This is a genomic window from Streptomyces sp. NPDC058683 (genome assembly GCF_042716195.1).
Classification (GTDB): domain Bacteria; phylum Actinomycetota; class Actinomycetes; order Streptomycetales; family Streptomycetaceae; genus Streptomyces.
Genome location: NZ_JBHXSK010000049.1, coordinates 21040 through 77220 on the forward strand (window position 1 = coordinate 21040; position 56181 = coordinate 77220).

Sequence of the window (56181 nt, forward strand, 5' to 3'; positions counted from 1 at the left end):
CTCGCCTCGGAACGCCTCGCCTCGGAACGCCCCGCCTCGGAACGCCCCGTTCCGGCGCGCCCCGTCTCGGAACGTCCCGAACCGGAGCGCCCCGTAAGGGGCGCGGGGAACTGCGCGACCAGCCCCCACGACGAGCAACTGTCACAACATTCCGAAACCACCCCAAAAACCCCTAACCCCACCCGCCGCCTGATCGTCTCCCGAATCGTCGGCGGCGCAGCCGCAACGGCCGCCGTGGCAACCGTCGGCTACGGCACCTACGGAGTCCTCCGCGGCCCCAGCGTGAAACGCGTCACCGTCCCGCTCGCCAAACTCCCCCGGGCCGCCCACGGTTACCGCATCGCCGTGGTGAGCGACATCCACCTCGGCCCCATCCTCGGCCGCGGCTTCGCGCAGCGCGTCGTGGACACGATCAACGCCACCCAGCCCGACCTGATCGCGGTCGTCGGCGACCTCGTCGACGGCAGCGTCAAGGACCTCGGCCCCGCCGCCGCCCCCCTCGCCCAGTTGTCGGCACGGCACGGCGCCTTCTTCGTCACCGGCAACCACGAGTACTTCTCCGGCGCCGCCCAGTGGGTCGAGGAGGTGCGCCGGCTGGGCCTGCGCCCGCTGGAGAACGCCCGTACCGAGCTGGACCGTTTCGACCTCGCCGGCGTGAACGACATCGCGGGCGAAAGCACGGGCCAGGGCCCGGACTTCGACCGGGCGCTCGGCGACCGGGACCCGGCCCGCGCCTGTGTGCTCCTCGCCCACCAGCCGGTCCAGATCCACGAGGCCGTCCGCCACCACGTCGACCTCCAGCTCTCCGGCCACACCCACGGCGGCCAGCTCTGGCCCGGCAACCTCATCGCGGCCGCGGCCAACCCGACCGTCGCGGGCCTCGACCGGTACGGCGACACCCAGCTGTACGTCTCCCGGGGAGCCGGTGCCTGGGGACCGCCCACGCGCGTCTGGGCGCCCTCCGACATCACGGTCGTCGAACTGGCGTCGAAGCAGGCCTGAGCTCCGGACGCCTGTGGAGGAGCTGTGAAATCCGGGGGAAACAAGCCTTCGGTAAGTTCTTCCTCATCTAGTCGGATCACTCTTCCCCCACACGAAACACCTGTGGTTAGGTGAGCCGCGTCACTTAGGGGAGTGGCACTTGGGGAGGGCCTGGGTAGGGCCTGGACGGGCCCGTGCGGGCCCTGGGGAGGGCACCAACCATGCGATCTGTTCGCATGCGGATTCTCGTGACGCTTCTCGTACTGGCGATCGTGGGGATCGGCGGCTGGCAGCTGCTGCCGTCGCAGGAGAACAAGAACAAGACGATCACCGTCGGTACGACCGACGCCGTCACCTCGCTCGACCCGGCAGGCGCCTACGACGCCGGTTCCTGGGCGTTGTTCAACAACGTCTTCCAGTCGCTGCTCACGTTCGAGCCCGGCGGTGTCCAGCCGGTCCCGGACGCGGCCGAGAGCTGTCGCTTCACGGACACCGGTCTGCAGACGTACCGGTGTGTGATCCGCGACGGGATCACCTTCCCGAGCGGCCGGGCGATGACCGCCGAGGACGTGAAGTTCTCCTTCGACCGGGTCAAGAAGATCAACTCCGATGTCGGTCCGGCTTCCCTGCTCTCGACGCTCTCGTCGGTCAGCGCCTCCGGCAAGACGGTGACCTTCCATCTGTCGTCCCCGGACGCGACGTTCCCGTACAAGGTGGCCACCGGCGCCGGTTCGATCGTCGACAAGGACAAGTACCCGGCGAACGGCCTGCGCACCGACAACTCGGTGGACGGCACCGGCCCGTACCGTCTGACGTCGTACGCGAAGGGCAAGCAGGCGTCCCTGCAGCCCAACGCCGACTACAAGGGCGACATCAGCGGCTCCGGCCGCCCCGTCAAGCTGGACTACTACACCGACTCGGCCAAGCTCAGCAGTGCGTACAAGGCGAAGGAGATCGACGTCGCCACCCGCACGCTGCCGCCGGCGATGGTGTCCAAGCTCTCGCCGAGCGACCCCGACCAGCGGGTCACGGAGTCCGACAGCGCCGAGACCCGCAACCTGTACTTCAACACCCGTAAGAACTCCGCCCTGCACGACGTCCTCGTCCGCCGTGCGCTGGCCTGGCTGGTCGATCGCGAGAAGCTGGCCGCCACCGTGTACGACGGGACGGTGGAGCCGCTGTACTCGCTGATCCCGACCGGCCTCACCGGCCACACCACGTCCTTCTTCGACCAGTACCCGTCGCAGAGCGTCGACAAGGCGAAGGCGCTGCTGGAGCAGGCCGGCGTCAGCACCCCGGTCGAGTTCACCTTCGGCTACGGCATCGGCCACGGCGCGGGAGCCGAGGAGGCCGCCGCGCTGAAGAAGCAGCTGGAGGCGGGCGGCCTGTTCAAGGTCGACGTCAAGGGATACGAGTGGACCGACTTCCAGAAGTCGTGGGCCACGGGCAAGATGGACGCCTGGGCGGTCGGCTGGGTCGCCGACTATCCCGACCCGGACACCTTCGGCGCCTCCCTGGTCGGCAGCGACTCCGTGATGAGCACGGGCTACAGCAACAAGGCCGTCGACGGTCTCATCCAGGACAGCCAGAAGTTCGCCGACCGTGCCCGCGTCGACTCGGACTTCCGCAACATCCAGACGGACGTGGCGAACGACGTGCCGCTGATCCCGCTCTGGCAGCGCACGGACTACGTCGTCAGCAGCGAGGACGTCGGCGGCACCCAGTACCTCACGGACAGCACGGGCCTGTTCCGCCTGTGGAGTCTGGACTGGATCTGACGGGGGCGGACACCCGACGCGCCACCATGTGACTGAGGTGTGCGTGGGGTGAGGAGCAGACGTGCTGAGACGCAACTCCTTCCGGCTGCCCCGGCATCCGGCGTCCGTGGGCCTGGCCCGGCACCGGGTCCGGGACCATCTGGCCGACTGGGGCCACGGCCCGGGCGACCCGGCGGTCGGTGACGCCATGCTTCTGGTGTCCGAGCTGGCCACCAACGTCGTACGCCACGGCCCGCTGCTGGAGCGGGAGTTCGAGGTGGCGGTGACGGCGCTGGCGGACGGCTCGTGCCTGATCGAGGTCTCCGACGAGGGCCGGGTGGAGCCCCGGCTCCGGATCGTCCGGGAGGACGACGAGACGGGCCGGGGCCTGCACCTGGTGGAGACGCTCGCGGCGGCGTGGGGGGTCTGGAGCAGAGGAGCCCACGGCAAGACTGTGTGGGCGCTGATCACAGCGCCCCTTTAGGGGCGCTGGGGGTACCCCCAGCCGAAGGCTGGGGGAGGAACTGCGCGACCAGCCACGATCCACCCGCACCCGAAACTCAGCCACAACGCAACGTAACAGTCACCGCCAGCCCCTCCCCAGGCGCCGTCCGCACACAAACCTCACCACCGTGCGCGTCCACCACCCCCTGCACGATCGCCATCCCCAGCCCGCTCCCCTCCGCGCTCCCCACCCGGAAGAACCGGTCGAAGATCCGCGCGGCGTCCTCCTCCGTCAGTCCCGGCCCCTCGTCGGCGACACACACCCGCACCGCCCCGTCCGACCGCTCCACCCCCAGCCGCACCGCCGCCCCGACCGGCGTGTGGGTACGGACGTTGGCCACCAGGTTCCCCAGCACCTGCCGCAGCCCCGACTCGTCGGCCCGCACCAGCACCGCCCCCTCGGCGCTCACCGCCACCCGCCGCCCCGGCTGCTGGGCCCGCAGATCCTCCGCCGCGTCCCGCACCAGCCGGCTCACGTCGACGTTCCGGAACCGGATCTCGGGCCGCTGGTCGAGCCGTGCCAGCAGCAGCAGTTCGTCGACGAGCCGGCCCATCCGGTCCACCTCGCCGTGCATCCGGTCCCAGGCCCGCCGCCGTTCCCCGGGCTCGCTCAGCATCCCCTTCTCGTACAGCTGGAGATAGCCGCGGATGGCGGAGAGCGGCGTCCGCAGCTCGTGCGACGCGTCCGCGACGAACCGGCGCAGCTGGGCGGCGCTGCGCTCGCGCGTCCGGTACGCCGTCTCCACCTGGTGCAGCATGGAGTTGAGGGCCAGCCGCAGTTGCTCGACCTCCTCGGTCGGATGCTGGCTCGACGGCACCCGCCGGGTCAGGTCGCCCTCGGCGATCGCCGACGACGTCTCCACCATGTCCTCCAGCGGCAGCATCCGGCGGCGCACGCTGAACATGGTCCAGCAGGCCAGCAGCGCCAGCAGCAGCGCGCCGACGGCGAAGTCCAGCCGGAGCGCCTTGGCTATGCCCTCGTGCAGCAGCTCGGTCGAGGAGGCCAGCAGGATGTAGGGGCCGTCGGCGAGCCGGGTCGCCGTCACCCGGTATTTCGCGCCGTGCACGGTGACGTCGCCCGGGTCGGGGGCGGCGGCGAGGGCGCGCGGGTCGTGCACGGCGGCCGCCAGTCCGCGCTGGGCCTCGGTCGGCGCCATGTCGAAGACCTCGACGGCGCTGCCCCCGGCGTCGACCACGGCGAAGATCGAGCCCGGTGCCGGGTCGGACTCCGTCGGCACCATCCGGTCGCGGATGACGCCGAGCGTGCCCAGGGAGTCGACCTGCCGCAGGGTGAGCCCCGAACTCCCCAGCGAGGTACGCATCTTGAGCAGCGAGGAGTCGACCTGGTCGAGGAGGTACAGCCGCATGCCCATGATGCTGATGGTGGTCGCCGCCACGATGCCGACCGCGAGGAGGCCGACGTTGGCCAGGGTCAGCTTGCCGCGCAGCGAGTGCATGCCGTGCCGGTGCCGGCGTCGCTTCCCGACGTTCATGCCAGGCCGTATCCGACACCCCGCCGGGTGGTGATCACCGGCGCGCCCAGGGTGTCCAGCTTGCGCCGCAGATAGCTGATGTAGGTCTCCACGACGGTCGACTCGGACGGCGCGTGCTCGTACTGCCAGACGTGCCTGAGCAGTTGCTCCTTGGGGACGATCCGGCCACCGTTGCGCACCAGGAAGCGCAGCAGCGCGTACTCGGTCGGGGTCAGCTCGACCGTGCGGCCGGCCCGGTGCACCGAGTACGTCGTCTCGTCCAGCTCCAGGTCGCCGTAGCGCAGCGGCGGGTGCTGCTGGATGACGTCGGCCGGGCGGGTGCGGCGCAGTACGGCGCCGATGCGGGCGACGACCTCGTCGATGTTGAACGGCTTGGTGATGTAGTCGTCGCCGTAGCCGAGCGCGCCGACTATCTCCGCCGGCGCGTCCCGTGCGGTCAGGAAGACCAGGGTCAGGTCCGGCTGCCGGGCGCGCAGTTCGCGGGCCAGGGCCCGGCCGTCGCCGTCCGGCAGCATCACGTCCAGCAGGGCGGCGTCGGGGCGGGTGCGCTCGGCCAGCGTGAGGGCGTCCCGGACCGTGCCGGCCGTCATCACCTCGAACCGGTGGTAGCGCAGGGCGATGGCGAGGACGTCCGCGATGCTCGGCTCGTCCTCCACGATCAGCACGGTGCTGCCTGGAGCCGTCATGCCCCCAGTATCGGCGCGACCACCGACAGCCGGGGGGCTCACAGCTTTGGAGTTCCTTGAGAGTCATGCGCGCCGCGTGTCCCGGCGCCCGTCCCGCCGCCAATCCTGTTGCCCAGGACCTGGGGGACCGACCGACCGAACCTACTTGATTCAAGGAGCTGTTGAGCGTGACGGCATTGGCACGGTGGTGCTATCGGCACCGGCTGGTGGTCCTGTTGCTGTGGGTGGGGGCGCTGTTCGGCGTGGGCTTCTCGGCCTCGCAGGCAGGAACGGACTACGCGAACGTCTTCTCCCTCCCCGACACGGACTCCAAGAGCGCGTACGACCTGATGCAGAAGGCCTTCCCGAACACCTCGGGCGACACGGACACCGTGGTCTGGAAGGTCACCGACGGCTCGGTGAAGGACCCGGCGGTCCAGAGCCGCATCCAGCCGGCCCTGGACACGATCGCGAAGACGACGGGCGTCGGCGCGGTCACCAGCCCCTACGACGGCGCCCAGGGCGCCGCGCAGATCAGCAAGGACGGCAAGATCGCCTACGCCCAGGTGACCTTCGTCCAGCGGGCGAACGAGATCCCCAAGGACGTCGTCCAGAAGGTCGTCGACACCGCCCAGGACGCCGAACGCGGCGGACTCCAGGTCGAGTTGGGCGGCCAGGCCATCCAGCGCGTCCAGGAGCCCCCGCAGGGCCTCTCCGAGATGGTCGGCATCGTCGCGGCGGCGGTCGTCCTCTTCCTCGCCTTCGGCTCCTTCTTCGCCATGACCCTTCCCATCGCGATCGCGGTCTTCGGCGTCGGCATGGGCCTGTTCTCCACCCAGCTCCTCAGCCACACCACGAACATCCCGGACATCGCCCCGCTGCTCGCCTCCCTGATCGGCCTCGGCGTCGGCATCGACTACGCCCTGTTCATCGTCACCCGGCACCGCCGGGGCATCCTGCGCGGCATGGACCCCGAGGAGTCGGCGGTGACCGCACTCAACACCTCGGGCCGTGCGGTGCTGTTCGCGGGCGGCACGGTCTGCATCGCGCTGGCCGGCATGCTGGTCACCCGGCTCCGCTTCCTGGACGGCGTGGTCATCGGCACCTCCTTGACGGTGGTGCTCAGCGTCCTGGCCGCCATCACCCTCCTGCCCGCCCTGCTCGGCTTCCTCGGCCCGCGCGTCCTCAGCCGACGCCAGCGCCGCCGGCTGGCCGCCGAGGGCCCCGAACCGGAGAGCACGAGCGGCCTGGCGGCCCGCTGGTCGGTGAACGTCCAGAAGCGCCCGAGGCGCATCGCCGTGCTCGCGGTGGTCGTCATGGCGGTCCTCGCCATCCCGGTCCTCTCCCTGCGCCTCGGCGCCACCGACCAGGGCAACGACGACGCGTCGACGACCACCAGGAAGGCCTACGACCTCCTCGCCGAGGGCTTCGGCCCCGGCTTCAACGGACCGCTCCAGGTGGTCAGCGCGGGCGGTGACACGGCGAAGCTGGTCCAGGGCATCGAGACGACCCCCGGAGTCGCCCGGGCCGCCGCGCTGCCGCCCGCGCAGGGTGTCACCGTCATCCAGGTGATCCCGACCACCTCACCCCAGTCCAAGGAGACCGACGACCTGATCGACACGCTCAGGGACCAGGTGATCCCGAAGGCGGGCGCGGAGGCGCACGTGGGCGGGGTGACGGCGGTCTCCAAGGACTTCGCCTCGGTCACCGGCGACCGGCTGCCGCTCTTCATCGCCACGATCATCGGCCTGGGCTTCCTGCTCCTGCTGGTCGCCTTCCGCTCCCTGGTGGTCCCGCTGACGGCGGCGGTGATGAACCTGATCGCGGCGGCCGCCTCCTTCGGCGTCCTGGTCGCGGTCTTCCAGTGGGGCTGGGGCCTGGACCTGCTGGGCCTCGGCAAGGAGGGCCCGATCAACGCGTTCCTCCCGGTCATCATGCTGTCCCTCCTCTTCGGCCTCTCGATGGACTACCAGGTGTTCCTTGTGAGCCGGATGCACGAGGAGTGGGTGCACACGAGGGACAACGCGCGGGCGGTCCGGGTCGGCCTCGCGGAGACCAGCCGGGTCATCAATTCGGCGGCCCTGATCATGGTCTGCGTCTTCCTGGCCTTCGTCCTGAGCGGCGACTCGGGCGCGGCGATGGCGGGCGTCGGCCTGGCGGCGGCGGTGGCGCTCGACGCGTTCATTCTCCGTACGGCGCTGGTCCCGGCGGCGATGCACCTGTTCGGCAACTCCAACTGGTGGCTGCCGGACTGGCTGGAGAAGCGGCTGCCGCACCTCGCGGTGGAGCCGGCGGAGGAGGCCGCCCCGGAGCCCGCCGAGCCGACCGGCCCGGCCACGGCGATCCACGGCTTCGTCCGCACGGCGGACGGCGACCCGGTGGAGGACGCGTCGGTGACCCTGATGTCCAAGGGCGGGCGCCAGCTGGACCGGGTGACGTCGCTGGCGGACGGCTCCTACATCGTGTCGGTACCGGCGCCGGGTTCCTACCTGCTGGCGGTGACGTCTTCGGCGTACGGCTCACGCGCCCGGCACGTGGTGGTGACGGAGGGGGCGCTGGTGTACGACGTGGAACTGACCGGGGACGAGGTGGACGCGGTCAATTAGCTTTCTTCTGCGCGGCCTTGAGGATCTGATCCACGTCGAGGGTGACCTTGGCGCCGATCGATTCGGGCAACGCGACGGTCTCGCCGGGAGAGTACGGGCGGTGGTGCTCGTACTTCTCCCCGGTGGGATCGGTGAGCACGTGGAGACGCTGGTGCTTGCGGTCGACGATGACGTAGACCGGGACCTTGGCCTGGGCGTAGGCGAGGGCCTTGGTCTTCAGGTCGTCTTTCCAGTTGCTGGAGGTGACCTCCAGCACGAGACGGAAGCAGACCGGGTCGTAGGCATTGTTCTCGACGAGGTAGTCGTCGATGTCGGCGTCCACGATCGACAGGTCGGGGATGGCGTAGTCCTCGGCTCCCGCGGGCAGCCAGAGGCCGACGCCTTGCAAGACGTCGGTTTCGCCGTCGGCCAGCCCCGCGGCGATAAAAGGGACCATGAGCTTGGTCAGGGCACGGGCGTGTGGGGCGTCCGGTGCTGGGGTCACGAGGAGGTGGCCTCCGATGATCTCGACGCGGTAGCCCGGATGCCGCTCCATGATCTCGTCGGCGATGGCCGTGAGTGAGAACGGCTCGTCGTCGAAGGGGTGCTCGATGGCTGCGGCGGACATCGCGTGCCTCCCGTGGGCTGGTGTCGAGGAAATCATCGTAGGCAGCCAAGCCCCCCGCTGTCCCCTTCGACCCCCTTCACCCGAAAGTGATCACTTACCCTTCGCCGCCTTGCCCGCCGGATCCGGCAGCACCCGCGTCATCCCCGGCAGGAAGTCCGTGAACAGTTCGTGGACCTCCAGCACGAGCGGCCGGAGCACCCGGAACCGCGCGAGCGAGACGCCGCGCGCGGTCAGCCGGGCCCCCCGCTCGGCCAGCCGATAGCTCCGCTCGCGCCCCTCGGTGCGGTCGAAGATCCAGTACAGGACCAGGCCCATCTGTGAGAGCCACATCAACTCGGGCAGGACGTCCCGCAGTTCCGGCGCGACCTTGGTCTTCGCCCCGGCCAGCACCTCCCGGTGCACGCTGATCGCCTCCACGCGCGCGTGCTCGCTCTCCGGGGAGAACGGGCTGAGCGGGCTGTCGGGGTCGGCGGCGTTCTTGAAGAAGTGGACCGCGAACTCGTGGTACGGCAGGGCGATGTCCAGCCACACCTTGAGGACTCCGGCGAGCCGCGCCTCCAGGTCGGTCTCCTTGTCCAGGACCTCGCGGACCGCCACCCGGTGCTCGGCGGCGAGCTGGTCGTAGAAGCCCTGGATCAGGTGTTCCTTGCCGGCGAAGTAGTAGTACGCGTTGCCCACGGAGACCCCGGCCTCCGTGGCGATGGCCCGCATGGTGGTCTTCTCGTAGCCGCGCTCCCGGAACAGCCGCATCGCCGTCTCCAGGATCAGCGCGCGGGTCTGCTCGGACTTGCTCGGCGTATCGGCCTCGACAGGACCGTCGTTCTTCGCGGACACGGACAGAGCCTAACGAGTGGCGCAGACGCCGCCGGCACAGCCCGGAGGGTCGTAGACCCATCCGAGCCCGGGGTCGTAGACCCACCCGTCCTCGCGCCGGTAGACCTTCCCGCCCCACTGGGCGCCCCGCCACCGGGCGGCGGCGAGTACCGCGCCCCGGGCCAGCCGGGCTCCGGCCGGGGTGCTCAGCCTGTGTGCCAGCGGCCGGTGCTCTCGGAGCGCCCACAGGACGACGATCCAGGCGGCCGTGTCCCGGTAGACCTGCCCGGAGTCGCCGACGACGGTGACCTCGTCGAGGGTGGCGGAGTGGTCGAGCCCGGGGAAGCGGGCGCGGGCCTCGGCCGACGCCGCCGGGACCAGGGTGAGCGGTACCAGCTGCGGCTGCCGCGCGAGCCAGTCGCGCAGGTGGGTGCAGAGGGTGCACTCGGCGTCGTAGAGAACGGTGAGCCCGCGGACCGGGACGCGCGTGGCGCCCCGGTCGTCGGTGGCCGGCACGGTGCTCACGCCCCGGCCGCCGGCGCGGTCCAGCCCTGCGGCGGGACGGGCGGGAGCTGTTCCTTCTCCATGACCCCGCGCCGCCGTATCCGGTTGAGGACGTACACGTTGCCGAGGTGCATCACGCCGAGCACCAGCAGCACGACGCCGAGCTTGGCCGACAGGGTCTCGAAGATGTCCCGGGTGTCGTCGACGGTGTCGCTGGTGTGCAGGTATAGCGCGACGAAGCCGAGGTTGACGAGGTAGAAGCCGACGACCAGAAGGTGGTTGACGGCGTCGGCGAGCTGCTCGTTCCCGTGCAGTACGTCGGAGAGGAAGATCCGCCCGTTGCGGCTGAGCGTGCGGGCCACCCAGATGGTCAGTCCGATGCTGACGAGCAGGTAGATGACGTAGGCGATGACCGTGCGGTCCATGCCCCACCCCTTCTTGAACGCGTTCAAAACGCTGACAGGGATGACTGTAGCCCTGCTTTTGAACGTGTTCAACTCAAAGGTGGAGTGACCCCGTTCACGCCCGCCGTGCCAGCTCCGGCCGCTTGCTGTAGTCGGTGAACCCGAGGACGTTCCCCCAGGGGTCGGCGATCTCGACGGTCCATCCGGTGGCGACGGAGAACGGCGCGTCGAGCACGGCGATCCCGGCCTCGGCCAGCCGCCCCGCCGCGGCCCGCGCGTCCGGCACCTCCAGCCACAGCCGCGGGGCGGCCCACACCGGCGTCCGCCGCCCCAGCCCCGCCTCGGCCCGCAGCAGGATCCCGGGCGTCTCGCCCCCGACCTTCAGCAGGGCGATGCCGCCCTCGTCGAACCGGAACCCGACCGTGAACCCGGCGCGCTCGTAGAAGCCGACGGCATCCGCGAGGTCCCCGACGGGGAACAGCACGTTGTCGAACCCGAGCAGTTCGTACGACTCGTCATCTGACATACCGTCAGGTTAGAACCGCGCACCCGCACCGGCCGCAGACACGCGGAAGGGCCCCGCTCCTTCCGAGGAGCGGGGCCCTTGTGGTCCTGGCGGAGCCGGGATCAGAAGCGGCGCGTGATCAGGGCGCGCTTGACTTCCTGGATCGCCTTGGTGACCTCGATGCCGCGCGGGCAGGCGTCCGTGCAGTTGAAGGTCGTGCGGCAGCGCCAGACGCCGTCGCGGTCGTTCAGGATCTCCAGGCGCTGCTCGCCCGCCTCGTCACGCGAGTCGAAGATGAAGCGGTGCGCGTTGACGATCGCCGCCGGGCCGAAGTACTGGCCGTCGTTCCAGAAGACCGGGCAGGACGACGTGCACGCGGCGCACAGGATGCACTTCGTGGTGTCGTCGAAGCGCTCGCGGTCCGCGGCGGACTGCAGACGCTCGCGCGTCGGCTCGTTGGTGTCGTTCGTGATGAGGAACGGCATCACGTCCCGGTACGCCTGGAAGAACGGCTCCATGTCGACGACCAGGTCCTTCAGGACCGTCAGGCCCTTGATGGGCTCGACCGTGATCGGCTTCTCGGGGTTGATGTCCTTGATCAGCGTCTTGCAGGCGAGGCGGTTCTTGCCGTTGATCCGCATCGCGTCCGAGCCGCAGATGCCGTGCGCGCAGGAGCGGCGGAAGGTCAGCGTGCCGTCGACGTCCCACTTGATCTTGTGGAGGCCGTCGAGGACGCGCTCCTTCGGGTCGATCTCCAGCTGGAAGTCTTCCCAGACGGCGTCCGCCGAGACCTCCGGGTTGAAGCGGCGGATCCGGAAGGTGACCGTGATGTACGGGGAGTCGGCGAAGCCGGGCTCGGGCTGGCCGGCCGCGTCCGCCTTGTCCAGAACAGGGGTTGCCATCAGTACTTACGCTCCATCGGCTGGTAGCGGGTCTGGACGACCGGCTTGTAATCGAGACGGATGGACTCGGCGCCGTCGTCGCCCACCTCGCGGTACGCCATGGTGTGGCGCATGAAGTTGACGTCGTCGCGGTTGGGGTAGTCCTCGCGGTAGTGACCGCCGCGCGACTCCTTGCGGGCCAGGGCGGAGACCGCCATGACCTCGGCCAGGTCCAGCAGGTTGCCGAGCTCGATGGCCTCCAGCAGGTCGGTGTTGAACCGCTTGCCCTTGTCCTGGATCGAGACGTTCCGGTAGCGCTCGCGGAGCTCCGCGATCTTCTCCACGGCCGTCTTGATCGTCTGCTCGGTACGGAACACCATGACGTTGGCGTCCATCGTGTCCTGCAGCTCCCGGCGGAGCGTGGCGACCCGCTCGTTGCCCGTCGAGGTGCGCAGCTGCTCGATCTGCGAGACGACGAACTCGGCCGGGTTCTCCGGCAGGTCCACGTAGTCCGCGGTGTGGCTGTACTCCGCGGCGGCGATGCCCGCCCGGCGGCCGAACACGTTGATGTCCAGCAGGGAGTTCGTGCCCAGCCGGTTGGCGCCGTGCACCGACACACAGGCGACCTCGCCGGCCGCGTACAGGCCCGGCACGACCGTCGTGTTGTCGCTCAGGACCTCACCCTGGACGTTCGTCGGGATGCCGCCCATCGCGTAGTGCGCGGTGGGCTGGATCGGGATCGGGTCCGTGTACGGCTCGATACCGAGGTAGGTGCGCGCGAACTCGGTGATGTCCGGGAGCTTGGCGTCCAGCTGCTCCGGCGGGAGGTGGGTGAGGTCGAGGTAGACGTGGTCGCCCTCGGGACCGCAGCCGCGGCCCTCCCGGATCTCCGTGTAGATGGACCGGGAGACGACGTCACGGGACGCGAGGTCCTTCATGACCGGCGCGTACTTCTCCATGAAGCGCTCGCCGTCCTTGTTGCGGAGGATGCCGCCCTCACCACGGGCGCCCTCCGTCAGCAGGATGCCCATGCGCCAGATGCCGGTCGGGTGGAACTGGAAGAACTCCATGTCCTCCAGCGGCAGCCCGCGACGGTAGACGGCCGCCTGGCCGTCACCGGTGAGCGTGTGCGCGTTGGACGTGACCCGGAAGAACTTGCCGGTGCCGCCGGACGCGTAGATGACGGCCTTCGCCTGGAAGACGTGGATCTCGCCGGTCGCCAGCTCGTAGGCCACGACACCGGCCGAGCGCTTCTCGCCGTCGACCTCGGTCATCAGCTGGTCGAGGACGTAGAACTCGTTGAAGAACTCCACGCCCTCCTTGACGCAGTTCTGGTACAGCGTCTGGAGGATCATGTGGCCGGTGCGGTCGGCCGCGTAGCAGGACCGGCGGACCGGCGCCTCGCCGTGGTTGCGGGAGTGCCCGCCGAACCGGCGCTGGTCGATCGTCCCGTTGGGCGTCCGGTTGAACGGCAGGCCCATCTTCTCCAGGTCGAGGACGGCGTCGATGGCCTCCTTCGCCAGGATCTCGGCGGCGTCCTGGTCGACCAGGTAGTCACCGCCCTTGATCGTGTCGAAGGTGTGCCACTCCCAGTTGTCCTCCTCCACGTTGGCCAGCGCGGCGGCCATGCCGCCCTGCGCGGCGCCCGTGTGGGAGCGGGTGGGGTAGAGCTTGGTCAGGACCGCGGTGCGGCTGCGCTTCGTCGACTCGATGGCCGCGCGCATGCCCGCGCCGCCGGCGCCGACGATGACGGTGTCGTACTTGTGGATCTTCATGATTCTCGCAGCCCCGTGCCTAGCGGATGTTCGGGTCGAAGGTGAAGATCACCAGCGAGCCCAGCAGGATGGTGAACACCGTGGCCGTGTAGAGCAGGCCCTTCAGCCACAGCCGGGTGTTCGCGCGCTCCGCGTAGTCGTTGATGATCGTGCGCAGGCCGTTCGCGCCGTGCAGCATCGCGAGCCAGAGCATCAGCAGGTCCCAGACCTGCCAGAACGGCGATGCCCAGCGGCCGGCCACGAACGCGAAGCCGATCTTCGACACGCCGCCGTCGAGCACCAGCTGGATCAGCAGGTGGCCGAGGACCAGGACGACCAGCACGACGCCGGACAGGCGCATGAAGAGCCAGGCGGCCATCTCGAAGTTGCCCCGGGTGGACTTCGGGGACTTCTTGGTGCGTTTGCGCGGGGCCTCGATCAGGGGGGCCGGGTTGTCGACGTTGAAGAGGGGGGTGCCCTCGACGGGGCCGACGCCGGCTGCGGTGGTTTCAGTGGTCGACATCTGCGTCAGCTCCCGAACAGGACACGAGCGGCGTGGCCGAGAACGGGGTAAATGGCCCCGGCCATCAGGACGACCCAGACACCGACGACCGTCCAGAGCATCTGCTTCTGGTAGCGCGGGCCCTTCGACCAGAAGTCGACGGCGATGACGCGGAGGCCGTTGAGCGCGTGGAAGAGGATGGCGGCCACGAGGCCGTACTCCAGCAGTGCGACGATCGGCGTCTTGTACGTGGCTACGACCTTGTCGTAGTCCTCGGGGGAGACGCGGACGAGAGCGGTGTCCAGCACGTGAACGAACAGGAAGAAGAAAATGAGGACGCCGGTGACTCGGTGAGCCACCCAGGACCACATTCCTTCCCGGCCGCGGTACAGCGTTCCAGCCGGCACGGAAGTCCCTCCGGGAGCGGGGATTGGGGCCGCGCCGGCTTGGTGTCGGTCGGGCCCGGCCGGGTACGGTCCACCGGCCCCCAGCATCGTAGCGATGCGCTACCGCTGGGCTTACGCCGGGCCTACCGGTGTGATCAAAGTGGCACGCGTATGGGTTAGCCGGGCGCCATCCGGGGTGGGGGTGCGGTCACATGCCGGGTGCCGGTTGTCTTCGGCCGGTCGCGCCCCGCGGCGGAGCCGCTGATGTATGCAGCCCCGCGCCCCTCAGGTAGGCCGCCAGCCGTTCCCTTGCCAGGCGCCGGAGCTCCTCGGCCGCTACGACTCGTTCCTCCTCCGGATCGTTTGTCAAACGTGATCGGATGCCTTCGAGGACTCGGTCCAGGGATTCCTCGGGGTCGGTGTCGCCCAGATAGATGACGAACACGTGCCCGAACCGGGCTTCGTACGCCGCGTTCGCCGCGCTCAAGGCCGTGTAGGCCGCCGAGTACGTGTCCTCGGGCAGCTCGGGGAGCGACTCGCCCGCCAGGGCCTCGGCGAGGTCCGTCCGGGACAGGTCGTAGGCCGCCTCGTCCGCCGCCGCCAGCAGGGACTCCACGTCCGGGTAGGGGCGGTGGTCGGCGAGCCGGCGGGACCAGCGCAGGCTGCGCAGGCAGTGCAGGAGGAGGGCACCGACCTCGTCGTCGGGCGCGGTGTTGAAGGCGTCCAGCGGGGTGGGGAGGTGGGGCAGACGGTGGGCGGGCAGCGTGGGTCCTCGCGTCACATGCGGTGTGGCAGGGGATGCTGTGAGAAGAGATGTGTCGTTGACGTTATCGAGGACGTTCACGGTGTGTCGGTTGGTTGCCTCAATTTCACCCGAAGGGGAGAGTTTCGGAGCGGTCGGATGACGCCTGTGCGGTGGATGCGTCGTAGGTTGGACCGGTGAGCCAGCACAAGCGCAGGCCTTCGGTACGGCAGGTCGCGCGGAGGCGGGCGGTGATCGCCGCGGCCTTCGTCGGAACCGTCGCGCTCGGCACCGGCATCGGCGTATGGGCCGCCACCTCGGGCGACAGCGGCGGCACCCCGGCCGGATCGGCCGCCCGGCAGTCGTCCGGCGGCAGTACGGCGGCCTCGTCCGCCGATCGGGCCGCGAGCCCCACCCCCACGCCGACCCGCAGCTACCCCCTCTCCCAGGCACCGCGCACCATCCCCGCCGTGCGCTCCCACACCGCCGCCCATGGGCCCGGCTGGCGCCCCCAGAAGGGCGGGCGGGTCGTGGTGAGCGACGCGGCGCTGGCCGACGAGGGGCGGCTGACGGCGGGTGAGCTGGGGCTGTCGTACGCCGGCCAGAAGGCGGCGAACGAGGACGTCAAGGCGGGCGACCTGCGGCTCGACCTCGGCGGGACGGGCGACCCGGAGTCGTACACGATGACCGTGCGCGGCGGGTCGGTGCGGATCAGCGGGCCCGGTGACGCGGGTGTCTTCTACGGCACCCGGACGCTCAAGCAGGAGGTGCGGGGCAGCGGCAGCGCCCCGGAGGGGGTCGTCAAGGACCAGCCGGCCAAGCCGCAGCGCGGGTTCATGCTGGACATCGCGCGCAAGCCGTTCACGGCGGGCTGGATCGAAAGCCGGATAAAGGAACTGGGCGACCTGAAGTTCAACGAGTTCGGGCTGCACTTCTCTGACGACCAGGGGTTCCGGATCGAGTCCGACACCCACCCCGAGATCGTCTCCCAGGACCACCTGACCAAGGCTCAGGTCAAGCAGATCGTCGACCTCGCCGCCAGCCGGCACATCCAGGTGGTGCCCGAGATCGACTCGCCCGGTCACCTCGGCGCCGTCCTCGCCGCCCACCCGGACCTGCGGCTGCGCAACGCGCAGGGCGTCGCCACCAAGGGCGCCGTCGACATCTCCCAGGACGACTCGGCGAAGATCGTCGACGACCTGCTCGACGAGTACGCCGACCTGTTCCCGGGCTCCTACTGGAACCTCGGCGGCGACGAGTACCAGGCGCTCACCGTCGCCGACCCGCAGGCCTCCTACCCCCAGCTGGCGGACGCCGCACAGGAGGCCTACGGCGCCTCGGGCACCGTCGCCGACCTCACCACCGGCTGGCTCGACGACCGCGCCGACACCGTCCGCGCCCACGACCGGACCATGCGGGTCTGGAACGACGGCTTCCTCCGGGGCACCTCCGTGCAGCCCGCCGAGGACCTCCAGGTCGCCTACTGGACCGGCAAGGAGATCGGCGCCCGGCAGCCGGTGGAGTACCTGAGCGCGGGGCGGAAGGTCCTCAACTACAACGACGAGTTCCTCTACTACGTCCTCGGGGAGCCCAACACCTTCGTCTACCCGACCGGACAGCGGATCTACCAGCAGTGGACCCCGCGCGTGCTGCGCGGCACCGGCGCCGTGGCCACGCGGTACGACCCGCAGATCCTCGGCGGCTCCTTCGCCGTCTGGTGCGACCTCGCCAACTCCCAGACGCAGGACCAGGTCGCCGCCGGCATCCGGATGCCGCTGCGGGCCACGATCCAGAAACTCTGGGACCCGGGCACCCCGGCGATGTCCTGGACCGACTTCAAGACGCTGGCGGGCAAGCTGGGCTGACATGCGACGAGAGGTGGACGTACGGCGGTGACGGGCCGTATGTTCCGCTTCCGCGCGCGGACCAGGGGAGGGTCCCGTGCCCTACCCCGGGGGAACCGTCTTGATCTGCGCCCGCTGTCACCACTTCGCCGCCGCGCCCGGCGCCGCCCTGTGCCAACGCTGCCTGGGTGCCTCGTCCGAGCCCGTCCCGGTCTTCGGCAGCGCGCCGGGGCTGTGGCTGCGCTCACCCGTGGGCCTCGGCTGGGCCGCCGCCGTGCTGCTCGGCGCGGTCGTCGCCGCCGACCTGTTCGCCGTCTGCGCGGACCTGCTCCAGTACGACGCCACGAGCGCCCTGGCCGACGGGGAGACCGGCGCCGCCGCATTCCGCCGGGCCGACCGTGCCGACGCGCTCTCCGGCCTCGCCGCCGGCGCCCAGGCCGTGTCCCTGGTCAGCTGTGCGGTGGTGTACCTGTGCTGGTTCCAGCGGGTACGGGCCAACGCCCAGGTCTTCAACCCGTTCGGGCACCGCAAGTCGCCGGGCTGGGCGATCGGCGGCTGGTTCGTGCCGGTCGTGAACCTCTGGTACCCGCGCCGGATCACCGTCGACATCTGGGACGCCAGCAGCCCGTGGGGGACGACCCGTTCGCACGCGCTGGTCAACGCCTGGTGGACGCTCTGGCTGGCCTCGCTGTTCGCCGGCCGCACCGTGACCAGCGGCAACGGCGCCACCGGGGGCGCGGCCCAGGCCCGGGACGACGCCCTCGGGACGCTGGTCTCGGACACCCTCGACATCGCCGCCGCCGTCCTCGCGATCCTCGTCGTGGTGCGGCTGACCCGGATGCAGCACGAGAAGGCGCTGGCGGGCGCCGCCCCGGCAGCACTCTGATTCACGGCCGCACGCGTCTGGCGAACTCCCGGGCCCCTGTGGTGTATTCGGCCCGGGACGAGTGGGGGGACAGAGATGGGCCACTGGGGGTATTTCGTCGTCGGCCGGGGCGAATCGCCGCCCGACGGGGGCACCGTGCGGACCCTGGCGCCGGACGGCTGGCGGGTCTGGGAGTACGACCGTCCCGATGCCGACGTCGGCAGCATGAACGCCCTCGCCGCACGCACCGGTGCGCCCGCGCTGTTCGGCTACGTGATGGACGGCGCCTGTGTGGTCGTCGAGGCGGCGGCGCCGGAGAGCGGCGGCTGGACCACCTGCCTGGGCCGGCAGGCCGCGGCCCGCCTGCTGGGGCTCGACGAGCGGGGGCTGTCCCTGGAGGACTACTTCCTCGACCCCTTCGACGCCGCCGGCCGCGCCGTCGCCTGGGCCGCCGAGGCCGGGCACCCCGCGGACCCCGACGCGCTCCTCGCCGTACTGACCGCCGACCCCGACCCGTCGGCGCCGTTGGCCGAAAACCCTTTCTTCCGGCTGCTCGGTCTGCTGGGCGTCGTACCGCTGTGACACTCCCGGGCCCTTGCACGCAGTAAGGGGAAGTGCGGGCTCCGTACAGGTCGGCGCCTTGGTACATACCGTTGTGGGAGGCGTGGGATGAGCCTGGTGGAGCTGATCGCTCAGGCCGATGAACGCGGACTGGCCGCCAGCGGACTGGCTTGTTTGGACCGATGCGTGCCGCTGCTCGGAGGTGACGACCTGGTGCTGCGGCCGCTGTGGACGAGCCTCGCCGACGACACCGGATGGGGTGCGGGCCTGGAGCAGGCCCGGGACGCCCTGGACACCGGCGAGGCCGAGGCCGGGCTGCTCGCCCGCCGCATGCTCGACGCCGCCCCCGCGGACCGCGCCCCCGACGAGGTACGGCGGTGGGCCGATGCCTGTTCCGTCGCCTCGCTGCGGATCCACCGGCTCCTCGACCCCGCCGAGGACCCGGCACCCTCCGTCGACCCCCGCCGTGAGGGCGGCACCGAGGACATGTCCCCGCTGGTCGCCGCCGAACTGCGCCGCCAGGTCACCGTCCTCGAACTGCTCGCCGGCCACGGCGCGGCCGGGCTGCGCCGCGCGCTGGACGTCTCCACCGAGGGCCGCCGGGTGCTGCGCGCGGTGGTGTCACGCCGGGCCCGCGGGCGCGTCTGAACCCGGCCGGGAAGGCCCGCCTGAGGGTTTCCTGTGAGTGCCGTGCGGCGGAGCTGCGGCGGACTTGCGGGGGTCCTGCACCGGTTGCCGGAACGCCCCGAACGGGAGTGACGAAACCGTCGCTGACCTCGCTTTTGCCTATGTGACAGTTCACTACGTGACAGCACAGCAGCAGACCAGGCCGCACGCCGCCACGAAACCGGCACGCTGGGCGGCGGACGCGGTGGCCATGATGCGCGAGGGCGCGCGGGTCCGGCTCGACTACTCGGCACAGAGTCTGTGGCGGGTCGACCGGGTGATCGAGGAGATACGCCGGGAGGGCGCGCCGTACGACGCCGTACGGGAGATGCTGCGCGGCCTCGGGTGCTACGCCGGCGAGGTGATCGCCCGTCAGACCGGCGCCGAGTGGTGGTCGTCCGGCGGCGACCACTGGGTCCGCACCCCCGACGGCCGGCTCTGGGACCCCGTCGAGGAGGCTCGGCGGTGTTACGGCGGCCACGGTTCGCTGCGGCTGCTGTGCCGGGACGCCATGGGGTAGCCGTCGGGGCAGTCCTGGACGGACGGCCTCGGGACGGCCAGGGGCGGCGGGGCTCGGCAGGAATGCCGCCGCCGTCGGTCCCGTCGGCCGGGCAACTGGCTCTGCGCGCCTCGAAGTCGGTGCGAGCTGTCGCACCGAAGCAACGGCCGAGGCCGCCACCCCCCACAGGAGAGGCCCCGGCCGTCGCGCGGCACGGACCGCGCGGCGGCCCGTACTCTCTTCAGCGCCATGAGTGCGTTTTCTGTCACACCCCAGGGCGTCACGAGTTAGTTGCAGATTGTACGGACGTGGACGGCGAGCGGTTTCAGGTCGTAACGTGCCTTTCGCGTCGAGCGCGAATACTTGATCACTGCAACGATCGGCGGCTGCGTCGTAGCCGCGACCGACCACTTACTGGGGAACGACGGGTGCTGGGGGACGACGCGGAGTTGACCGCCGCGGTACGTGCGGCACAGGACGGGGACGAAACCGCCTTCCGCATCGTCTACCGCGCGGTGCAGCCCCGCCTGCTCGGATACGTCCGTACGCTCGTCGGCGATCCGGACGCAGAGGATGTCGCCTCCGAGGCCTGGCTGCAGATAGCCCGCGACCTCGACCGGTTCGAGGGCGACGCGGACCGGTTCCGCGGCTGGGCCGCCCGGATCGCCCGCAACCGCGCCCTCGACCACATACGGATGCGCGGCCGCCGCCCCGCGATCGGCGGCGACGAGACGGAACTGACCGGCCGGGCCGCCGATTCGGACACCGCCGGCGAGGCCATCGAGGCGCTGACCACCGACTCCACCCTCTCCCTCATCGCCCGGCTGCCCCAGGACCAGGCCGAGGCGGTCGTCCTCAGAGTCGTCATGGGCCTCGACGCCAAGACCGCCGCCGAGACGCTCGGCAAACGCGCCGGCGCCGTCCGCACGGCCGCCCACCGGGGTCTGAAGAAACTCGCGGAACTCCTCGGCGCCGACCCGGAGCAGGCGGGAGCCGTCCTCGACGCCCTTCCGCCCCAGCGAGAACCGAAGGATCGTGCGGTGACGTCCGCCACTGTGACGCATACGCGTTCGCGGACGCAGAAGGACATGTGATGGCCGACGAGCAGGACAAGTGGCTGAACCGGGTGACGGCGGAACGTCTGCTGCGCGGTGAGTCGCTGGAAGCCGTCGACGACTCCGCCCGTGACCAGGCAGAACGCCTCGCCAGGACGCTGGGCGCGCTCTCCGCGGGGACCACGCCGGCCACCGTCGAACTCCCCGGTGAGGAAGCCGCGCTGGCTGCCTTCCGCAAAGCGCGCGAATCGGCCGGGGACGAGTGGACCTCCGTGGCGCGGCAACCGGGCAGGTTCGGACGGGACTCCGACGCGGGTCTCGTCCGCATCGGCGCCGGTCCGCGGCCGCCCCGGGTCCCGGCCTGGGCCCGCCCCGCGCGGTTCGCCCTGGCCGCCGCCCTGACCGCCGGCATGCTCGGCGGGGTCGCGGTGGCCGCGGGCACCGGGGTGCTGCCGACGCCGTTCGACGGCAACCGCCCCGCGCCGGGAGCCTCCGTCTCGGCCGCCGGCACCCCCGTACGTCCGCAGGGCTCGCCCTCGACCGAGTCCCTGCTCGGCGGCGAGACCGGCGCGCCCTCCGCCAGTGCCACCTCCCGTGCCCCCGTACCGCCCTCGCCCGACCCGTCCGGCAAGCCGAAGGAGCGGGGCACCGGTTCGCGCGGCACCTCCGGGAACGGATGGAGCCGTGCGCTGGCGTTCTGCCGCGACATCCAGGACGGCAAGTCCCTGGGCGCCGACCGCAGACGTGTCCTGGAGGGCCTGGCGGGCGGCGCGGCACGGGTGAACAAGTTCTGCAAGGCCCTCGTCGGCACCGGCGCGGCCGGCCAGAACGGCGTCTCCGACGACGGCAAGGGCGACGGCAGCGGCCAGGACGGACAGAACAACGGCCCGGGCGGCAGCGGCAGTGGCAGTGGCCAGGGCGGTGACGACGACGGTCAGCCCGGCCGAAGCGGAGGCGGCGGCCGGGGCCACCACCGTCAGAACGGTGTGGTCGCGCCCTCCCCGACGGCGTTCGCACCCCTGCTCCCGAACCGGGCCGGCCTCGCGCCCGCCCCCACATACAGCGCGCTTTGACCTTTACGCACCGCTGTGACCTGCGGTTTTGAAAGCCGCTGAACTTTTTCCCGGCAGGGTGTGACGTTTTCGGCGGCGGCGGCGCAGTACAGAGTGAGCCGACTGGTCATCGGCCGTCGCACAGAGCCGGGGTTCCCCCCGTACCCGTGGCTCGTGCTTGGCGCGGGCGGGACACGTTCCCCCGGTCCCGCCCGCGCCCCACACACCTTCCGGCACTCACCAGTAGACGACGACCTTGTCGCCGTTGCGCACCTGCGCGAAGAGGGCCGAGATCGCCGCCTCGTCCCGGACGTTGACGCAGCCGTGCGAGCCGCCCGCGTAACCCCGGGCCGCGAAGTCGTAGGAGTAGTGCACCGCCTGGCCGCCGCTGAAGAACATCGCGTACGGCATCGGGGAGTGGTAGAGCGTCGACACATGGTGGAGTGACTTCCAGTAGATGTGGAACACGCCCTCACGGGTCGGGGTGTACTGGGACCCGAACCGCACCGACATCGTCGAGACCGTGCGCCCGTCGACCATCCAGCGCAGCGTCCGGCTGGTCTTGCTGATGCACAGCACCCGCCCGGTCAGGCACCGCGGATCGGGCGCGGCGGCCGGCTGACCGCCCATCAGGTACAGCTCCCACTTCCCCGGCGTGTGCGTCATCCTTTGCAGCCGCTGCCAGGTCACGGCGTCGGTCTCGCCCGTCTGCGGCAGCCCGCGCTTGCCCTGGAAGCCTTTGACGGCCTCGGCGGTGAGGTCGTCGTACGTCCCCGTCGGCCCGTCGAACAGCCAGGCGACCTGGCGCAGCCGGGCCTGGAGTCCGCGCACGCCGGTACCGGTGTCGCCGCGGGTGAAGACGATGTGCGGCGGGACGGTCTCGACGGCGGACGGCGTCGGGGCGGGAGCCGCACCGGGCGACCGGCCCGAGGCCCCGCCGGGCGTCGGGCCGGTTGTTCCGCCGGGCGTCCGGCTGTGCGGGAGCTCGATATGGACGGGCGAGTTCCCCTTGCCGTCCGTGCCGTCCGGCGGCTGCACCGTGCAGCCGCAGAGCGCGGTGAGTGCCGCGAGTACGGCGGCCGAGGCGAGCGTGCCGGCGGGCCGCCCCACGATCCCTGAGTACCCCGAGACCTTCATGCCGAGGATGCTTCCCCGCGTGACCGCCGCCGAACAACGGGGCATGGTGGGAAGTGAGAGACGTACCGGCGTACCTGCGCACCACGGAGGTCGGCCACCATGGTCCGTGAGTCGGAGTCCGGACTGCCCGTCGAGCCGGTCTACGGCCCGTCGGCACTCGCGGGCTGGGATCCGGCCGAGAAACTCGGCGACCCGGGGTCGTACCCCTTCACCAGGGGCGTCTACCCGACGATGTACACCGGCCGCCCCTGGACCATGCGCCAGTACGCCGGCTTCGGCACGGCGGCCGAGTCCAACGCCCGCTACCGGCGGCTGATCGCCCACGGCACCACGGGCCTGTCCGTCGCCTTCGACCTGCCCACCCAGATGGGCCATGACTCCGACGCCCCCCTGGCGCACGGCGAGGTCGGCAAGGTGGGCGTGGCGATCGACTCGATCGACGACATGCGGGTGCTGTTCGGCGGGATCCCGCTGGACGAGGTGTCGACGTCGATGACGATCAACGCCCCGGCTGCCGTGCTGTTGCTGCTGTACCAGCTGGTGGCCGAGGAGCAGGGGGTGCGCGCCGACCGGCTGACCGGCACGATCCAGAACGACATCCTCAAGGAGTACATCGCGCGGGGCACGTACATCTATCCGCCCGGACCGTCCCTGAGACTGATCGCGGACACCTTCCGGTACTGCCGGGCCGAGATCCCGCGGTGGAACACGATCTCGATCTCCGGCTACCACATGGCCGAGGCCGGGGCCTCCCCCGCGCAGGAGATCGCCTTCACGCTCGCCGACGGCATCGAGTACGTGCGCACCGCGCTCGCGGCCGGCCTGGACGTCGACGACTTCGCACCCCGCCTGTCCTTCTTCTTCGTGGCCCGTACGACGCTCCTGGAGGAGGTGGCCAAGTTCCGTGCGGCGCGCCGGATCTGGGCGCGGGTGATGCGGGAGGAGTTCGGGGCACGGAACCCCAGGTCGCTGATGCTCCGCTTCCACACCCAGACGGCGGGCGTCCAGCTGACGGCCCAGCAGCCGGAGGTGAACCTGGTCCGGGTGACCGTCCAGGCCCTGGCCGCGGTCCTCGGCGGCACCCAGTCGCTGCACACCAACTCCTTCGACGAGGCGATCGCCCTGCCGACGGAGAAGAGCGCCCGGCTCGCCCTGCGCACCCAGCAGGTCCTGGCCCACGAGACCGACGTCACGGCGACGGTGGACCCCTTCGCCGGTTCCTACGCGGTGGAGCGGATGACCGACGACGTGGAGGGCGCGGCCGTCGGCCTGATGGGCAGGATCGAGGAACTGGGCGGCGCGGTGGCGGCGATCGAGGCCGGTTTCCAGAAGGGCGAGATCGAACGCAACGCCTACCGCATCGCGCGGGAGACGGACGCGGGGGAGCGGGTGGTGGTCGGCGTCAACCGCTTCCGGCTCGACGAGGAGGAGCCGTACGAGCCGCTCCGCGTCGACCCGGCCATCGAGGCCCGGCAGGCGGAACGGCTGGCGCGGCTGCGCGCCGAACGGGACCGGCCGGCCGTCGACGCGGCCCTGGCCGCCCTCAAGCGGGCCGCCGAGGGCGACGACAACGTCCTCCCCCCGATGAAGGCGGCCCTGCGGGCCCGGGCGACGGTCGGGGAGGTGTGCGACGCGCTGCGGGAGGTGTGGGGCACCTACGTCCCGGCGGACGCCTTCTGACCTGCGGGGAGGAGGTGTCGGACCCGCGTGCGAGACTTCTTCGCATGTTCGGTGTCATCGATCTCCCCACCTATCTGGCAGGCCTCGTCCTGATCGTCCTGCTGCCCGGCCCCAACTCGCTGTACGTGCTCTCGGTCGCCGCCCGGCAGGGCGTACGGGCGGGGTACACGGCCGCCGCGGGGGTGTGGTGCGGCGACACTGTGCTGATGACGCTGTCCGCGGCCGGGGTGGCCTCGCTGCTCCAGGCCAACGCCGTGCTCTTCGGGATCGTGAAGTACGCGGGCGCCGGCTATCTGACCTGGCTGGCGATCGGCATGCTGCGGGCGGCCCGGTCGATGTGGCTGGCGCGCCGGGAGCGGACGGTGACCGAGGACGCGGCCCCGGGGGCCGCCGGCCCGCAGGAGCGGCCGTACCGCCGCGCCCTGGTGATCAGCCTCTTCAACCCGAAGGCGATCCTGTTCTTCGTCGCCTTCTTCGTGCAGTTCGTGGACCCGGGATACGCCTACCCGGCGCTGTCCTTCGTCGTCCTCGGCGCCTTCGCCCAGCTGGCCAGCTTCCTGTACCTGACCGCGCTGATATTCAGCGGCACCAAGCTGGCCGCCGCCTTCCGCCGCCGCAAGCGGCTGGCGGCGACGGCGACCTCGGCGGCGGGGGCGCTGTTCCTGGGCTTCGCGGTGAAGCTGACGCTGGCCGGCACCTGAGGCGGCGCCCGCATCCCTTACCGCTTACCGCGCGCTCCAGGCCCGGTACGCCCGGCGTACTCCGCCAGGCCCCGAGCCGTGTCGCCGGCCCACGCCACGTAGCCGTCCGGGCGGACGAGGAACACACCGGAGCCGTACGACTCCGGGGCCCGCAGCCGGCGCACCGACTCCGGGACGGTGTGGACCGGGTCCGGGGCCAGCAGGGTCCAGTGGGGTCCCCGGAAGGCGTCGAACATCCGCACCCCGTCCGCGTTCCGTCCGTCCGGTGCGCGGTCGCCCGCCCGCACCGGCCCCGGGTCCGTCCGGGTCTCCTCCGTCAGCGAGGACTCCCGGTAGCCGATCCCGAGCTGGACCGTCGCCTCGCCGCGCCGTACCTCGCCGCGGTGCACGCCCGTCGAGAGGTTCAGCATGGCGGCGGCGTTCGCACGGCGCTCCTCCTCGTAGGTGTCGAGGAGCGCGTCCGGGGCGTCGCCGGCGAGCACGGCGCCCAGCTTCCAGCCCAGGTTGTAGGCGTCCTGGACGCTGGTGTTCAGGCCCTGGCCGCCGGCCGGGGAGTGGACATGGGCCGCGTCCCCGGCCAGGAAGACCCGGCCCACCCGGAAGCGGTCGGCCAGGGCGGCGCGGGGGCGGAAGTCGGAGGCCCAGCGCAGCTCGGTGACGTCCGCCGCGTCCAGGTGGCTGTACGCCGACACCAGGCGCCGTACGCCCGCCAGGGACAGGTCGGCCGCCGTGCCCTCGGGCAGCTTCGCGCCCAGCTGGAAGTCGTCCGTGCCGGCCAGCGGGCACAGCGCCACGCCGTTGCCGTCGGCGCCGACGAAGACGTGCCAGTGGTCGCGGTCGAGGCCCCGCACCCGCAGGTCGGCCACCAGGAAGGGGTTCGGGTCGACCGACTCGCCGGTCATCGCGACGCCCACCGCCCGCCGTACGGCCGAGCGGCCCCCGTCCGCCGCCACCACATACCGGGCCCGGGCGGTCCTGCCGTCGGCGAAGCGGGCGGTCACCCCCTCCGCGTCCTGCTCCAGGCCCGTCAGCGCCTGCCCGAACCCGACCCGGCCGCCCAGCTCCAGCAGCCGCGCGTACAGCACCTCCTGCGTCCGCCACTGGGCGACCATCAGCGGATCGGTGTACGGCGCGCCCTCGTCCGCCGTCACCTCGTCGAAGATCGGCTGGGTCTCCAGCCGCTCGCCGTTCTTCCAGAACAGCTGGGGCGGATAGGGACCGCCGGCCGCGCGGAGCGCGTCGCGCACCCCGAGGTCGTCGAAGACCTCCTGGGTGCGGGGCTGGATCCCCTTGCCGCGTGAGCCGGGGAACAGCTTCTCGCCCGCCTCCACGACCAGCGCATCCACTCCGCGCCGGGCGAGGTCGATACCGAGGGTGAGTCCGGTGGGGCCCGCGCCCACGATCAGAACATCCATCGCACATCTCCTTAACGCCGTTAAGTGCCGTCGCTGCCAAGGCTGCCCTTAACGCTGTTAAGCTGTCAAGCGTGAGTACGGAACGACGCACGCCCCTCGACCGCCGCCGGGTCGCCGACACGGCCCTGCGCCTGCTGAACGAGGCCGGCCTGGACGGACTGACCCTGCGGGCCATCGCCAGGGAGCTGGACGTCAAGGCACCGGCCCTGTACTGGCACTTCAAGGACAAGCAGGCGCTGCTCGACGAGATGGCGACGGAGATGTACCGCCGGATGGTCGCGGACGTGCGACTCGACCCCTCCAGCACGTGGCAGAACGTGCTGCGCACCATGAGCGGCGGGCTGCGCACGGCCCTGCTCGGCTACCGCGACGGCGCCAAGGTCTACAGCGGCTCACGCTTCACGGGCATCGATCACGCCCCTGAGCTGGAGGCGTACCTGCACCTCATGACGGAGGCCGGCTTCACCCTCGCCCAGGCGGCCGTGATCGGCACGACGGTCAACGCCTACACCATCGGCTTCGTCACGGAGGAACAGGGCGTCCAGCCGCTCCCGGGCGAACGCCGGGAGGGCTACGACGTGGAGGAGCGAGCCCGCCTGCTGGCCGACTTCCCTCTGTCGGCCGCCGCGGGCCGGGAGATCTTCACCGACTACGACAGCCGGTTCGAAACGGGCCTGGAGATCATCATCGCGGGTGTCGAGGCGCGGTACGGCGTGTAACGGGGAAATCTGCGGGTCCGGTAATATCCGCGGGTCCGGTAATAAAGGAGAACGACAGAGAATCGGTCGCCGTGGTAAACGGGCGCGGACGAAAAAACCCGTTCCCGGGCGGCTGTGTGACCGCCCGGAAACGGGTTCGCCTTCATCCGGTTCAGCAGTGGTCGGTGCTCGTCTGGTACCAGCCGCCCCACGTATTGGTCGCGTAGTCGTCGTAGTTGCAGTAGTAGTTGCCGGCCGCCGTCACGACCTTGACGGCCTTTCCGGCGGAGGACTCGAAGTAGGCGACGGTGGCCAGGGCCTTTCCGTTGCCCGGCATTTCCTTCCAGCTGCCCGCGCCCGACCAGGTGTGCCAGATGGATCCCGACGGGGCGACGCCGAAGCATTCGTCCGGCCCGTACTGCCAGTCCACAAAGTCCGCGCCGTAGTCGTTGAAGTTTCCCGTGTATCCGAAACAGGTGGCGGTCGCGGCTGACGCGGGCGAGGTGGAGACCCCCACCGCGCCGAACGCGGCCAGTGACACCACAGCGGCAGCGGCCGACAGGCGGAAACGAGACTTCATGAGCTCTCCTCTGTTCGGTTCGATCTTGCCGGGCTTGTTCCGGACTCACGCTAGGTGGGCTCAATTGATCTCACAAGCACGGTTATCGGCCGCTCGCGTTAATTGGACTGATGGCCTCCAGGTACGGAAACGGGCATGAGAATTCAGCTCGAATTCGTTCGTCGCGCCCGGCCTGCGGAGCGCAATGCGGACCAATGCGGGGAAAGAATGGCGAAACGAGATCAGCGCGTGCCCACGAACGGAGTCGGCCCGCTTGCTCACCGAGTCCTGAAATGCCGGGCAAAGGAGGTATTCGGCATGGCCGGTAAGGTGCAGGAAGGCGAGGAGGCCGCCAAGTCAAATCATTTTCCGTCAGGGCACCTTACCGACGAGCGGCGGCCTGTCGGCAAGGTGCCGGGAAAGTTGTCGTCGGCGGCGCAGTCCGGGTCGGCTAAACCGGTCGCCGTACGGGGGCATCGCCCTTCAGCGCCGTCTTCAGCCGGGGCCCGAAAGGCCGCTCCACATAGCGGTGGATCAGCCAGGCGAGCCCGAGCATCGCGAGCACCGTCACCGCCAGCGTGGGCCACGGCGGCAGCCCCCAGCCCCGGTGCAGCACCCTGATCACGAACCAGCCCAGGTGCTCGTGCACCAGGTAGAACGGGTACGTCAGCGCCCCCGCCGTGGTCAGCCAGGGCCAGGCCGCCCACCGCGTCCAGCCCGCCGCCACCGCCGCCACGGCGGCGTACGCCAGCGTGATCACGAGCATCACCACGTACGGGTTCCGGGGCGAGCCGGCGTGCCACAGCCCGTCGGTGGCCATGCGCAGTCCGAGGATCCAGGAGAGCGCCACGATGCCCCAGGGCAGCGCCTGGTTGCCGAAGCGGTGGACGAGGTAGAGGGCCAGGCCGCCGATGAAGTACGGGGCGTACTCGGGCATGACGACCAGCTCGGTCCACGCGCCGCCGGCCGAGGTGCTCAGCACCGCGGCCAGGGTCCACACCGAGCAGAACAGCACCACCCTGCGATAGGTGACGCCCGGCAGGACCACGAGCAGCGCGAACAGGGCGTAGAAGCGCACCTCCACCCAGAGCGTCCAGCAGACGCCGAGGACGCGGGGTGCGCCCATCGGCTGTTGCAGCATCGTCAGGTTGACCAGGAACTCGTCGAGCCGGACCGCGTGCACGACGGCCGGCAGGACCAGGGACGCGCCGGTGATCAGCACCAGGGCGACCCAGTAGGCGGGGTAGAGGCGGGCGACGCGGGACCGGAAGAAGTCGCCGAGGGAGCGGCCCCAGCTGCTCATGCAGATCACGAAGCCGCTGATGACGAAGAAGAACTCGACGCCGAGACAGCCGTAGACGGCCGCCCGGGACAGGGTCGGGAAGACGTGGGCGGGGTTCTGGTGCCAGGACGCGGAGACGACTCCGCCGCGTCCTGTGTAGTGGTAGAGGCAGACCATCAGCGCGGCCACGAGCCGCAGTCCGTCGAGGGCCAGAAGTCGGGTGCGCGATCGTCCGGGTGGGGCCGGGGCGACGGCAATCTTCGCAGGCGGGAGCGTCGTTGTGGGGGTTGCGAGAGACATGGTCCGAGACGCCTACCCGGCCCCGGGCTGTTAATCATCCGATCTGTTCACAGAGTCCCCGGGACGTGGACGTCCCATACCGTCACCTGGGGGAATCATAGAAAGTGTGCGGTGAACCTGCTAACCATTCTCTTACCCGTTGGAGTTCGTTAACCATATAGTCGTTTTGGCTTTCTAGTTTCTCCATCCATCCCCCCATTGCGGGTCACCCCACCACACACAGCGGTTGCACAAGCTTTGCTTGGCAAAATCAGGAGAGCTATGACGAGGGTCCAGAACAGGCGGGCACCTGCACGCGGAGGGGAGCTGGACGACTGCCTGCACGCCTGCGCTGTGCACAGTGGCAAAGTGGTCGGCAGCCTCGACCGCCGTCGCGCGGAGCTGGCCGAGCAGCTGCGCAAGCTGCTGGTGGTGGTCGCCACCGAAGGCACCACCACCCCCGCACCGGCCCCGGCCGGCGGCGCCACCGCCCTGCTCAAGCGGGCCGTCAAGGGCGCCGCGACCCCCGCCGGCGGGATCAACAACGACCTGCTCGACGCTCTGCTCGCGGTTGCCAACAAGGCCCTGGAGTGCGGTTACAACGACGAGCTGAACCTCGCCCTGGTGATCAGCGACACCGTCCTCGCGCAGCGCAAGAACTCGCGCGCCGGCTGGCGGCTGCGGGCCCGCATCCTGGAGGGCCTCGGCGAGGAGCGCGAGGCCGTCGAGGCCTACGAGCGCTACCTCGAACTCACCAAGGACGACGGCTTCGGCGTCGCCAACCGGATCTCCGGCATGCGCCGCGCGGGCGAGCGCGAACGCGAACTCCTGGACCTCCTCAAGCGCCAGGTCCCCGCCGCCGCGGACCACGTCCGCGAGGCCGCCACGGCCACCTGGGCCGAGGGCCTGGCCCTGCACGCCCTCGGGGACTGGAAGGCCGCCGAGCCCCGCCTGGTGGGCGCCCTGCTCGCCCTGGCCGCGGACGAGGCGCCGGTGAACGACCGGCAGGAGCTGCTCAGCCAGTACCTCGACCTGCGCCTCGCCGAGGGCGGTGACGCCGGTCTCACCGAAGCCGTCGCGCTCTACTCCGAGCAGCGCCGGATCCGGATGCGCGGCCCGGTCGGCAACCCGACCTTCGACGGCGTGCAGTGGATCACCCTCGGGGAGTTCCGCAACCAGATCGCCGGCAAGTCCATCTGCCTCATCGCCAACTCGGGCCGGGTGGGCGCCAGCGGCATGGGCAAGGAGATCGACGACTACGACCTGGTCGTGCGCTTCAACTCGTACAAGATCGACCCGAAGCACACCGGTGAGCGCACCGACATCCACGTCAGCATCCACAAGCACGCCTTCAACTGGGAGAAGCCGGTGACCACCCGGCTGATCTTCGGCGGCGTCTCCGGTGACTGGAAGCACTCGCTGCGCAACAAGGTGGTGCCCGGCGCCCAGAAGTACCTCGCCGACGAGTCGCTGCGCTGGCCGATGCGCAACATCGGGCAGATCGGGGCCGACGCCTGGTCGGGTATCCCGACCTCCGGCTTCAACATGCTGTGGCTGCTGGACTTCCTGGACGTCAGCCCGACGCTGGACCTGATCGGGTTCGACTTCTACGAGAGCGGCGCCTACCGCGTGCAGGAGGCCATGAAGCTGGCCATCACCTCCGTGCACGAATACACCAGCGAGAAGGATTGGGTCATGCAGCGGGCCCAGAGCGTGACCGACATGAGGATCTCCCTGCGATGACGACCACCTTCACCCCCGCGATACCGAACACCAACGCGAGCGCCCTCACCAAGAAGCGCCGGATAGCCTTCGCGTCCTACGTGGACGAGAACTACCTCCCCGGCTTCCTGGTCCTGCTGCGCAGCCTCGCCCTGTCCAACCCGGGCGTCTGCGAGGACTTCGTCGTGCTCTACGACGACCTGCGCCCGGCCTCCATCGCGAAGATCCGTGCCCTGCACCCGCGCATCGTGCTCCAGCGGGTCAACGACACGCACTACGACTCGTACGTCAAGGGCGACCAGGACAACTACCTGGTCCGCAAGGCGTACTTCATCCTCGACATCTTCCGGCTGCGCGACTACGACACGATCATCACCCTGGACACCGACATGGTCGTCCTCGGTGGTCTCGGCGAGCTCCTGGAGCTGCGCGAGGGCCTCGCGGCCGTGCCGCAGTTCTTCTACGGGCAGCACAAGCTGAACTCCGGTCTTCTGGTGATCCAGAAGGAGTACCTGTCCGACGAGTTCTGCGCGAAGATCGACAAGATCGGCCGCAGCGGCGAGTACGAGCTGGACAAGCACGACCAGGGCATCCTGAACGCCGTCCTGGACGGCGACTTCGTCCGCCTCGACGCCAAGTACAACTTCGTCAAGCGGCGGCTCTCCGGCGACCTCCCGGTCCCCGAGGAGACGAAGATCCTGCACTTCACCGGGCGGCACAAGCCGTGGCAGGGCGGCGAGTCGGGCTACGCCCAGGCCGAGGACCGCTGGCGCGAGTTCGAGCTGAGCGACGCCGAGTTCCACGCGGCCTACTTCGCCTCCTCCGGCGGCCTCCACCACGACCTGGTCGTCCACTTCGGCGCCCCGCACGTCAAGCGCACCGGTGACGTCGAGATCGCCCGCAAGGTGGCCGCCGCGCACATCGCGTCCGGCGACTACCAGGACGCCGTCGACGTCATGAGCAGCGTCCGCATCCCGCTGGACGAGGCCTGGCCGCACGAGGTGCTCGGCCACGCCCTGATGAGCGTCTCCCGCATCGAGGAGGCCAAGACCCAGCTGCTGCTCGCGTCCGCCGCCCCCAACCGGGCCGCGACCGCCTTCTCCCGGCTCGCCCAGATCGCCTGGGTGTACGGCGACAACACCGAGGCCCTCAAGTACGCCACCGCCGGCCTCACCGTGGACCCCACGCACCGCTCCAGCCGCCTGTGGGCGCAGCGCGCGGCCGCCGTCCCCTCCCAGGAGCAGGGCAGCGCCGAGGACCAGCTGGCGCACGTCGCCTTCTACATGGACCGGCAGGGCAACGCGGGCGACAAGCTGCTCCCGGAGACCGTCCGGCTCGGCTTCGGCCCGGACACCTCCTCCCGGCGCTGGCACTCGGTGCACGCCCACCGCTACTTCGACCAGGCCGCCCTGGAGCGGGTCAACGCCCGCCGGGGTCTGGTCATCGGCGGCGGCGGCCTGTTCATCCCGGACACCATGCCCAACGGCAACAGCTCCTGGCAGTGGAACGTCCCGGACGAGCACCTGCGCGCCATCGACGTCCCGATCATGGTCTACGCGGTCGGCTTCAACGCCTTCGACGGCCAGTCCTACCGGGCCCGGCGGTTCAACGAGAGCCTGCGGCTGCTGGTCGAGAAGTCCTCCTTCTTCGGCCTGCGCAACCACGGCTCCATCGCCAAGGTCCGCGGCATGCTCCCGCCGGAGCTCCAGGACAAGGTCGTCTTCCAGCCCTGCCCCACCACGGTCATGCGCCAGCTGGTGACCGGCTGGAGCGACCCGGCGTACCGCGAGGACACGGTCATGCTCAACGCGGCCTACGACCGCGCGGGGCTGCGCTTCGGCCACGACTACGCGCACTTCCTCGCCGAGATGGCCAAGGCCGTCCGCAAGATCGGGGAGCACACCGAGGTCAAGTGCGTCGCCCACTCGCTGGACGACGAGAAGATCGCCTTCGACCTGCGCCGCGAGCACGGCATCTCGCTGCCGGTGATCCCGATGTACGACTTCTCCAACGACGAGATCCGTGAGACGTACGCCAAGACCCGCCTGGTCATCGGCATGCGCGGGCACGCCGGCATGATCCCGTTCGGTGTCGGCACGCCCATCATCTCCCTCATCTCGCACCCGAAGATGGCGTACTTCCTGAACGACATCGAGCGGCCCGAGTGGGGTGTCTCGGTCCACGAGCGCGACCTCGGCGAGATCCTCACCGAGCGCGCGATCGACATCCTCGACAACCACAGCCGTACGGTCGCCGATGTGCACGACCGCCAGCAGCAGCTGTGGAAGGTCACCGAGGAGAACCGCGCCACGATCAAGAAGATCCTGGCCAGGTAACACCGAAGGGGCGGGCCCGTGGTGGGCCCGCCCCTTCGAGAAGCGGTTCGGCAGCGCCCCAAAGGGGCGCGGGGAACTGCGCGACCAGCCACGACGGCGCGGCGGCCGACCGACGACATGACGACGCGGCGCCTCCAGCGGAGCTACCGGCGCACGACCCGCCGCAGGTTGCGCGCCTTGCGGGCCATCCGGCGAACCGTCGCGTTGCGCGGCAGGAAGCCCAGCTGGGCCGGTACCCCGCCGGGCAGCGCGAGCGAGGTCAGCCGCTTGCGCTTGAAGTAGCGGACGGTCGTGTCGTTGAGGTGCTTGGTGAGATAGCGCTCGGTCTCGCCGCGCAGCTGCGGGTGGATCTTCGGCTGCATGGCGAAGCCCACCGCGCGGAGCAGTTCGGTGAGTTCCCCGACGGTCAGCAGCGCGCGCTGCTCCTCGACGGCCTTGCGGTCGGTGAGTGAGGGCAGCAGCGCGTCGACGACGGTGACCGGGACGCGGTTGCTGTTCTCGTACGGGGTGAGCTTGTCCAGGAGCGTGTCGGTGCCGATCCGGGCGGTCGGCAGGCCGTACAGCGCGGACGCGGTGAGCAGCGCGGTGGAGAAGCAGCCGACGACCAGCGCGGGGCGCATCTTCTGGTACAGCACCTCGGCGAGAACCGTGGTGTCCAGGACGGTGAGGTCGACCTTGAGCTTCTCGGCCTCCTCCTCCAGGGTCCGCACGAAGCGGGCCGGGGCGGAGGGGTGCGGCTTGAACACGACCTTGGTGTGGCCGAGTTCGACGGCGCCCTTCAACATCCGGACGTGCAGGTTCTCCTCCTGCTCGGCGGAGAGGATGCCGAGCGCGGAGAGGTACTGGCCGAGCAGCAGGGCCGGTTCCTCGATCGCCGGCAACTCGTCGCCGCTGGGCGCCAGTTCGGCCAGCACCTTGGTGAAGGCCGGGGTCGGCACGACCTCGCCGGGGACACCGAACTCGGTGAGCAGCATCGGCTTCAGGCCCGGCACCAGGTCGAGGTGGAGGACCCGGTCCACCCGGGTGCCGATCAGCGGGTCGATCTTGTTGCGGGTCGGGCCGTAGCTCATCAGGCCGTCGGCGTAGACCGTGACCGGGGCGCCGGTGAACATCTGGGTGAGGCTGAGCGAGGGGTTGACCTGGATGGACTCGACGGCGAGTTCCACGTCGTCGTCGCCGAGCCGCCACTCGTGGCGCAGGAAGCGTTCCCACAGGGGGAGGTCCTCGGGGCGCGGGGCCCAGCCGCCGGGGTGGAACGGGAAGATCGTCTCGTTGTACGAGATCACCTCGTCGAAGCGGTCACGCAGCCGCTCGAAGCCGGGCGCCACGTCCAGGCCCGGGGTGGTCTCGGGGGTCGCCGCGTTGTTGCAGACCAGCAGGATGCGCCGGTCGGCCGGGCGGAAGACGCCGGAGTCCAGGGCGGCGGCGAGGGTGGCCGTGCCGTAGAGGGTGGACGCCTGGAAGATCTGGGTGGTCACGCGGCGGCCCCCGCGGGAGCGGGACGGCGGCGCAGCCGGCGCAGCTTGGTGGCGCGCTGGAGGTCCATGGAGTCCAGGGCCTCGTCCAGCACGTCCTGCGGCATGCGCCGCAGTGCGGCGGCACTCATGGATTTCAGCTTCTTCGCCACCGCGGGCTCGAACCTTTCGATGGATCCCAGGTGATGGGAAATGATGGCGCAGTAGGTACGGACGGCCTTCGGCAGGAGTTCCTTCGCTTCCGCGTCCTGCGCGGTTTCCTCGATCACCTGGTCGAACGCGCGAATGAAGTCGAGCTGACGGACATCCCCGATCTGCGTGAGTGACGAGGCTACGCCACGCCGATAGAAGACGCCGAGCAGGTTCACCGCCGCGAAGGACTCGGCCTCCCGGTGCAGCTTCCAGATCCACGGCCGGTCCTCGGCCGTGCGCAGCCCGTCCGTGAAATGCACGAGCCCCTTGTCCACCAGGCGGCGGTGGTAGACACCCGCCCAGGCGTAGGCGTAGTCGACGGAGGTCGTCCGGTCGGTCGGCAGGATCGCGTCCCGCGGGCTGAGCACCACGTTCCGGCGGCCGACCGGCACCCGGTGCACGGTGCGGGCCCGGGCGGTGCACTGCACATGATCGGTACGGACGAAGTCGCAGCCCAGGGCCTCGACGGCGTCCACCAGCTGCGGGTAGTAGCCCGGCGCGAGCCAGTCGTCGCCGTCCAGGAAGGTCACGTACTCACCGCGCGCTTTGTCGATGCCGGTGTTGCGCGCGGTGGCCAGTCCTCCGTTCTGTTCGTGTCTGACATGGACCGCGCCGGGCAGCTCGCGCTCGGCACGCGCGAGAATCTCTGGTGTCCCGTCGGTCGAGCAGTCGTCGACGAGAATGAATTCGAAGTCCTCACGCGCGTTCGCGCGCAGGCTCCTCAGGGTGTCGGGCGCGTATTGCTGCACGTTGTAGAACGGCACGATGACGGAGAGCTTGACCACGTGGGGGACGTTAGAGGGGCGCCCGTCATCCGTCCTGACTGCCGCCTTGACACCAGGTGAACGACATGTGTCGAAGCTATGAATCAGGGCTTTTTCAAGGCTTATCCTGGGCTGATTCGCCATTCGGCGATGTGTTGTTAACCCTTTGTTGGATTCTGGTTCGGGAGATCCTCGGAATCGCTTCCTAGCGTCTTGGGTGTGCCAGCAAGTGCAACGAAGTCCCTGCGGGTGGCCGTCCTGGCGGATTCCGATACTCGGTGGAAGTGGGGGGCGCTCACCGCGAAGCGCCTGATTCCCAACGAAAGCGACAATTCGGACGTCCGACTCGACGGTTACCTCCTGCGCGGCCGTGCCACCCCCACCGCCCGCCAGCTCCAGGAAGTCGGCGTCCACGCGGATTCGCTCCGCGAAGTGACGGCCGTCGAGTTCCTGCGTGCCATGGAAGCCGGCCCCGAGGGCGCGGAGTCGTACGACATCCTCGTCCTCTCCCTCGTCGGCGGCGGGGTGCAGGCGATGCTGCACGGGCTGCGCAGCGCCTTCGCCGGCCGTGAGAAGCGGCCCGTCGTCGTCACCGGCTATGTCGGCGTCGTCTACGAGAAGCTCGCCGACGGCCTGCTGCTGCGGCACGGCGCGGACCTGGTCCTCGCCAACTCCCGCCAGGACGCGGACCGCTTCCGGGCCGTGTACGACGGGGTCGGCGCCGACTCCTCCTCGGTCACCGAGGTCGCGCTGCCGTTCCTCGGCGGGGCGCCCTACGAGGGTGAACACGAGCCCTACACCGTGGTGTTCGCGGCCCAGCCCTCGGTCCCGGAGAGCCGTAAGGACCGTACGTACCTGCTCGACCGTCTCATCCAGCACGCCCGTCGGCACCCCGGGCGGGAGGTGCTGCTCAAGCTGCGCTCCAAGCCCGGCGAGCACACCACCCACATCGAGGAACTGCCGTACCAGAAGCTGGTCCAGGGCAAGGACGTGCCCGCCAACTTCCGCCTGGTGTACGGGCACATGGGCGAGGTACTCGACCGCACGGACCTCCTGGTCACCGTCAGCTCGACGGCCGCTCTGGAAGCCCTGCACCGGCGGATCCCCACCGTGGTCCTCACCGACCTCGGGGTCCGCGAGACGCTCGGCAACCACCACTTCGTCGGCTCCGGCTGCCTCGCCTCCTGGGACCAGCTCGACGCCGGACACCGCCCGGTGCCCGACGCCGAGTGGGTCTCGCGGCAGGGCGTCGCCGCCGACGGCTCGTACGCGACCGCGTTCGACGCGGGCCGTGAGCGGATCGCCAAGCTGCTCGCCCGGCCCGGCGGTCTGCCGCCCCTGAACCCGTACTACACACCCGAGACCGCGCCCGGTTACCTGCCCGGCATCCTGGCCCGCCACCACCTCGGCCCCGACGGCGTACCGCTGCCCGGCGCGCCCGCCGCCGACAAGGCCCCGGGCCCCGTCCGCCAGATCGTGCGCCGGGCCGCACGCGGCGCCTACCGCCACGGCGTCCAGCGGGTGGCCCCCGTGATCCGACGAATGGGAGAGCTGTGAGCGACCGGATCCCGCGCCAAGGAGCCCAGCTCCACGCATCCGAAGGAACAGAGCCGATGTCCCACCCCGAAACGGCCGTACCCCGGGTACTCGCCGTGATCCCCGCGCGCGGCGGCTCCAAGGGCGTGCCCGCGAAGAACCTCCTGCCGGTCGGCGGCGTCCCGCTGGTCGCCCGCGCCGTCCGCGAGTGCCGCGCCTCCCGCCTGGTGACCGACGTCGTCGTCTCCACGGACGACCAGGCGATCGCCGCGGCCGCCCGGTCCGCCGGCGCCGAGGTGGTGCTGCGCCCCGCCGCCATCGCTGGTGACACCGCCACCTCCGAGGCCGCCGTCCTGCACGCCATGGACGCCCACGAGGCGCTGCACGGCGCCCCGGTCGACGTGGTGCTGCTCGTGCAGTGCACCAGCCCGTTCATCATCCGCGAGGACATCGACGGGGTGGCCGGCGCGATCGTCGAGAACGGCGCCGACACGGCCCTGACCGTGGCGCCCTTCCACGGCTTCGTCTGGCGCGACGAGGTGGACGCCCCGGTGCCGGTACCTACTATTGGTGACGCCGACGAGGCCTCCGCCAGCGGCGGCTTCGGCGTCAACCACGACAAGTCCTTCCGCCCCCGCCGCCAGGACCGCCCCCAGGACTTCCTGGAGACCGGCGCCGCCTACGCGATGCGCGCCGACGGCTTCCGCGAGCACCAGCACCGCTTCTTCGGCCAGACCGAGCTGGTGCGCACCGACCCGGCCCGCGTCCTGGAGATCGACGACCCGCACGACCTGGCCCGCGCCCGCGCGCTGGCCGGCCTCTTCGACGCGGACCGTCCCGGTTCGCTGCCGACCGCCGACGACATCGACGCGGTCGTACTGGACTTCGACGGCACCCAGACCGACGACCGGGTGCTGATCGACGCCGATGGAAAGGAGTTCGTCTCCGTGCACCGCGGCGACGGACTCGGCATCGCCGCCCTGCGAAAGAGCGGGCTCAAGATGCTGATCCTCTCCACGGAGCAGAACCCGGTCGTCGCCGCACGGGCCCGGAAACTACAGATCCCGGTCCTGCACGGCATCGACCGCAAGGACCTCGCACTCAAGCAGTGGTGCGAGGAGCAGGGCATCGCTCCCGAGCGCGTGCTCTACGTCGGAAACGACGTCAATGACCTCCCGTGCTTCGCCCTCGTGGGCTGGCCCGTGGCGGTCGCGAGCGCCCACGACGTCGTACGCGGCGCCGCACGCGCGGTCACCACCGTCCCGGGTGGCGACGGCGCGATCCGAGAGATCGCCAGCTGGATCCTCGGCCCCTCTCTCGATTCCCTCCCGAAGTAAGGACACCCCACAGTCATGAGCAACTCCCGTCTGCGCACGTTCGGTTCCCGTGAGGTCGGCCCCGGCAAGCCCGTCTACATCTGCGGCGAGATCGGCATCAACCACAACGGTGAGCTGGAGAACGCCTTCAAGCTGATCGACGTCGCCGCCGAGGCCGGCTGTGACGCCGTCAAGTTCCAGAAGCGCACCCCGGAGATCTGCACCCCGCGCGACCAGTGGGACATCGAGCGCGACACCCCCTGGGGCCGCATGACCTACATCGACTACCGCCACCGCGTGGAGTTCGGTGAGGACGAGTACCGCCAGATCGACGAGTACTGCAAGAGCAAGAACATCGCCTGGTTCGCCTCCCCGTGGGACACCGAGGCCGTCGCCTTCCTGGAGAAGTTCGACGTCCCGGCCCACAAGGTCGCCTCCGCGTCCCTGACGGACGACGAGCTCCTGAAGGCGCTGCGCGCCACCGGCCGCTCGGTCATCCTCTCCACCGGCATGTCCACCCCGAAGCAGATCCGCCACGCGGTCGAGGTCCTCGGCTCGGACAACATCCTGCTCTGCCACGCCACCTCCACCTACCCGGCGAAGGCCGAGGAGCTCAACCTCCGCGTGATCAACACGCTGGAGAAGGAGTACCCGAACGTCCCGATCGGCTACTCCGGCCACGAGACGGGCCTGCAGACCACCCTCGCCGCGGTCGCCCTCGGCGCCACCTTCGTCGAGCGCCACATCACCCTGGACCGCGCGATGTGGGGCTCCGACCAGGCCGCCTCCGTCGAGCCGCAGGGCCTCGTCCGCCTGGTCCGCGACATCCGCACCATCTCGGCCTCCCTCGGTGACGGCGTCAAGAAGGTCTACGACTCCGAGCTCGGCCCGATGAAGAAGCTGCGCCGCGTCACCGGTGTCGTCGCCGAGGCGGAGATCGCCGCGGCGGCCGGCGAGCCGGTCCAGGTCTGACACCGCTGAAGTTCTGAAGTTACGTCTGTTGTTACGACGACGGGACGGTCGTACGTCGATGAGCCCCCGCGCCGGGAACCCCGGCCCCCACACACTCGCGTTCGTCGAGAGTCCGGTGCAGCTGCTGAACGTGCTGGAGTGGGCGCATGTCCACGCCCTGCGCGGGGCGGTGGAGCCGGTGCCGACGGTGCCCCCGCAGGCCCGCCGCGCATCGGTCGCCATATCGGCGGCGGCACCCGGCGCGGAACTCACGATCGTCGTCCTGTCCCCGACCGACCCCATGACCCGGGGCCAGCTGCGCCGTATGGCGGAACTGGCCCGTGACGAGGGCTACCGGGTCCGCTGGGAGGAAGCACGGGGCGGCACCACCGCCCCCTTCCAGACGATCGGCGGCCTGGCGGGTTCCCTCCGCCGGGCCGACCGGATCGTGATGGGGGATCCTTTCTCCCGTTACGTGCAGCTCCTGCTGACGATCACCCGCGCCCGTGACCTGGTCGTCGTCGACGACGGCACGGCGACGATGGAGTTCGTGGCCCAGCTGGCGCGCGGCGAACGCCTGGTCCGCTGGCACCGCAAGGGCGGCCGCCCGGGCGCCCGGGACCTGCTCTTCGCCCCCGTCTCCTCCTCCGCGCGCCGCCGCCTCACGCCCAGCGACCGCCGCCGGGTGGAGGTCTTCTCCTCCATGCCGGTGACGGAGATCCCGGCGGGAGTGACGGTCACCGCGAACGACTTCGGCTGGACCCGGGCCCGCTTCGGCCCGCCGCGCATCACCAAGGGCGCCGACATGGTCGGCACGTCCCTGGTGGAGACCGGGGTGGTGGACGGCGACCGCTATCTGGAGGCCGTCCGGAGCCTGGCGAAGGCACACGGCGCGACGCGCTACTTCGCGCACCGCAGGGAGAGCACGGAGAAGCTGCACCGCCTCGCGGGCGAGACGGGACTGGAGATAGTCCGCCCGGACCTCCCGCTGGAACTGATCGCCCGCCGCGGCCCGATCGGCCGTACGATCCTGAGCTTCCCCTCGACCGTCGTCCACACGCTTCCCCTTGCCCTGGTCGGCACGGGCGTCCGCGTCGCGGTCTGCGACATCGACCCGGCCTGGCTCACCGAGAACGCCTCACCTCGCGCACAGGGCTTCCTGTCGGGCGTCACGGGCACGGCGAAGGACGTGCACCGGCTGACGGCGGTCACCAGCCTGGCGTAGCCGGCCGGGCGGAGGGCCGGCCGGGCATCCGCCCGGCCGGCGGTGGTCAGCCGGCCGGCGGGGGGTCCTTGCGCGGGACGAAGCCCGCGCCCGGCGGGGTCAGGTGCTCGCCGAAGCCGCCGCCGGGCAGCGGTTCCGTGTACTCGGGGCGGGCGCGCAGGCCGTCCAGCAGCAGCCGCAGATAGCGCCGCCACAGCTCCGGTTCACCGCTGCGATCGGTGACCGCCCCCAGCATCTGCTGGATCATCACCAGGTCCCAGGGCTCGGCGTCGGCGCGCAGCACGCCCTGTTCCCTGGCCCGCTCGACCACGCGATCGACGTGGCCCTTGATCCGCTCCCCGAACTCCGACCCCCGCGGCGCTGTCCGGTCGGTGCCGAGCAGCACCTCGCGCAGACCGCGGTCGAGGGCGTGCAGTTCCGCCACCCGCTCCAGGCTGGTCGCCAGCCCGCGCCAGGCGTCGGGGTCCTCGGCACCCTCCCGCGTGGCCTCCTCGACGCGGCCCAGCATGTCGTCGAAGACGGCGTCGATCAGCGCCTCCTTGTTGGGGAAGCGCCGGTACGCCGTGCCCACCCCGACCCCCGCGTGACGCGCGACGTCGTCCAGGGTCACGCTCAGCCCGCGCTCGCGGAACACCTCGCGGGCGGCGGCGATGAGCCGGAGGCGGTTCAGCTCGGCGTCGCGTCGCAGCCGGGGCGTGCCGGATCCGCCCGACTCACCCGATGCGCGGGGCGGCGCCATACAGGGGTCTCACTTTCGAAGGCGTGTGATCGTCGGCCCACATCGTACTCACCTCGGCAGACACGAACCGGAGATGACATCTCCGGTTCGTGTTACAGTGACGGCCCAGTGGATGTGGAGATGCTATCTCCGCTTATTGCCGCCATGCGCTGCCCTCGGGAGATTCCTGCGATGCCTCGACCTGTCACACCCGGAACACCGCCCCGCCGCCGGACGGGAGCCGCCGTGGCCACGGCCGCGCTCCTGGCCGCGATCGGCCTGACCGCCTGTGGATCCGACGACTCGACGGACACGACGTCCTCGGCATCCGGATCCGCCTCCCCCGCTGCCTCCGCCTGTCCGGCGGACACGGCGGGGATACCGCAGGGCCAGGGCAGCGGCATGCCGTCCGGGGGTGCGGGAACGGGCGCACAGAGCCTCGGCCAGGCCAAGACGATCAAGAAGACCGACAACAGCACCAGCACCGTCATCGAGCCCGAGGGCGCGGCGATCACCTGCGACACGTCGACGCTCACGACGACCGACGACATCACCTACTCCTCGCCGGCCACCAAGGGCACCACGACCGACCTGAAGCTCGACATCCAGGTGCCCAGGACCTCGGGCAAGAAGCCGCTGGTGGTGTATGTGACGGGCGGCGGCTGGCAGTTGGCCGACCGCACCGGCAACCTCGCCCAGCGCACCTACATCGCCGACCAGGGCTATGCGGTGGCCGGCATCCAGTACCGCACCGTGGCCGACGGCGCCACCTACAAGGACGCCCTCGCCGACGTGAAGTCCGCGATCCGCTATCTGCGCGCGCACGCCGGCACCTACGGCATCGACACGGACCACGTCTTCGTGTGGGGCCAGTCGGCGGGCGGCTACCTCGCGGCCATGACCGGTGTCACCAACGGCGACAAGACGTACGACATCGGCGGCGACCTCGACCGGAGCAGCGAAGTCCAGGGGGTGGTGGACGAGTTCGGCCCGGCCGACCTGTCGCAGCTGGCCGCCGACTACGACCGGGCCGCCAAGGACAGCAACTACGCGGCGGGCAATGCCTCCGCGCAGTGGGTCTACGGTCCCTGCACCGATAAGTCGGTCAAGCAGTACACCGCCCAGGTGGCCGCCGCCGACCCGGCCACCCACATCTCCTCCTCCACACCGCCGTTCCTGCTGATGCACGGCAGCGCCGACCCGCTGGTCTCGCCCAGCCAGACGCTGAACCTCTTCACCGCGCTGAAGGGCGAGGGCGTCGACGCCGAACGCGTGGTGCTCACGGGGGCGGGCCACGGCGACGTGAGCTTCGGGGCGGCGATCTCCAGTGCCGCCCCGGGCGCCTCGGCCTCCGACGGCTCGTCCGCGGCGGCGGACGCGAAGCCCTGGTCGACGAAGGAGACGATGGGCTACATCAAGGACTTCCTGGCGAGCCACTCCCGGTCGTAGCGCTCACCGTGATCACGGTCTTGCCGCGGGCGTGCCCCCCTTCCACATGGCGCACGCCCGCGGCGGTGTCGGCCAGCGGATACGTCCGGTCGACCACCGGGGTGAGCCGGCCGGCCGCCACGAGCGCGGCCACGGCGAGCAGGTCCTGGTGGACCGGCCCGTCCGGGACCGCGGGAAGGATCGGCCGGAGCCGCTGCCGTACGACGGCGTCGATCGCGACGAGCCGCAGGATCGCGCCGACCGCGCCGAAGAGCCGGCCGGGCGAACCGCCGCCGTTGGCCACCAGGATCCCGTGCGGGGTGAGAGCCCAGCGCAGCCGGCCCGGCGGGCGGTTGCCGACGTTGTCGAGGATGACGTCGTAGCGCTCGCCCCGGTCGGTGAAGTCCTCGCGGGTGTGGTCGACGACGTGCGCGGCGCCGAGGGAACGCACCAGGTCGACGTTGCGGGTGCTGCACACCCCGGTCACCTCCGCGTCCAGGGCCGCCGCGATCTGCACGGCGAAGGTGCCGACGCCACCCCCGGCCCCGTTCACCAGCACCCGCTGCCCGGCCGCGACCCGGCCGACGGTCCGGATGCCGCGCAGCGCGGTCACCGCCGCCATCGGCACCGCCGCGGCCTCCTCGAAGGTGAGGCCGGCGGGCTTGGGTACCAGCCGGTCGGCGGTGGTGCGGGCGTACTCGGCGAAGGCGCCCGTACAGAATCCCAGCACCTCGTCGCCGACCCGCAGCCCGTCCACCCCGGCGCCGACCGCCGTCACCTCCCCGGCCGCGTCGATCCCGGCCACCCGTGACTTCGGCCGGGTCAGCCCCACGCCGCCCATCAGCCGGGCGACGTACGGGTCACCGCGCAGCATGTGCCAGTCGTACGGGTTGACCGCGGCGGCCCGCACCCGCACCAGCACCTGTCCGGCGCCGACCTCCGGCGGAGCGATGTCCGCCATCCGCAGCACGTCCGGCGGCCCGAACCGCTCCTGAACGATCGCCTTCATGGTTCCCCCCTCGGGGTGTACGCCGTACACCTCTCGCTGGCACGGTAGGTGTACGGCGTACACCCGTCAAGGGGTCGCGTGTCAGGCGGCGTTCAGGAGCCGCTCAAGGCCGTCGAGGGTCAGGTCCAGGGCGAACTCGAACTCGAACTGGTCGTCGCAGCCGGAGCCGACGACGGAGTCCGGGTCGTGGGCGACCGCCATGGCCAGCGCGGTGAGATGGGGAAAGCGCGCGGCCATCACCTCGGGCGGCAGCGCGTCGGCGTCCGGTTCGCCGTCGGCGTTCTCCTCGAACAACTCCTGCGACAAGCCGAGCAGGCGGCTGCCCATGACATGCAGGGCGTGATGGACGAGGTCGATCGGGAACCCCCCGGCCCGGAAGATCCCGACCATCGAGTCGAGGTACTCCAGGAGCGCGGGGGTCGGGGCGGCCCGGGTCTTCATCCGGGACTCGATGACCTCGGGCGCCCAGGGGTGGCGGAGCAGCATGCGGCGGGCCGACAGCACCCGCTGACGTACGACGGCCTTCCAGCCGCCGTCCTCGGCCGGCGGGTCGATCTCGCCGACGAGGGCGTCGATCATGCCGTCCAGCAGCTCGTTCTTGTTGGCCACGTGCTTGTAGAGCGCCATGGGGACGACACCGAGCGCCTGCGCGATCCTGCGCATGCTGAGCGCGTCCACCCCGCCCTCGTCGGCGAGGGCGACGGCCGTACTCAGCACCCGGGTCCGGCTCAGGGGCACCCGGGGCTGCGTGACGGCACCGGCCTGCGTGGCGATCTCCACCAACCCCTCTCACCAGGGAACGGGCTCGCCCGACGAATCTACAGGGCCCGCCGAACGCGTCGCCGCGATCACCGCCAGGTCGCCGCGATCACTGCCAGGTCGGCATGACCGCGGCCGGGTAGCGGGACCCGGCCGCCCCCTGCGGCAGGATCTCCTGGATACGGGCGAGGTCCGCGGGCGTCAGGTCGACGGACGCGGCGGCCACGTTCTCCGCCACACGATCCGGGCTGCGGGTGCCGGGGATGGGCACGATGTCGTCGCCCTGCGCGAGCAGCCAGGCCAGCGCCAGCTGGGTGACCGTGCCGCCCTTGCCCTCCGCCAGGGTGGTCAGCTCCCGGACCGCGGCGACGTTCTTCTCGTAATTGCCGGGCCGCCAGCGCTCGTCCATGGTGTGCCGCATGTCGTCCGCGTCGTACTCGGAGGCCGGTTTGACGGCGCCGGTGAGGAAGCCGCGCCCGAGCGGGGAGTAGGGCACGAAGCCGATGCCCAGTTCCCGGACCACGGGCAGGATCTCGGCCTCCACGGCCCGTTCGAACACCGAGTACTCGGTCTGGAGCACCGAGACGGGGTGCACGGCATGGGCGCGGCGGATGGTCTCCGGGCCGGCCTCGCTCAGCCCGAAGAAACGGACCTTGCCCTCGGCGATCAGCTCGCCGACCGTGCCCGCCACGTCCTCGATGGGTACGTCGGGGTCCACCCGGTGCTGGTACAGCACGTCGATGCGGTCCGTGCCCAGGTACCGCAGGCTGTTCTCGGTGACCTCGCGGATGTGCTCGGGACGGCTGTCCAGGGCGCGTCCGATCCTGGTGGGGTCGGAGAGGTCGAAGCCGAACTTGGTCGCGATCAGGATGTCGTCGCGGAAGTCCTGCACGGCACGCCCGAGGAGCTGCTCGTTGCTGCCGGTGCCGAGGCCGTACAGCTCGGCCGTGTCGAAGAGGGTGACCCCGAGTTCGTGGGCCCGGTGGAGGGTGGCGATGCTGCTCCGCTCGTCCGGGGCGCCGTACGCCATCGTCATGCCCATGGTGCCGAGACCGATCGCCCCGGCGGTGAGGCCCTGGCCGCCGAGAGTGCGCCGGGGGAGGTGTGTGGTGTGCTGTGCCATGCGGTCAACGCTAGGGAGACGGCGCCCGGGGGTCATGGGGCAGTGACCGCATAGGATTGCCTGATCCTCTCAGGAACGGAGTACGCCGTGCTGGAACGACTCGTCGCGGCCATCGACCGGCACTGCGTGGCACCGGGCTCGGACACCGCGGTTCCCCGGCTCTCCCTGGCCGCGGTCGATCACCCCGTCGAGCCCGCCCACCTCCTCTACGAACCGGCGATCTGCTTCGTCGCGAGCGGCACGAAACGCACCACCGCGGGCGAGCTGGTCCGGGTCGCCCGCCCCGGGGAAATGCTCCTCACCACCATCGACCTGCCCGTCACCGCCGACCTGGTGCAGGTGCCCTACCGGTCCGCGTCCCTGCGCCTCGACGGCGAGGCGCTCACGGAACTGCTGGTGGAACTGGCCGAGACGGGCCGGCCCGCCCCGGCGGTCACCGCCGCGCACGTCGTCGCGCCGATGCCCCCCGAACTCGCCGACGCGGTCACCCGCTGGGTCCAGCTCCTCGGCACCCCCGACGACATCCGCCCGCTCGCCGGCCGCGTCGAGAGCGAGATCCTCTACCGGCTGCTGCGCAGCTCCCTCGGCCCCGTCCTGCGCCAGTGGTCACTGGCCGACTCGACCGCGACCCGGGTGCGCGAGGTGGCCCGCTGGATCCGCGCCCGCTACACGGAGCCGCTCGGCATCGAGGAGATCGCCGCGGTGGCGCACATGAGCGCGGCCAGCCTGCACCGGCATTTCAAGGCGGCCACCGGTATGAGCCCGCTCAGGTACCAGAAACACCTGCGGCTCCAGGAGGCCCGGCGGCGCCTGGTCGCCGGGGACGCCACGGCCGCCCAGATCGCCCAGGCGGTCGGATACGTGAGCGCCACCCAGTTCAACCGCGAGTACCGCACTGCCTACGGCCTCCCGCCCGTCCAGGACGCGGCCCGCCTGCGCGCCCGCCTCACGCACACCGGGCCCGCGCCGACCGGGTCGTAGCGGCGCGCCTGCCCAGGCGCGGGGCCTGTCAGGCGAGGCTTTCGCCGCCGTCGACGGTGAGGATCTGGCCGGTGACGTAGTTGTTGGCCATGAGGAAGAGGGTCGTGCCGGCGGCTTCCTCGGCGGTGCCGAAGCGGCCGACGGGGACGGCCGAACCGGCGGCGGTGACCGCCTCGTCGGAGTCCAGCCCCGGCAGCGAGCGCAGCAGCGGGGTGTCGATCCGGCCGTAGCGGACGGCGTTCACGCGCAGACGGGCGGGGGCCAGTTCCACGGCGAGGGCCTTGGTGAGGGTCTCCACGGCGCCGGCCGCCGACAGCGGGGCGGCCATGCCGGGGCGGGGGCGGGCCACGAGGATCCCCGAGCTGAATGTGAGCGAGCCTCCTGCTGGAAGCCGGGACGCCGAGGTGCGGGCGATGGTGAAGGCCCGCTGGAGGAGGGAGTCGAAGGTCGCACGGAGGTCGTCGGCCGAGAGCCCGGTCACCGGCCCCATGCCGCTGAGGCCGCCCGCCGTGACGAGCACATGGTCGACATGGCCCGCCCGGTCGAAGGCCTCGGCGAGGGTCCGCTCGTCCCCGCCGTCGCCGGCGACGGCCAGTACGGCATCGTCGGGGCCGTCGGCCGGATCGGCCTCGCGCACCCGGGAGACGGCGGCCTTCAGCCGGTCGGGGTCACGGCCGACCAGGATGACGCGGGCGCCGACCGAACGCAGCAGGACGCCCGCCGCCAGCCCGATGCCGGAGCTGGCGCCGACGAGGACGGCGGTGGTGCCAAAGAGGCCGCTGGACAGCGGCGAACGGACCGGGATGGGAGGTGCGGTGGTCATGGGAGGCCTTTCGATCGATCGAGCGAGCCGGGAAACCGCGGAACGGCGGACGCGTGGAACGGCGCCACGGTGAAATAAACCATCCGGTTGTTTTACTGACGCCGATACTGCCGCCCGGGGGGACCGGAGTCAACCGGATGGTTTAATTCGGCCATGGCCTATGACGCGGAGGACACCAGACGGCGGATCTTCGCCGCCGCCGCAGCCGAGTTCGCCGAGCGCGGGCTGGCGGGGGCCAGGGTCGACCGGATCGCGACCGCCGCCAAGGCCAACAAGCAGGCCATCTACCTCTACTACGGCGGCAAGGAAGAGCTGTTCGCCGCCGTCGTGCGGGCGAAGCTGGAGGAGGTCCGCGTCTCCATCTCCATCGATCCCGACGCGGTCGCCGAATCGGTCGGGCGGATGTTCGACTGCTACCAGCAGCATCCGGAGCTGATCAGGCTGCTCATGTGGGAGGCGCTGGAGGCGGGCGACGAACCCGGGGAGGGCGCGCGGGGCCGCCGTGACGCCTTCCGCGAGAAGACCCACCGGCTCGTGGCCGGCGGCGTGGCCGGCGACCTCCCCGAAGAGGCCCGCGTCCGCGCCGCCCAGGACCTGCTGTTCACCCTCATGGGCCTGATCTCGTGGAACTTCGCGGTGCCCAAGATGTGCCGCATGGTCCTGGACGAGGACACCTATGAGGCGGCCCTTGCCCGCCGCCGCGAGACGGTGATCGAAACGGCCCGCACACTCGCGACGGCGGCGGGATCGCTCCAGACGGGAGCCCGGCGTCCGCAGAGCGGATCAGGCCAGTAGCCCGTCACGCCAGGTCTCCCGTCGGACAGGGCGGTCGGGGCCGTTCCTCACACGGTGTCAGGCCGTGAACCCTCCGTCGACGTTGATCGCCGCTCCGGTGATGTACCCGCCGTCCGCGCTCGCCAGGTGGGCGACGGTGGCGGCGATCTCCGCGGCGTCCGCGTAGCGGCCCAGCGCGGTGAACCCGGCGATCGCCGACGCGTTGGGGCCGTCGGCGGGGTTGGAGTCCGTGTCGGTGGGACCGGGGTGCACCAGGTTGACGGTGATACCGCGCGGGCCGAGTTCCCTGGCCAGGCCCTTGGTCATCCCGATCAGGGCCGTCTTGCTCATCGCGTACAGGGCCAGACCCGGGAAGACCGTGCGCTCCGCCACGTTGCTGCCGATACTGACGATGCGGCCGCCCTGGCCCATGTGACGTGCCGCCGCCCGGGATGCCACGAACGGCGCCCGGACGTTCACCGCCAAGGTGCGGTCGATCTCCGCCGCGCCCAGGTCCTCGAGCGGGCCGACGAGGAACGCCCCTGCGTTGTTGACCAGGACGTCCAGTCCGCCGAACGTCTCGACGGTCAGCTCCACCGCCGCGGCCAGCCTCTCGGGGACCGCACTGTCGGCCTGGACGGCCAGAGCCCGGCGGCCACCGTCCTTGATCCGCTTCACCACCCCGTCGGCGAGCGCCGCGCTGTTCTCGTACGTCAGGGCCACGTCGGCGCCCTCTTCGGCCAGCCGCAGAGCCACGGCAGCGCCGATACCCCGGCTTCCGCCGGTCACCAGGGCCACAGTTCCTTCGAATCGGTTCATGACGACGAGCATCGCGCCGCCCACCGCAGAACACTGGCGCGAATCGGACCTCGTGGTCGGCACCGGCCTACTGGGGGAGCCGCGCCGTTTTCAGACTCCGGAGGAAGGCGGCGAAGGCTTCGGCCGGAAAACTGAGGACGGCCCTGGCCGGGACCTTGGAGTCGCGGACCGATATGCGGGTGGGGGAGTTCGCTATCTCTACGCAGGAGTCGCCGTCGCCGGGGCCGGAGTGGGACGACTTCCGCCAGGTGTCCATCGGGTGCCTCACAGCTCTTTCGACAGTTTGTGGATGAAGTCGCGCGAGCGCCCGGGGTCGAGCGATGCGGCCTCCACCTTATGAAAGAGCGTTCGAAAGGTGCCCAGCTGTGCCTCGGAGTCGATGAAGGCGGCTCCCTGCGGGCCGTCGCGTACGACCGTGTCCAGCCTCGGTACGGCGCCTCCCGCGTACGTCATGGCGCTCGCGGCGCCGGTGAACCCCTCCAGGCGAAAGGGGATGACGCGGACGGTGACATGCTCCGCTTCCGACGCCTCCAGGACGTGCGTGAGCTGGGTCCGTGAGGTGCTGCGGTCGCCGACCATGATGCGCAGCGCCGCCTCGTGGACGACTGCCTTGTAGGGGGTCTCGCCGCCGGTTGCCGCGCGTCGCATCCGATGGCGAACGCGCAACTCGACTTCCCCGGCGGGGAGTTCCGGAACCCGGTCGGAGAAGACGGCGCGAGCGTAGTCCTCCGTCTGAAGAGGCCCGGGAACGAACAGGAACTGGACCTCCTGGAGGAAGGCCGCGTGGTGCTCAAGCTCGGCGAGATCGAGAAACGGCGTCGGCAGCAGCTCCCGGTACTCCTCCCACCAGCCTTTGGTCCGGACGGTCGCCAGTTCCGCCAGGGCGTCGACCAACTCCTGGTCCGTGCAGGCGTAGTTCGAGGCGAGACGGCGCAGCCGCTTCTCGCTCACGGGGGTGGGAGTCGCTGACGGTGCGTCCGCTGGTGCTGGGGCCGGACAACGTGCCGGTGATCGCGGATGTGCGGGAGGCCGAGGACGACGTACCCCTTGCGGTGCTCTCGGCGATGACACATGGGCGGGGTCGGCAGGCCCCGGCCATACTGGAGTCGCTGGCAGCCGCCCTGAAAACCATTGACCGTGACAGCGCCGCGGTCTTCGTGCAGTTCGTCGACTCGTGCCTGGTTGATCCTCAGGCGAAGCAGATGTGGAGGGACCTGATGACGGCGATCCAGTACTTCTGGCGACACCCGCTGGCGGAGCAGGTGCGCGAGGAAGGGCGTGAGGAGGGCCGGGAAGAAGGCCGGGAAGAAGGGCGTGTCCAGGAGCGTGCCGAGATGGTTCTGCGGCTCCTGGAGTGGCGTGGGCTCGTGGTGACCGGCGCCGTGCGCGAGCAGGTGCACGCCTGCACCGACCTGGAACGGCTTGAGATCTGGGCCCAGCGCGCCATGCACGTCACGGACGCCGCGGAGCTGTTCGCCGAGGAGTGAGCGTAGGGGCCGCCCGCTTCCCCGCAGGTGTCCCCCCGGTCGGCGTGGGAAGTCGGGGGGTGCGGAGGCTGCCGCGTTCGGTGGTGGCGCGGATGGAGGGCGGGAGCGCGTGCGTACCGTCGGAGTGGAGGAGGAGCTTCTGCTCGTCGACCCGGAGTCGGGGGAGCCCAAGGCGTCGGCGGCCGCGGTGCTGGCCCGGGCCGCGTTGGCGGATCCGGGGCAGGGCGTGTTCGAGAAGGAGCTCTACGGGCAGATGCTGGAGTTCGCCACCCAGCCGCAGGCGGAGATGACGGACCTGGGAGAGGAGATCGTGCGGTGCCGTAAAGAGGCCGCGCGGCTCGCCGGGGAGCTCGAGTGCGCCGTTGCCGCGCTGGCCAGCTCGCCGCTGCCGGTCAGCCCCTCCTTCAGCGTCAGCCGGCGCTATCAGTGGATGGCCGAGCAGTACGGGATCGCCACCCGGGAGCAGCTGGTCTGCGGGTGCCATGTGCATGTTGCCGTGGAGTCGGACGAGGAGGGGGTGGGGGTGCTGGACCGGGTGCGGGCCTGGTTGCCCGTGCTCGTCGCCGTCAGCGCCAATTCCCCTTTCTGGCAGGGCCGGGACTCCGGGTACGCCAGTTACCGCAGCCGGGTGTGGGCGCGCTGGCCGTCCGCCGGACCGGCGGAGCTGTTCGGCTCCGCGGCGCGGTACCACCGGCTGGTCGCGGACATGGTCGCCACCGGCGTCATCCTGGACGAGGGGATGGTCTACTTCGACGCCCGGCTCGCCCGGCTCTTTCCGACCGTGGAGATCCGGGTCGCCGACGTGTGCCTGCGCGCCGGGACCGCCGTGCTCGTGGCCGCCCTCGCCCGTGCGCTGGTGGAGACCGCCGCGCGGGAGTGGCGGGCCGGACAGGAGCCCGTCGACCACGGCGTGGCGCTGGCGCGGATGGCCGGCTGGCGCGCCGCCCGCTCGGGACTGGGCGGGGAACTGCTCGATCCCGTCACCCTGCGGCCCCGGGCGGCGGAGGCGGTCCTGGGCGCCCTGCTGGCGCACACCAGGGACGCCCTCGCGGACAGCGGCGACCTGGCGATGGTGGAAGAGGCCGTCCAGCGCCTGCTGCGGGACGGCAACGGCGCCGACGAGCAGCGGCGGCTGCTGGCGGACACCGGCAGCCTGCGGGACGTCGTCACCGAGTGTGTGCGCCGTAGCCAGGTCGCTCAGGTCTGATGCCCCCGGCCGCCGCGCCCCCGTACGGTCAGGGCTTGCGGGCCAGGACGAACGCCCGCGGCCACTTCTCCTCGTCCAGCGGCTCGCGGATCAGGGTGGCCGCCACCTCCAGGCCCGCCTTGGCGAGCATGTCGCCCACCGCGTACGCGGGGCGCCAGTGGTAGTGGAGGTCGATCTCGTGGCCGAAGCGTTCGGTGACGTGGAGGCCGGACCGTTCGCCCTTCTGGAAGGCCAGCAGGACATGGCCGCCGGGGACCAGGACGCGGTGGAAGCCGGCGAAGGTCGCCGGAAGGTGGTCGTCGGGGATGTGGATGATCGAGTAGAGGGCGAGGATGCCGCCCAGGGTCGCGTCGGGCAGGTCCAGGGACGTCATCGAGCCCCGGTGGAAGCGCAGCGCGGGGTGGGCCTCGCGGGCCAGGGTGACCATGGTGGGGGAGAGGTCGATGCCGAAGGCCGGGACCCCCAGCTCGTTCAGGTGCGCGGTGATGTGGCCGGGGCCGCTGCCCAGGTCGGCCACGGGGGCGGTGCCGTTCGCCTTCACCAGCTGGGCGAAGGCGGCGATCAGGGACAGGTCCACCGGCCGGTCGGGGAGGCCGGGGTAGGCGGCGGAGTAGTCCTTCGCGATCGCGTCGTAGGACGTACGGGTGGTTTCTATGAAGTCGGTCGTCTCCGAGTCCGTCACGGTCGCGCACGCTACCGGGCGGGCGTGCCGCGCGTGGCGAAGTGGCCGTTCCGGCTCGGTTCCGTTTCGGTACGTGGACAGAAACGGCGTGATTGCCGTACAGCGTGGTATGCGTGGAAGAGGAAACATAGGTTTTACCCAGCCACGTCCGAGGTCATGCCATCGCGGTCAGATTTTCTTCCCCTAACGGGCTGAACTTTTGTTGATCTCGGGGCAGTTGACCCCCCGGGCGTCCTACCCTTCAGAGGGTGAACCAATTGATGTCCCTAGAGTCCGAGGCCGACCTCCCAGGGGATGTGCTCCCCGGCGTGCTCAGCGAGGAGCTGCACGCCGAACTCGTAGCCTTCCGGCGCGACCTGCACATGCACCCCGAGCTAGGCAACCAGGAGTTCCGCACCACGGCCGCGATCAAGGAACGGCTGGAGAAGGCCGGTCTGAGGCCGCGGGTGCTCTCCATGGGAACCGGGCTCATCTGTGACATCGGGCCGGAGGCCGACGGGCTGCCCGTGCTCGCCCTGCGCGCCGACATCGACGCCCTGCCGATCCCGGACATGAAGACCGAGTGCGCCTACCGGTCCACCGTGCCGGACCGGGCGCACGCGTGCGGGCACGACGTGCACACGGCCGTGGTGCTGGGCGCCGGGCTGGTCCTCGCCGAGCTGCACGAGCGGGGGCTGCTGCCGCGGCCCGTACGGCTGCTCTTCCAGCCCGCCGAGGAGGTGCTGCCCGGCGGTGCCGCCGACGCCATCGCGTCCGGGGTGCTGGACGGGGTGGGGCGGATCATCGCCGTGCACTGCGACCCCCGGGTGGACGCGGGGCGGATCGGGCTCAGGAACGGCGCCATCACCAGCGCCTGCGACCGCATCGAGGTGGCGCTGGACGGGCCCGGCGGGCACACCGCCCGGCCGCATCTGACCACCGACATGGTCACCGCCGCCGCCCGGGTCGCCGTCGACGTGCCTGCGCTCATCGCGCGGCGCGTGGACAGCCGCAGCGGGCTCGCCGTGACCTGGGGGCGGATCGAGTCCGGGCACGCGCCCAACGTCATCCCGCAGCACGCCGAGCTCTCCGGGACCGTGCGGTGCCTGGACCTGGCCGCCTGGCGACAGGCTCCCGACGTGGTGCACGCGGCGATCGACGAGGTCGCGACCCTGCACCGGGCCAAGTCCGAGATCAACTACGTGCGCGGGGTGCCGCCGGTCGTCAACGACCCGGTGGTCACCGAACTGCTGCGGGACGCGATGACCGCCCGGCGCGGCACCGACTCCATCGAGACCACCGAGCAGAGCCTCGGCGGCGAGGACTTCTCCTGGTACCTGGAGCATGTGCCGGGCGCGCTGGCGCGGCTCGGGGTGCGGACGCCGGGCGAGCGGACCGTGCGTGACCTGCATCAGGGTGACTTCGACGCCGACGAGCGGGCCATCACGGTCGGGGTGGAGCTGTTCACGGCCGCCGCCCTCATCGACGCGACCCGCTAGCGGGAACGGCGGCAGTCGTATCGAAAGGCTGGAGAAACGGTCACCTGACCCCAGGGGACGAAGGCGCCCGATCGGTACCCCTTCGTCCCCTTGTGTCACCCCGGTGTAACCCGCGATCTCTCCTTGTAACCCGGGGGCGGCACGGTTCGATAACGGCAATGAGAAACCCCGTTCCCCTTCCCTTCTACGCGCGTTACTGTGCGCCGAATCGCCACCACAGGTGGCCGATTGGGGAAGCGGGCCGGTGACGGTGCCGTGGGGACGAAGGGGTGCTTGCTGTGCGTTTTGTCTCTAGGGGAATCTCTCGCAGGACGAGGGTCTCCCAAGCCGCGGTGACCGTCGCCGTCATCGCCCTCGCCGCCGCCGGATGCGGTAAGTCCAGCCAGGACAGTGGTGACACGGCCACGAACTCGTCGGGCAAGTACAACGGCAAGGGCATAGGTCTTGCCTACGACATCGGCGGCAAGGGCGACCAGTCCTTCAACGACGCCGCCTACGCCGGCTTCCAGAAGGCCGAGAAGGAGTTCGGCATCGGCGGCTCGGACATCGAGCCGCAGGACGGCGAGTCCGACGCCGACAAGGTGCAGCGCCTCAACACGCTCGCCAAGGCCGGCTACAACCCGATCATCGGGGTCGGCTACTCCTACGCGCCCGCCGTCAAGGAGGTCGCCGCCAAGTACCCGAACATCACCTTCGGCATGATCGACGACTCGACGATCAACGAGAAGAACGTCGTCGACATGGTCTTCGCGGCCGAGCAGTCGTCGTACCTCGCGGGTGTCGCGGCCGCCTCGGCGACCAAGAAGGACCACATCGGCTTCATCGGCGGCGTGGACATTCCGCTGATCCACACCTTCGAGGCCGGGTTCGACCAGGGCGCCAAGTCGGTCAACCCGAAGATCAAGATCGAGTCGCAGTACCTGACGCAGACCGCGGCCGAGGGCGGCTTCTCCAGCCCGGACAAGGGCAAGACCGCCGCCCAGGGGCAGATCGACTCCGGTGCCGACGTCATCTACCACGCGGCCGGTCTCTCCGGTCAGGGCGTGATCGAGGCCGCCGCCACCGCCAAGGTGTGGGCGATCGGCGTCGACTCCGACCAGTACGCGCAGGACGCGCTCGCCAAGTACAAGGACTACATCCTCGGCTCCGCGCTGAAGAACGTCGGCGGCGCGGTGTACGACCTGGTGAAGTCCGTCTACGAGGGCAAGCCGGAGAGCGGTGTCGTCAACGGCACCCTGAAGACCGGCGGGGTCGGCTTCGCGGACACCAACCCGAAGTACAAGGCCCTCACCAAGGTCGTCGAGGCCGTCGACAAGGCCAAGCAGGACATCATCGACGGCAAGGTCACCGTCAACACCAAGTGATCCCGCATATATAAGCGGCCGGGTGAGCCGGTCCCGCGCACGCGCGGCCGGCCGGACGCCGCCGTTGCAGTCCCTGCGCCCCTTGCCTCCTGCAAGGGGCGCACTGCTGTGCGTAGCCTTGAACGGTGACTGTGGCCACAGCTAGATAACGGACCGGACATTGGGGGTTTTCCGGTTCGTCTACGCGCGTTACGCTGCCGCGGAACCAGCGCCTGGTTTGGGCGCTTGCACAAAGGAGTCAAGTTCCATGCGCCGGGTGTCCCGTATCGCGGTTGCAGGCGTTGCAACCGCAGCTCTCGCCGTCACAGTCTCCGCCTGTGGCAGCTCCTCCACCTCGTCCTCCGCGAGCAAGGGCAAGGACCTCGGTCTGGCTCTCGCCTACGACGTCGGCGGCAAGGGCGACCAGTCCTTCAACGACGCCGCGACCGCCGGCCTGGACAAGGCCGACCAGCAGTACGGCTACAAGTCCACCGCCGTCGAGCCGCAGGACGGCGAGTCCGACGCGGACAAGGCGCAGCGCCTGGAGACCCTGGCCAAGGCCGGCTACAACCCGGTGATCGGCGTCGGCTACTCCTACGCGCCGGCCGTCAAGGAGGTCGCGGCGAAGTTCCCGAA

General features: G+C 70.7%; 54 protein-coding genes and 1 pseudogene (1 of these 55 only partly in view). 28 read left to right on the forward strand and 27 right to left on the reverse strand.

Annotated elements, in window-relative coordinates; translation table 11 throughout:
• The 3 genes from ACFWXC_RS40315 to ACFWXC_RS40325 form a co-directional block, all read left to right on the forward strand.
• A partial coding sequence (locus tag ACFWXC_RS40315) for a metallophosphoesterase (RefSeq protein ID WP_384486993.1) occupies window positions 1-1002 on the forward strand: 1002 nt, incomplete at its 5' end.
• Window positions 1003-1202: 200 nt separating this feature from the next.
• Window positions 1203-2759 (forward strand): ABC transporter substrate-binding protein, encoded by a 1557-nt coding sequence (locus ACFWXC_RS40320; protein WP_384486995.1) that lies wholly within the window; start codon window positions 1203-1205, stop codon window positions 2757-2759.
• Between the two features lie 61 nt (window positions 2760-2820).
• Window positions 2821-3222, forward strand: a complete 402-nt coding sequence (locus ACFWXC_RS40325) for an ATP-binding protein (RefSeq protein ID WP_384486997.1) — start codon at window positions 2821-2823, stop codon at window positions 3220-3222.
• Window positions 3223-3298: 76 nt separating this feature from the next.
• On the opposite strand, the gene ACFWXC_RS40330 is transcribed toward ACFWXC_RS40325, so the two are convergent.
• Together ACFWXC_RS40330 and ACFWXC_RS40335 are read right to left on the reverse strand one after the other, a co-directional pair.
• A complete protein-coding gene (locus ACFWXC_RS40330) occupies window positions 3299-4735 on the reverse strand; it encodes a sensor histidine kinase (protein WP_384486999.1) in 1437 nt (478 codons plus the stop codon).
• Window positions 4732-5421 carry a response regulator transcription factor gene (locus ACFWXC_RS40335; protein WP_384487001.1) on the reverse strand — a complete coding sequence of 230 codons (690 nt, stop codon included), beginning with the start codon at window positions 5419-5421 and terminating at the stop codon, window positions 4732-4734. The genes ACFWXC_RS40330 and ACFWXC_RS40335 overlap by 4 nt, the downstream gene beginning before the upstream one ends.
• Before the next feature lie 176 nt (window positions 5422-5597).
• Between ACFWXC_RS40335 and ACFWXC_RS40340 the strand changes: the two genes are divergently transcribed.
• Window positions 5598-8006, forward strand: a complete 2409-nt coding sequence (locus ACFWXC_RS40340) for an MMPL family transporter (RefSeq protein WP_384487118.1) — start codon at window positions 5598-5600, stop codon at window positions 8004-8006.
• Here ACFWXC_RS40340 and ACFWXC_RS40345 read toward each other — a convergent pair.
• The 10 genes from ACFWXC_RS40345 to ACFWXC_RS40390 all read right to left on the reverse strand — a co-directional run bounded on the left by ACFWXC_RS40345 (window position 7999) and on the right by ACFWXC_RS40390 (window position 15143).
• Window positions 7999-8613 carry a Uma2 family endonuclease gene (locus ACFWXC_RS40345; protein ID WP_365794476.1) on the reverse strand — a complete coding sequence of 205 codons (615 nt, stop codon included), beginning with the start codon at window positions 8611-8613 and terminating at the stop codon, window positions 7999-8001. The genes ACFWXC_RS40340 and ACFWXC_RS40345 overlap by 8 nt on opposite strands.
• Before the next feature lie 90 nt (window positions 8614-8703).
• Window positions 8704-9447 (reverse strand): TetR/AcrR family transcriptional regulator, encoded by a 744-nt coding sequence (locus tag ACFWXC_RS40350; RefSeq protein ID WP_384487004.1) that lies wholly within the window; start codon window positions 9445-9447, stop codon window positions 8704-8706.
• Between the two features lie 9 nt (window positions 9448-9456).
• Window positions 9457-9951 (reverse strand): thiol-disulfide oxidoreductase DCC family protein, encoded by a 495-nt coding sequence (locus ACFWXC_RS40355; RefSeq protein WP_384487006.1) that lies wholly within the window; start codon window positions 9949-9951, stop codon window positions 9457-9459.
• Complete coding sequence (locus tag ACFWXC_RS40360; protein WP_384487008.1) at window positions 9948-10355, reverse strand: hypothetical protein; 408 nt, start codon at window positions 10353-10355, stop codon at window positions 9948-9950. Before ACFWXC_RS40360 ends, ACFWXC_RS40355 begins: the two co-directional genes overlap by 4 nt.
• Window positions 10356-10449: 94 nt before the next feature.
• The gene (locus ACFWXC_RS40365) at window positions 10450-10860 is read right to left on the reverse strand and encodes a VOC family protein (RefSeq protein ID WP_384487010.1); all 411 of its coding nucleotides are present in this window, start codon (window positions 10858-10860) and stop codon (window positions 10450-10452) included.
• 101 nt (window positions 10861-10961) lie between these two features.
• On the reverse strand, window positions 10962-11741 hold the full coding sequence (locus ACFWXC_RS40370) for a succinate dehydrogenase iron-sulfur subunit (RefSeq protein WP_384487012.1): 780 nt from the start codon (window positions 11739-11741) through the stop codon (window positions 10962-10964).
• On the reverse strand, window positions 11741-13495 hold the full coding sequence (gene sdhA / locus ACFWXC_RS40375; RefSeq protein ID WP_384487014.1) for a succinate dehydrogenase flavoprotein subunit: 1755 nt from the start codon (window positions 13493-13495) through the stop codon (window positions 11741-11743). The genes ACFWXC_RS40370 and sdhA overlap by 1 nt, the downstream gene beginning before the upstream one ends.
• Window positions 13496-13514: 19 nt before the next feature.
• Window positions 13515-13997, reverse strand: coding sequence for a succinate dehydrogenase hydrophobic membrane anchor subunit (locus tag ACFWXC_RS40380; protein ID WP_384487016.1), 483 nt, complete (start codon window positions 13995-13997; stop codon window positions 13515-13517).
• 5 nt (window positions 13998-14002) lie between these two features.
• Window positions 14003-14383: a succinate dehydrogenase, cytochrome b556 subunit gene (gene sdhC, locus ACFWXC_RS40385; RefSeq protein WP_043406142.1), complete on the reverse strand. Its 381-nt coding sequence runs from the start codon at window positions 14381-14383 to the stop codon at window positions 14003-14005.
• 187 nt (window positions 14384-14570) lie between these two features.
• Complete coding sequence (locus ACFWXC_RS40390) at window positions 14571-15143, reverse strand: 2-oxo-4-hydroxy-4-carboxy-5-ureidoimidazoline decarboxylase (RefSeq protein ID WP_384487018.1); 573 nt, start codon at window positions 15141-15143, stop codon at window positions 14571-14573.
• Between the two features lie 158 nt (window positions 15144-15301).
• Here ACFWXC_RS40390 and ACFWXC_RS40395 point away from each other — a divergent pair, with 158 nt between their 5' ends.
• From ACFWXC_RS40395 to ACFWXC_RS40425, 7 genes are all read left to right on the forward strand, one after another.
• Window positions 15302-16969 carry a glycoside hydrolase family 20 protein gene (locus tag ACFWXC_RS40395; protein ID WP_384487020.1) on the forward strand — a complete coding sequence of 556 codons (1668 nt, stop codon included), beginning with the start codon at window positions 15302-15304 and terminating at the stop codon, window positions 16967-16969.
• Between the two features lie 76 nt (window positions 16970-17045).
• Window positions 17046-17834, forward strand: a complete 789-nt coding sequence (locus tag ACFWXC_RS40400; protein ID WP_384487022.1) for a DUF4328 domain-containing protein — start codon at window positions 17046-17048, stop codon at window positions 17832-17834.
• A gap of 75 nt (window positions 17835-17909) precedes the next feature.
• Window positions 17910-18395: a hypothetical protein gene (locus ACFWXC_RS40405; protein WP_384487024.1), complete on the forward strand. Its 486-nt coding sequence runs from the start codon at window positions 17910-17912 to the stop codon at window positions 18393-18395.
• 87 nt (window positions 18396-18482) lie between these two features.
• Window positions 18483-19022 carry a hypothetical protein gene (locus ACFWXC_RS40410; RefSeq protein ID WP_384487026.1) on the forward strand — a complete coding sequence of 180 codons (540 nt, stop codon included), beginning with the start codon at window positions 18483-18485 and terminating at the stop codon, window positions 19020-19022.
• Window positions 19023-19179: 157 nt separating this feature from the next.
• Window positions 19180-19560 (forward strand): hypothetical protein, encoded by a 381-nt coding sequence (locus tag ACFWXC_RS40415; RefSeq protein WP_384487028.1) that lies wholly within the window; start codon window positions 19180-19182, stop codon window positions 19558-19560.
• Window positions 19561-19967: 407 nt separating this feature from the next.
• On the forward strand, window positions 19968-20633 hold the full coding sequence (locus tag ACFWXC_RS40420; RefSeq protein ID WP_351693236.1) for an RNA polymerase sigma factor: 666 nt from the start codon (window positions 19968-19970) through the stop codon (window positions 20631-20633).
• The gene (locus ACFWXC_RS40425; protein ID WP_384487030.1) at window positions 20633-21667 is read left to right on the forward strand and encodes a hypothetical protein; all 1035 of its coding nucleotides are present in this window, start codon (window positions 20633-20635) and stop codon (window positions 21665-21667) included. The genes ACFWXC_RS40420 and ACFWXC_RS40425 overlap by 1 nt, the downstream gene beginning before the upstream one ends.
• Window positions 21668-21883: 216 nt before the next feature.
• On the opposite strand, the gene ACFWXC_RS40430 is transcribed toward ACFWXC_RS40425, so the two are convergent.
• Window positions 21884-22783, reverse strand: a complete 900-nt coding sequence (locus ACFWXC_RS40430) for a L,D-transpeptidase family protein (protein WP_384487032.1) — start codon at window positions 22781-22783, stop codon at window positions 21884-21886.
• Window positions 22784-22882: 99 nt separating this feature from the next.
• On the opposite strand from ACFWXC_RS40430, the gene ACFWXC_RS40435 reads away from it, so the two are divergent.
• Both ACFWXC_RS40435 and leuE read left to right on the forward strand, forming a co-directional pair.
• Window positions 22883-24463 carry a methylmalonyl-CoA mutase gene (locus tag ACFWXC_RS40435; protein WP_384487034.1) on the forward strand — a complete coding sequence of 527 codons (1581 nt, stop codon included), beginning with the start codon at window positions 22883-22885 and terminating at the stop codon, window positions 24461-24463.
• Window positions 24464-24507: 44 nt separating this feature from the next.
• Window positions 24508-25164, forward strand: a complete 657-nt coding sequence (gene leuE, locus ACFWXC_RS40440; RefSeq protein ID WP_384487036.1) for a leucine efflux protein LeuE — start codon at window positions 24508-24510, stop codon at window positions 25162-25164.
• 17 nt (window positions 25165-25181) lie between these two features.
• On the opposite strand, the gene ACFWXC_RS40445 is transcribed toward leuE, so the two are convergent.
• Window positions 25182-26579 carry an FAD-dependent monooxygenase gene (locus ACFWXC_RS40445; RefSeq protein ID WP_384487038.1) on the reverse strand — a complete coding sequence of 466 codons (1398 nt, stop codon included), beginning with the start codon at window positions 26577-26579 and terminating at the stop codon, window positions 25182-25184.
• Window positions 26580-26650: 71 nt separating this feature from the next.
• On the opposite strand from ACFWXC_RS40445, the gene ACFWXC_RS40450 reads away from it, so the two are divergent.
• Entirely contained in the window at window positions 26651-27298 is a 648-nt protein-coding gene (locus ACFWXC_RS40450; RefSeq protein ID WP_384487040.1) for a TetR/AcrR family transcriptional regulator C-terminal domain-containing protein, read from the forward strand.
• A gap of 151 nt (window positions 27299-27449) precedes the next feature.
• Here ACFWXC_RS40450 and ACFWXC_RS40455 read toward each other — a convergent pair whose 3' ends face one another.
• Both ACFWXC_RS40455 and ACFWXC_RS40460 read right to left on the reverse strand, forming a co-directional pair.
• Window positions 27450-27857: a hypothetical protein gene (locus ACFWXC_RS40455; protein ID WP_384487042.1), complete on the reverse strand. Its 408-nt coding sequence runs from the start codon at window positions 27855-27857 to the stop codon at window positions 27450-27452.
• 430 nt (window positions 27858-28287) lie between these two features.
• Entirely contained in the window at window positions 28288-29418 is a 1131-nt protein-coding gene (locus ACFWXC_RS40460) for an acyltransferase family protein (protein WP_384487044.1), read from the reverse strand.
• A 348-nt stretch (window positions 29419-29766) separates the two neighbouring features.
• On the opposite strand from ACFWXC_RS40460, the gene ACFWXC_RS40465 reads away from it, so the two are divergent.
• Both ACFWXC_RS40465 and ACFWXC_RS40470 read left to right on the forward strand, forming a co-directional pair.
• Window positions 29767-31140, forward strand: coding sequence for a glycosyltransferase family 29 protein (locus ACFWXC_RS40465; protein ID WP_384487046.1), 1374 nt, complete (start codon window positions 29767-29769; stop codon window positions 31138-31140).
• On the forward strand, window positions 31137-33455 hold the full coding sequence (locus ACFWXC_RS40470) for a glycosyltransferase (protein WP_384487048.1): 2319 nt from the start codon (window positions 31137-31139) through the stop codon (window positions 33453-33455). The genes ACFWXC_RS40465 and ACFWXC_RS40470 overlap by 4 nt, the downstream gene beginning before the upstream one ends.
• 143 nt (window positions 33456-33598) lie before the next feature.
• Here the strand turns inward: ACFWXC_RS40470 and ACFWXC_RS40475 are convergent, their stop codons facing one another.
• Window positions 33599-34933, reverse strand: coding sequence for a polysialyltransferase family glycosyltransferase (locus tag ACFWXC_RS40475; protein WP_384487050.1), 1335 nt, complete (start codon window positions 34931-34933; stop codon window positions 33599-33601).
• Complete coding sequence (locus tag ACFWXC_RS40480) at window positions 34930-35907, reverse strand: glycosyltransferase family 2 protein (protein ID WP_351742250.1); 978 nt, start codon at window positions 35905-35907, stop codon at window positions 34930-34932. Before ACFWXC_RS40480 ends, ACFWXC_RS40475 begins: the two co-directional genes overlap by 4 nt.
• A 198-nt stretch (window positions 35908-36105) precedes the next feature.
• Here ACFWXC_RS40480 and ACFWXC_RS40485 point away from each other — a divergent pair, with 198 nt between their 5' ends.
• The 4 genes from ACFWXC_RS40485 to ACFWXC_RS40500 are packed head-to-tail and all read left to right on the forward strand — an operon-like array spanning window position 36106 to window position 40914.
• A complete protein-coding gene (locus tag ACFWXC_RS40485) occupies window positions 36106-37443 on the forward strand; it encodes a DUF6716 putative glycosyltransferase (RefSeq protein WP_384487052.1) in 1338 nt (445 codons plus the stop codon).
• A gap of 56 nt (window positions 37444-37499) precedes the next feature.
• Window positions 37500-38759 (forward strand): cytidylyltransferase domain-containing protein, encoded by a 1260-nt coding sequence (locus ACFWXC_RS40490; RefSeq protein WP_384487054.1) that lies wholly within the window; start codon window positions 37500-37502, stop codon window positions 38757-38759.
• Between the two features lie 15 nt (window positions 38760-38774).
• Window positions 38775-39710 (forward strand): N-acetylneuraminate synthase family protein, encoded by a 936-nt coding sequence (locus ACFWXC_RS40495; RefSeq protein ID WP_351741823.1) that lies wholly within the window; start codon window positions 38775-38777, stop codon window positions 39708-39710.
• Window positions 39711-39768: 58 nt separating this feature from the next.
• A complete protein-coding gene (locus ACFWXC_RS40500; RefSeq protein WP_384487056.1) occupies window positions 39769-40914 on the forward strand; it encodes a hypothetical protein in 1146 nt (381 codons plus the stop codon).
• Between the two features lie 46 nt (window positions 40915-40960).
• Here the strand turns inward: ACFWXC_RS40500 and ACFWXC_RS40505 are convergent, their stop codons facing one another.
• On the reverse strand, window positions 40961-41653 hold the full coding sequence (locus ACFWXC_RS40505) for a TetR/AcrR family transcriptional regulator (RefSeq protein WP_384487058.1): 693 nt from the start codon (window positions 41651-41653) through the stop codon (window positions 40961-40963).
• 225 nt (window positions 41654-41878) lie between these two features.
• Here ACFWXC_RS40505 and ACFWXC_RS40510 point away from each other — a divergent pair, with 225 nt between their 5' ends.
• Window positions 41879-43081 carry a prolyl oligopeptidase family serine peptidase gene (locus ACFWXC_RS40510; RefSeq protein ID WP_384487060.1) on the forward strand — a complete coding sequence of 401 codons (1203 nt, stop codon included), beginning with the start codon at window positions 41879-41881 and terminating at the stop codon, window positions 43079-43081.
• Here ACFWXC_RS40510 and ACFWXC_RS40515 read toward each other — a convergent pair.
• The 3 genes from ACFWXC_RS40515 to ACFWXC_RS40525 form a co-directional block, all read right to left on the reverse strand.
• Window positions 43047-44069, reverse strand: a complete 1023-nt coding sequence (locus tag ACFWXC_RS40515; protein ID WP_384487062.1) for an NAD(P)-dependent alcohol dehydrogenase — start codon at window positions 44067-44069, stop codon at window positions 43047-43049. The two genes, ACFWXC_RS40510 and ACFWXC_RS40515, sit on opposite strands and share 35 nt — an antisense overlap.
• Window positions 44070-44150: 81 nt before the next feature.
• Window positions 44151-44852: a TetR/AcrR family transcriptional regulator C-terminal domain-containing protein gene (locus ACFWXC_RS40520; RefSeq protein ID WP_384487064.1), complete on the reverse strand. Its 702-nt coding sequence runs from the start codon at window positions 44850-44852 to the stop codon at window positions 44151-44153.
• A gap of 85 nt (window positions 44853-44937) precedes the next feature.
• Entirely contained in the window at window positions 44938-45951 is a 1014-nt protein-coding gene (locus tag ACFWXC_RS40525) for an aldo/keto reductase (protein WP_384487066.1), read from the reverse strand.
• Window positions 45952-46038: 87 nt separating this feature from the next.
• On the opposite strand from ACFWXC_RS40525, the gene ACFWXC_RS40530 reads away from it, so the two are divergent.
• Window positions 46039-46932 carry an AraC family transcriptional regulator N-terminal domain-containing protein gene (locus ACFWXC_RS40530; RefSeq protein ID WP_384487068.1) on the forward strand — a complete coding sequence of 298 codons (894 nt, stop codon included), beginning with the start codon at window positions 46039-46041 and terminating at the stop codon, window positions 46930-46932.
• 28 nt (window positions 46933-46960) lie between these two features.
• Here ACFWXC_RS40530 and ACFWXC_RS40535 read toward each other — a convergent pair whose 3' ends face one another.
• Window positions 46961-47755 carry an SDR family NAD(P)-dependent oxidoreductase gene (locus tag ACFWXC_RS40535; protein ID WP_384487070.1) on the reverse strand — a complete coding sequence of 265 codons (795 nt, stop codon included), beginning with the start codon at window positions 47753-47755 and terminating at the stop codon, window positions 46961-46963.
• A gap of 153 nt (window positions 47756-47908) precedes the next feature.
• Between ACFWXC_RS40535 and ACFWXC_RS40540 the strand changes: the two genes are divergently transcribed.
• Window positions 47909-48550 (forward strand): TetR family transcriptional regulator, encoded by a 642-nt coding sequence (locus ACFWXC_RS40540; RefSeq protein ID WP_384487072.1) that lies wholly within the window; start codon window positions 47909-47911, stop codon window positions 48548-48550.
• A 57-nt stretch (window positions 48551-48607) separates the two neighbouring features.
• On the opposite strand, the gene ACFWXC_RS40545 is transcribed toward ACFWXC_RS40540, so the two are convergent.
• The 3 genes from ACFWXC_RS40545 to ACFWXC_RS40555 form a co-directional block, all read right to left on the reverse strand.
• Window positions 48608-49348, reverse strand: a complete 741-nt coding sequence (locus ACFWXC_RS40545) for a 3-oxoacyl-ACP reductase family protein (RefSeq protein ID WP_384487074.1) — start codon at window positions 49346-49348, stop codon at window positions 48608-48610.
• 67 nt (window positions 49349-49415) lie between these two features.
• On the reverse strand, window positions 49416-49604 hold the full coding sequence (locus ACFWXC_RS40550; protein WP_384487076.1) for a DUF397 domain-containing protein: 189 nt from the start codon (window positions 49602-49604) through the stop codon (window positions 49416-49418).
• Window positions 49605-49612: 8 nt separating this feature from the next.
• Window positions 49613-50299, reverse strand: coding sequence for a DUF5753 domain-containing protein (locus tag ACFWXC_RS40555; protein ID WP_384487078.1), 687 nt, complete (start codon window positions 50297-50299; stop codon window positions 49613-49615).
• Window positions 50300-50301: 2 nt separating this feature from the next.
• Here ACFWXC_RS40555 and ACFWXC_RS40560 point away from each other — a divergent pair.
• Together ACFWXC_RS40560 and ACFWXC_RS40565 are read left to right on the forward strand one after the other, a co-directional pair.
• Window positions 50302-50835: pseudogene (locus ACFWXC_RS40560) on the forward strand (hypothetical protein); the annotation flags it as partial.
• A gap of 109 nt (window positions 50836-50944) precedes the next feature.
• Complete coding sequence (locus ACFWXC_RS40565; protein WP_384487080.1) at window positions 50945-52042, forward strand: glutamate--cysteine ligase; 1098 nt, start codon at window positions 50945-50947, stop codon at window positions 52040-52042.
• 28 nt (window positions 52043-52070) lie between these two features.
• Here ACFWXC_RS40565 and ACFWXC_RS40570 read toward each other — a convergent pair whose 3' ends face one another.
• Window positions 52071-52724 (reverse strand): class I SAM-dependent DNA methyltransferase, encoded by a 654-nt coding sequence (locus tag ACFWXC_RS40570; protein ID WP_384487082.1) that lies wholly within the window; start codon window positions 52722-52724, stop codon window positions 52071-52073.
• 260 nt (window positions 52725-52984) lie between these two features.
• Here ACFWXC_RS40570 and ACFWXC_RS40575 point away from each other — a divergent pair, with 260 nt between their 5' ends.
• From ACFWXC_RS40575 to ACFWXC_RS40585, 3 genes are all read left to right on the forward strand, one after another.
• Window positions 52985-54202, forward strand: coding sequence for an amidohydrolase (locus ACFWXC_RS40575; protein ID WP_384487084.1), 1218 nt, complete (start codon window positions 52985-52987; stop codon window positions 54200-54202).
• A gap of 332 nt (window positions 54203-54534) precedes the next feature.
• A complete protein-coding gene (locus ACFWXC_RS40580) occupies window positions 54535-55566 on the forward strand; it encodes a BMP family ABC transporter substrate-binding protein (RefSeq protein ID WP_351693168.1) in 1032 nt (343 codons plus the stop codon).
• 247 nt (window positions 55567-55813) lie between these two features.
• On the forward strand, window positions 55814-56181 hold the 5' end (the start) of the coding sequence (locus ACFWXC_RS40585; RefSeq protein ID WP_384487086.1) for a BMP family protein. Its footprint extends 679 nt past the window's final position; the window shows 368 of its 1047 coding nt (coding positions 1-368); the start codon lies at window positions 55814-55816; the stop codon falls past the right edge of the window.

What these genes read in the sequence shown, in the direction of transcription:
- ACFWXC_RS40470 (WP_384487048.1), top strand. Translation starts at nt 31,137, where the DNA reads ATGACGACCACCTTCACCCCCGCGATACCGAACACCAACGCGAGCGCC.
- leuE (WP_384487036.1), top strand. Translation starts at nt 24,508, where the DNA reads ATGTTCGGTGTCATCGATCTCCCCACCTATCTGGCAGGCCTCGTCCTG.
- ACFWXC_RS40545 (WP_384487074.1), bottom strand. Translation starts at nt 49,348, where the DNA reads ATGAACCGATTCGAAGGAACTGTGGCCCTGGTGACCGGCGGAAGCCGG.
- sdhA (WP_384487014.1), bottom strand. Translation starts at nt 13,495, where the DNA reads ATGAAGATCCACAAGTACGACACCGTCATCGTCGGCGCCGGCGGCGCG.
- ACFWXC_RS40495 (WP_351741823.1), top strand. Translation starts at nt 38,775, where the DNA reads ATGAGCAACTCCCGTCTGCGCACGTTCGGTTCCCGTGAGGTCGGCCCC.
- ACFWXC_RS40320 (WP_384486995.1), top strand. Translation starts at nt 1,203, where the DNA reads ATGCGATCTGTTCGCATGCGGATTCTCGTGACGCTTCTCGTACTGGCG.
- ACFWXC_RS40435 (WP_384487034.1), top strand. Translation starts at nt 22,883, where the DNA reads ATGGTCCGTGAGTCGGAGTCCGGACTGCCCGTCGAGCCGGTCTACGGC.
- ACFWXC_RS40525 (WP_384487066.1), bottom strand. Translation starts at nt 45,951, where the DNA reads ATGGCACAGCACACCACACACCTCCCCCGGCGCACTCTCGGCGGCCAG.
- ACFWXC_RS40575 (WP_384487084.1), top strand. Translation starts at nt 52,985, where the DNA reads ATGTCCCTAGAGTCCGAGGCCGACCTCCCAGGGGATGTGCTCCCCGGC.
- ACFWXC_RS40410 (WP_384487026.1), top strand. Translation starts at nt 18,483, where the DNA reads ATGAGCCTGGTGGAGCTGATCGCTCAGGCCGATGAACGCGGACTGGCC.
- ACFWXC_RS40460 (WP_384487044.1), bottom strand. Translation starts at nt 29,418, where the DNA reads ATGTCTCTCGCAACCCCCACAACGACGCTCCCGCCTGCGAAGATTGCC.
- ACFWXC_RS40380 (WP_384487016.1), bottom strand. Translation starts at nt 13,997, where the DNA reads ATGTCGACCACTGAAACCACCGCAGCCGGCGTCGGCCCCGTCGAGGGC.
- ACFWXC_RS40335 (WP_384487001.1), bottom strand. Translation starts at nt 5,421, where the DNA reads ATGACGGCTCCAGGCAGCACCGTGCTGATCGTGGAGGACGAGCCGAGC.
- ACFWXC_RS40360 (WP_384487008.1), bottom strand. Translation starts at nt 10,355, where the DNA reads ATGGACCGCACGGTCATCGCCTACGTCATCTACCTGCTCGTCAGCATC.
- ACFWXC_RS40535 (WP_384487070.1), bottom strand. Translation starts at nt 47,755, where the DNA reads ATGACCACCGCACCTCCCATCCCGGTCCGTTCGCCGCTGTCCAGCGGC.
- ACFWXC_RS40445 (WP_384487038.1), bottom strand. Translation starts at nt 26,579, where the DNA reads ATGGATGTTCTGATCGTGGGCGCGGGCCCCACCGGACTCACCCTCGGT.
- ACFWXC_RS40330 (WP_384486999.1), bottom strand. Translation starts at nt 4,735, where the DNA reads ATGAACGTCGGGAAGCGACGCCGGCACCGGCACGGCATGCACTCGCTG.
- ACFWXC_RS40345 (WP_365794476.1), bottom strand. Translation starts at nt 8,613, where the DNA reads ATGTCCGCCGCAGCCATCGAGCACCCCTTCGACGACGAGCCGTTCTCA.
- ACFWXC_RS40500 (WP_384487056.1), top strand. Translation starts at nt 39,769, where the DNA reads ATGAGCCCCCGCGCCGGGAACCCCGGCCCCCACACACTCGCGTTCGTC.
- ACFWXC_RS40405 (WP_384487024.1), top strand. Translation starts at nt 17,910, where the DNA reads ATGGGCCACTGGGGGTATTTCGTCGTCGGCCGGGGCGAATCGCCGCCC.
- ACFWXC_RS40490 (WP_384487054.1), top strand. Translation starts at nt 37,500, where the DNA reads ATGTCCCACCCCGAAACGGCCGTACCCCGGGTACTCGCCGTGATCCCC.
- ACFWXC_RS40550 (WP_384487076.1), bottom strand. Translation starts at nt 49,604, where the DNA reads ATGGACACCTGGCGGAAGTCGTCCCACTCCGGCCCCGGCGACGGCGAC.
- ACFWXC_RS40370 (WP_384487012.1), bottom strand. Translation starts at nt 11,741, where the DNA reads ATGGCAACCCCTGTTCTGGACAAGGCGGACGCGGCCGGCCAGCCCGAG.
- ACFWXC_RS40430 (WP_384487032.1), bottom strand. Translation starts at nt 22,783, where the DNA reads ATGAAGGTCTCGGGGTACTCAGGGATCGTGGGGCGGCCCGCCGGCACG.
- ACFWXC_RS40540 (WP_384487072.1), top strand. Translation starts at nt 47,909, where the DNA reads ATGGCCTATGACGCGGAGGACACCAGACGGCGGATCTTCGCCGCCGCC.
- ACFWXC_RS40455 (WP_384487042.1), bottom strand. Translation starts at nt 27,857, where the DNA reads ATGAAGTCTCGTTTCCGCCTGTCGGCCGCTGCCGCTGTGGTGTCACTG.
- ACFWXC_RS40505 (WP_384487058.1), bottom strand. Translation starts at nt 41,653, where the DNA reads ATGGCGCCGCCCCGCGCATCGGGTGAGTCGGGCGGATCCGGCACGCCC.
- ACFWXC_RS40365 (WP_384487010.1), bottom strand. Translation starts at nt 10,860, where the DNA reads ATGTCAGATGACGAGTCGTACGAACTGCTCGGGTTCGACAACGTGCTG.
- ACFWXC_RS40425 (WP_384487030.1), top strand. Translation starts at nt 20,633, where the DNA reads ATGGCCGACGAGCAGGACAAGTGGCTGAACCGGGTGACGGCGGAACGT.
- ACFWXC_RS40515 (WP_384487062.1), bottom strand. Translation starts at nt 44,069, where the DNA reads ATGAAGGCGATCGTTCAGGAGCGGTTCGGGCCGCCGGACGTGCTGCGG.